At 68.4% G+C, this 56696-nt stretch carries 52 protein-coding genes and 2 pseudogenes (1 of these 54 running past the window's edge); 40 read left to right on the top strand and 14 right to left on the bottom strand.

Annotation, left to right across the window (positions count from 1 at the left end):
• From IT40_RS29290 to lpxB, 5 genes and pseudogenes are all read left to right on the top strand, one after another.
• Positions 1-655 (top strand): annotated as a pseudogene (locus IT40_RS29290) (hypothetical protein); the annotation flags it as partial.
• Positions 656-782: 127 nt separating this feature from the next.
• On the top strand, positions 783-1211 hold the full coding sequence (gene fabZ, locus IT40_RS15065; RefSeq protein WP_370362694.1) for a 3-hydroxyacyl-ACP dehydratase FabZ: 429 nt from the start codon (positions 783-785) through the stop codon (positions 1209-1211).
• Positions 1204-1989, top strand: coding sequence for an acyl-ACP--UDP-N-acetylglucosamine O-acyltransferase (lpxA, locus tag IT40_RS15070; protein ID WP_036756798.1), 786 nt, complete (start codon positions 1204-1206; stop codon positions 1987-1989). Before fabZ ends, lpxA begins: the two co-directional genes overlap by 8 nt.
• 10 nt (positions 1990-1999) lie before the next feature.
• Positions 2000-2797, top strand: coding sequence for an LpxI family protein (locus IT40_RS15075; RefSeq protein WP_036756803.1), 798 nt, complete (start codon positions 2000-2002; stop codon positions 2795-2797).
• Positions 2798-2963: 166 nt separating this feature from the next.
• Positions 2964-4127 carry a lipid-A-disaccharide synthase gene (gene lpxB / locus IT40_RS15080; RefSeq protein WP_036756947.1) on the top strand — a complete coding sequence of 388 codons (1164 nt, stop codon included), beginning with the start codon at positions 2964-2966 and terminating at the stop codon, positions 4125-4127.
• Here lpxB and IT40_RS15085 read toward each other — a convergent pair.
• Complete coding sequence (locus IT40_RS15085) at positions 4102-4452, bottom strand: RidA family protein (RefSeq protein WP_036756808.1); 351 nt, start codon at positions 4450-4452, stop codon at positions 4102-4104. The genes lpxB and IT40_RS15085 overlap by 26 nt on opposite strands.
• A gap of 27 nt (positions 4453-4479) precedes the next feature.
• The gene (locus IT40_RS15090; protein WP_036756811.1) at positions 4480-5226 is read right to left on the bottom strand and encodes a sulfite exporter TauE/SafE family protein; all 747 of its coding nucleotides are present in this window, start codon (positions 5224-5226) and stop codon (positions 4480-4482) included.
• Between the two features lie 341 nt (positions 5227-5567).
• On the opposite strand from IT40_RS15090, the gene IT40_RS15095 reads away from it, so the two are divergent.
• The 5 genes from IT40_RS15095 to IT40_RS15115 all read left to right on the top strand — a co-directional run bounded on the left by IT40_RS15095 (position 5568) and on the right by IT40_RS15115 (position 9641).
• A complete protein-coding gene (locus IT40_RS15095; RefSeq protein ID WP_147307245.1) occupies positions 5568-5849 on the top strand; it encodes a hypothetical protein in 282 nt (93 codons plus the stop codon).
• A 243-nt stretch (positions 5850-6092) separates the two neighbouring features.
• Entirely contained in the window at positions 6093-7190 is a 1098-nt protein-coding gene (locus tag IT40_RS15100; RefSeq protein WP_166436073.1) for a sulfate ABC transporter substrate-binding protein, read from the top strand.
• Positions 7191-7193: 3 nt separating this feature from the next.
• Entirely contained in the window at positions 7194-8033 is an 840-nt protein-coding gene (cysT, locus tag IT40_RS15105; protein ID WP_036756820.1) for a sulfate ABC transporter permease subunit CysT, read from the top strand.
• Positions 8026-8913 (top strand): sulfate ABC transporter permease subunit CysW, encoded by an 888-nt coding sequence (gene cysW / locus IT40_RS15110; protein WP_181180931.1) that lies wholly within the window; start codon positions 8026-8028, stop codon positions 8911-8913. The genes cysT and cysW overlap by 8 nt, the downstream gene beginning before the upstream one ends.
• 8 nt (positions 8914-8921) lie before the next feature.
• Positions 8922-9641 (top strand): sulfate/molybdate ABC transporter ATP-binding protein, encoded by a 720-nt coding sequence (locus tag IT40_RS15115; RefSeq protein WP_036756950.1) that lies wholly within the window; start codon positions 8922-8924, stop codon positions 9639-9641.
• Positions 9642-9676: 35 nt separating this feature from the next.
• Here the strand turns inward: IT40_RS15115 and IT40_RS15120 are convergent, their stop codons facing one another.
• Entirely contained in the window at positions 9677-10198 is a 522-nt protein-coding gene (locus tag IT40_RS15120) for a hypothetical protein (protein ID WP_052095984.1), read from the bottom strand.
• Positions 10195-10770, bottom strand: coding sequence for a helix-turn-helix transcriptional regulator (locus IT40_RS26805; protein WP_052095986.1), 576 nt, complete (start codon positions 10768-10770; stop codon positions 10195-10197). Before IT40_RS26805 ends, IT40_RS15120 begins: the two co-directional genes overlap by 4 nt.
• Positions 10771-11506: 736 nt before the next feature.
• Between IT40_RS26805 and IT40_RS30510 the strand changes: the two genes are divergently transcribed.
• From IT40_RS30510 to IT40_RS30835, 12 genes are all read left to right on the top strand, one after another.
• Positions 11507-13342, top strand: a complete 1836-nt coding sequence (locus IT40_RS30510) for a hypothetical protein (protein WP_052095988.1) — start codon at positions 11507-11509, stop codon at positions 13340-13342.
• A 106-nt stretch (positions 13343-13448) separates the two neighbouring features.
• Entirely contained in the window at positions 13449-15473 is a 2025-nt protein-coding gene (locus IT40_RS15135) for a hypothetical protein (protein WP_036756828.1), read from the top strand.
• Positions 15470-17506 carry a type I secretion system permease/ATPase gene (locus IT40_RS15140; RefSeq protein ID WP_084197168.1) on the top strand — a complete coding sequence of 679 codons (2037 nt, stop codon included), beginning with the start codon at positions 15470-15472 and terminating at the stop codon, positions 17504-17506. The genes IT40_RS15135 and IT40_RS15140 overlap by 4 nt, the downstream gene beginning before the upstream one ends.
• Positions 17503-18834, top strand: coding sequence for an HlyD family type I secretion periplasmic adaptor subunit (locus IT40_RS15145; protein WP_036756831.1), 1332 nt, complete (start codon positions 17503-17505; stop codon positions 18832-18834). Before IT40_RS15140 ends, IT40_RS15145 begins: the two co-directional genes overlap by 4 nt.
• Positions 18835-19042: 208 nt before the next feature.
• On the top strand, positions 19043-20143 hold the full coding sequence (aroC, locus tag IT40_RS15150) for a chorismate synthase (protein WP_036756835.1): 1101 nt from the start codon (positions 19043-19045) through the stop codon (positions 20141-20143).
• 253 nt (positions 20144-20396) lie between these two features.
• A complete protein-coding gene (locus IT40_RS15155) occupies positions 20397-21425 on the top strand; it encodes a substrate-binding domain-containing protein (protein ID WP_036756839.1) in 1029 nt (342 codons plus the stop codon).
• Positions 21426-21486: 61 nt separating this feature from the next.
• Entirely contained in the window at positions 21487-22677 is a 1191-nt protein-coding gene (pstC, locus tag IT40_RS15160) for a phosphate ABC transporter permease subunit PstC (RefSeq protein WP_036756841.1), read from the top strand.
• Complete coding sequence (pstA, locus tag IT40_RS15165) at positions 22674-24017, top strand: phosphate ABC transporter permease PstA (protein WP_036756844.1); 1344 nt, start codon at positions 22674-22676, stop codon at positions 24015-24017. The genes pstC and pstA overlap by 4 nt, the downstream gene beginning before the upstream one ends.
• A 20-nt stretch (positions 24018-24037) precedes the next feature.
• A complete protein-coding gene (gene pstB / locus IT40_RS15170; protein WP_036756845.1) occupies positions 24038-24835 on the top strand; it encodes a phosphate ABC transporter ATP-binding protein PstB in 798 nt (265 codons plus the stop codon).
• Positions 24836-24853: 18 nt separating this feature from the next.
• Positions 24854-25564 (top strand): phosphate signaling complex protein PhoU, encoded by a 711-nt coding sequence (gene phoU / locus IT40_RS15175; protein WP_036756850.1) that lies wholly within the window; start codon positions 24854-24856, stop codon positions 25562-25564.
• A 3-nt stretch (positions 25565-25567) separates the two neighbouring features.
• Positions 25568-26257, top strand: a complete 690-nt coding sequence (gene phoB, locus IT40_RS15180) for a phosphate regulon transcriptional regulator PhoB (RefSeq protein ID WP_036756851.1) — start codon at positions 25568-25570, stop codon at positions 26255-26257.
• Positions 26258-26571: 314 nt separating this feature from the next.
• The gene (locus tag IT40_RS30835) at positions 26572-26922 is read left to right on the top strand and encodes an IS5 family transposase (protein ID WP_036756852.1); all 351 of its coding nucleotides are present in this window, start codon (positions 26572-26574) and stop codon (positions 26920-26922) included.
• Positions 26923-27327: 405 nt separating this feature from the next.
• Here IT40_RS30835 and IT40_RS15190 read toward each other — a convergent pair whose 3' ends face one another.
• The 3 genes from IT40_RS15190 to tldD form a co-directional block, all read right to left on the bottom strand.
• Positions 27328-29490: an OmpA family protein gene (locus IT40_RS15190; protein ID WP_036756861.1), complete on the bottom strand. Its 2163-nt coding sequence runs from the start codon at positions 29488-29490 to the stop codon at positions 27328-27330.
• Between the two features lie 108 nt (positions 29491-29598).
• Positions 29599-30828 (bottom strand): DNA-processing protein DprA, encoded by a 1230-nt coding sequence (gene dprA / locus IT40_RS15195; protein WP_116171025.1) that lies wholly within the window; start codon positions 30826-30828, stop codon positions 29599-29601.
• 107 nt (positions 30829-30935) lie between these two features.
• Positions 30936-32357, bottom strand: a complete 1422-nt coding sequence (tldD, locus tag IT40_RS15200) for a metalloprotease TldD (protein ID WP_036756863.1) — start codon at positions 32355-32357, stop codon at positions 30936-30938.
• A 160-nt stretch (positions 32358-32517) separates the two neighbouring features.
• Here tldD and coxB point away from each other — a divergent pair, with 160 nt between their 5' ends.
• The 10 genes from coxB (at position 32518) to IT40_RS15250 (ending at position 41417) form a co-directional block, all read left to right on the top strand.
• Entirely contained in the window at positions 32518-33414 is an 897-nt protein-coding gene (coxB, locus tag IT40_RS15205) for a cytochrome c oxidase subunit II (protein WP_036756866.1), read from the top strand.
• A 9-nt stretch (positions 33415-33423) separates the two neighbouring features.
• Positions 33424-34341, top strand: a complete 918-nt coding sequence (gene cyoE, locus IT40_RS15210) for a heme o synthase (protein ID WP_036756869.1) — start codon at positions 33424-33426, stop codon at positions 34339-34341.
• A complete protein-coding gene (locus IT40_RS15215) occupies positions 34341-34598 on the top strand; it encodes a hypothetical protein (RefSeq protein WP_036756965.1) in 258 nt (85 codons plus the stop codon). Before cyoE ends, IT40_RS15215 begins: the two co-directional genes overlap by 1 nt.
• The gene (locus IT40_RS15220) at positions 34595-35179 is read left to right on the top strand and encodes a cytochrome c oxidase assembly protein (RefSeq protein WP_036756871.1); all 585 of its coding nucleotides are present in this window, start codon (positions 34595-34597) and stop codon (positions 35177-35179) included. Before IT40_RS15215 ends, IT40_RS15220 begins: the two co-directional genes overlap by 4 nt.
• Before the next feature lie 34 nt (positions 35180-35213).
• The gene (locus IT40_RS15225; RefSeq protein ID WP_036756872.1) at positions 35214-36038 is read left to right on the top strand and encodes a cytochrome c oxidase subunit 3; all 825 of its coding nucleotides are present in this window, start codon (positions 35214-35216) and stop codon (positions 36036-36038) included.
• Positions 36039-36103: 65 nt separating this feature from the next.
• Positions 36104-36775 carry an SURF1 family protein gene (locus IT40_RS15230; protein ID WP_036756873.1) on the top strand — a complete coding sequence of 224 codons (672 nt, stop codon included), beginning with the start codon at positions 36104-36106 and terminating at the stop codon, positions 36773-36775.
• Between the two features lie 10 nt (positions 36776-36785).
• The gene (gene thrC / locus IT40_RS15235; RefSeq protein ID WP_036756878.1) at positions 36786-38174 is read left to right on the top strand and encodes a threonine synthase; all 1389 of its coding nucleotides are present in this window, start codon (positions 36786-36788) and stop codon (positions 38172-38174) included.
• A complete protein-coding gene (locus IT40_RS15240) occupies positions 38171-39436 on the top strand; it encodes a M16 family metallopeptidase (protein ID WP_072460814.1) in 1266 nt (421 codons plus the stop codon). Before thrC ends, IT40_RS15240 begins: the two co-directional genes overlap by 4 nt.
• On the top strand, positions 39436-40017 hold the full coding sequence (locus tag IT40_RS15245; RefSeq protein WP_036756879.1) for a GNAT family N-acetyltransferase: 582 nt from the start codon (positions 39436-39438) through the stop codon (positions 40015-40017). The genes IT40_RS15240 and IT40_RS15245 overlap by 1 nt, the downstream gene beginning before the upstream one ends.
• Positions 40017-41417: an FAD-binding oxidoreductase gene (locus IT40_RS15250; RefSeq protein ID WP_036756880.1), complete on the top strand. Its 1401-nt coding sequence runs from the start codon at positions 40017-40019 to the stop codon at positions 41415-41417. The genes IT40_RS15245 and IT40_RS15250 overlap by 1 nt, the downstream gene beginning before the upstream one ends.
• On the opposite strand, the gene IT40_RS15255 is transcribed toward IT40_RS15250, so the two are convergent.
• Complete coding sequence (locus IT40_RS15255; RefSeq protein ID WP_036756969.1) at positions 41380-42291, bottom strand: LysR family transcriptional regulator; 912 nt, start codon at positions 42289-42291, stop codon at positions 41380-41382. The two genes, IT40_RS15250 and IT40_RS15255, sit on opposite strands and share 38 nt — an antisense overlap.
• Before the next feature lie 103 nt (positions 42292-42394).
• On the opposite strand from IT40_RS15255, the gene IT40_RS15260 reads away from it, so the two are divergent.
• On the top strand, positions 42395-42820 hold the full coding sequence (locus IT40_RS15260) for a DoxX family protein (RefSeq protein ID WP_036756881.1): 426 nt from the start codon (positions 42395-42397) through the stop codon (positions 42818-42820).
• 126 nt (positions 42821-42946) lie between these two features.
• Positions 42947-44449: an acetyl-CoA hydrolase/transferase family protein gene (locus IT40_RS15265; RefSeq protein WP_036756882.1), complete on the top strand. Its 1503-nt coding sequence runs from the start codon at positions 42947-42949 to the stop codon at positions 44447-44449.
• Positions 44450-44582: 133 nt separating this feature from the next.
• On the opposite strand, the gene IT40_RS15270 is transcribed toward IT40_RS15265, so the two are convergent.
• The 5 genes from IT40_RS15270 to IT40_RS15290 all read right to left on the bottom strand — a co-directional run bounded on the left by IT40_RS15270 (position 44583) and on the right by IT40_RS15290 (position 48444).
• Positions 44583-45365 (bottom strand): MetQ/NlpA family ABC transporter substrate-binding protein, encoded by a 783-nt coding sequence (locus tag IT40_RS15270; RefSeq protein WP_036756891.1) that lies wholly within the window; start codon positions 45363-45365, stop codon positions 44583-44585.
• Positions 45366-45384: 19 nt separating this feature from the next.
• Positions 45385-46059, bottom strand: coding sequence for a methionine ABC transporter permease (locus IT40_RS15275; protein WP_036756894.1), 675 nt, complete (start codon positions 46057-46059; stop codon positions 45385-45387).
• The gene (locus IT40_RS15280) at positions 46049-47095 is read right to left on the bottom strand and encodes a methionine ABC transporter ATP-binding protein (RefSeq protein ID WP_036756900.1); all 1047 of its coding nucleotides are present in this window, start codon (positions 47093-47095) and stop codon (positions 46049-46051) included. The genes IT40_RS15275 and IT40_RS15280 overlap by 11 nt, the downstream gene beginning before the upstream one ends.
• A 132-nt stretch (positions 47096-47227) precedes the next feature.
• On the bottom strand, positions 47228-47971 hold the full coding sequence (gene tpiA / locus IT40_RS15285) for a triose-phosphate isomerase (RefSeq protein WP_036756903.1): 744 nt from the start codon (positions 47969-47971) through the stop codon (positions 47228-47230).
• 101 nt (positions 47972-48072) lie between these two features.
• The gene (locus IT40_RS15290) at positions 48073-48444 is read right to left on the bottom strand and encodes a HesB/IscA family protein (protein ID WP_036756906.1); all 372 of its coding nucleotides are present in this window, start codon (positions 48442-48444) and stop codon (positions 48073-48075) included.
• 196 nt (positions 48445-48640) lie between these two features.
• Between IT40_RS15290 and rpsD the strand changes: the two genes are divergently transcribed.
• Both rpsD and IT40_RS15300 read left to right on the top strand, forming a co-directional pair.
• On the top strand, positions 48641-49261 hold the full coding sequence (gene rpsD / locus IT40_RS15295; RefSeq protein ID WP_036756914.1) for a 30S ribosomal protein S4: 621 nt from the start codon (positions 48641-48643) through the stop codon (positions 49259-49261).
• Positions 49262-49503: 242 nt separating this feature from the next.
• Positions 49504-50118 (top strand): hypothetical protein, encoded by a 615-nt coding sequence (locus tag IT40_RS15300; RefSeq protein ID WP_036756970.1) that lies wholly within the window; start codon positions 49504-49506, stop codon positions 50116-50118.
• A 186-nt stretch (positions 50119-50304) separates the two neighbouring features.
• On the opposite strand, the gene acnA is transcribed toward IT40_RS15300, so the two are convergent.
• Positions 50305-53064 carry an aconitate hydratase AcnA gene (gene acnA / locus IT40_RS15305; RefSeq protein ID WP_036756917.1) on the bottom strand — a complete coding sequence of 920 codons (2760 nt, stop codon included), beginning with the start codon at positions 53062-53064 and terminating at the stop codon, positions 50305-50307.
• A gap of 258 nt (positions 53065-53322) precedes the next feature.
• Here acnA and IT40_RS15310 point away from each other — a divergent pair, with 258 nt between their 5' ends.
• The 4 genes and pseudogenes from IT40_RS15310 to folE2 all read left to right on the top strand — a co-directional run.
• Positions 53323-54441 carry a DUF1223 domain-containing protein gene (locus IT40_RS15310; RefSeq protein WP_036756971.1) on the top strand — a complete coding sequence of 373 codons (1119 nt, stop codon included), beginning with the start codon at positions 53323-53325 and terminating at the stop codon, positions 54439-54441.
• A 93-nt stretch (positions 54442-54534) separates the two neighbouring features.
• Positions 54535-55140 (top strand): inner membrane-spanning protein YciB, encoded by a 606-nt coding sequence (locus IT40_RS15315; protein ID WP_036756925.1) that lies wholly within the window; start codon positions 54535-54537, stop codon positions 55138-55140.
• 69 nt (positions 55141-55209) lie between these two features.
• A complete protein-coding gene (gene metZ / locus IT40_RS15320) occupies positions 55210-56406 on the top strand; it encodes an O-succinylhomoserine sulfhydrylase (protein ID WP_052095989.1) in 1197 nt (398 codons plus the stop codon).
• Positions 56407-56524: 118 nt separating this feature from the next.
• Positions 56525-56696, top strand: a pseudogene (gene folE2 / locus IT40_RS15325) (GTP cyclohydrolase FolE2); its annotated part runs 758 nt beyond the window's last position; the annotation flags it as partial.

Consider the following 56696-nt stretch of genomic DNA (forward strand, 5'->3'; position numbering starts at 1 on the left):
GGTCTGGCTCTGGGGCCGCGGCTTCGAGGGCGGCGGGCCGCAGCTCGAACTGCTGCGCCGCATCGCGCATTGGTCGATGCAGGAGCCGGAATTGGAAGAAGAGGCGCTGCTGGCCGATGTCGGCGGCGAGCTGACGGTGACGATCACCCGCCGCACCATGAACCCGACCGCCGGCCCGGTGACGATCACCCGCCCCGATGGCCGGACCGAAGAGGTGGCGCTGGCCGAGGCCGGCCCCGGCCGCTTCACCGCGCGCTGGACCGCGCCGGGGCCTGGGCTCTACCGGCTGGCGGATGGCGAGATCAGCCGGGTTCTGGCGCTCGGCCCCGCCGCGCCGCGGGAGTTCGAGGAAACCGTCGCCTCGGGCGCCGTGCTGGGCCCCTTGGCCCAGGCGACGCAGGGCGCGGTGCTGCCGCTTTCCGACGGCATGCCCGGCCTGCGCACGGTGCGCGAGGGACGGCCGGCGCATGGCCAGGGCGTGGGCGGGCCGTGGATCGCCATCGCCCCGCGCAATGCGGCCTCGGTCAGCGGCATGACCCATCGCCCGCTGCTGCCCGGCTGGGCCTGGCTTGCGCTGATCGCCGGGCTGGCGCTGGCCGGCTGGCTGGCCGAGGGCCGCGGCCGGCTGCGCGCCCAGGCGGCGGCAGGGGGCTGACGCGCGAAACTTGCCAAGATCGCGCGCCGTTGCTAGGCAAATGAAAACATTCCAAGAGGACCGCATGGCCGCCGCCCCGAACGATGACCAGACCGCCTATATCCCGCCGACCGAAGTCGATCTGGCGATGGTCAAGCGCATCCTGCCGCATCGCTATCCCTTCCTGCTGGTGGACAGGGTGCGCGACATCGTGCCGGGCGAAAGCTGCGTCGGCGTCAAGAACGTGACCTCGAACGAGCCGCATTTCGAAGGCCATTTCCCGCAGGAGCCGGTGATGCCCGGCGTGCTGATCATCGAGGCCATGGCGCAATCGGCCGCGGTGCTGGTCGGGGTGACGCTGGATCTCGCCGACAAGGGCATGGGCACCTATTTCATGTCCATCGACAAATGCCGCTTCCGCCAGAAGGTGGTGCCGGGTGACGTGCTGGAACTGCACATGAAGACCCTGCGCGGCGGCGGCAAGATCTGGAAGTTCGAGGGCCGTGCCCTGGTGAACGGCCAGCTCGCCGCCGAGGCCGAGGTGATGGCCATGCTGAACCGTGGCGAGAATGGCTGAGACCCGCATCCATCCCTCGGCCGTCGTGGACCCTGCCGCGAAGATCGGCGCGGGATGCGAGATCGGCCCCTTCTGCGTCCTCGGCCCCGAGGTCAGCCTCGGCCGGGGCGTGGTGCTGAAATCGCATGTCGTGGTGGCGGGCGAGACCGCGATCGGCGACGAAACCATCGTCTTCCCCTTCGCCTCTCTGGGCGAGGTGCCGCAGGACCTGAAGTTCCGGGGCGAGCGCACGCGGCTGGAAATCGGCGCCCGCAACCGCATCCGCGAATATGTGACGATGAACCCCGGCACCGAGGGCGGCGGCGGCGTGACCCGCATCGGCGACGACGGGCTCTTCATGGCCGGCAGCCATGTCGCGCATGATTGCCGGATCGGCGACCGGGTGATCCTGGTCAACAACGCCTCGGTCGCCGGCCATTGCGTGCTGGAGGACGACGTGATCGTGGGCGGGCTGTCGGGCGTGCATCAATGGGTGCGCATCGGCCGCGGCGCGATGATCGGCGCGGTGACGATGGTGACGGCGGACGTGATCCCCTTTGGCCTGGTGCAAGGGCCGCGGGGCCATCTGGACGGGCTGAACCTGGTGGGGCTGAAGCGCCGCGGCGCCTCGCGCGAGGACATCCACGCGCTGCGCGACATGTTGGCGCAGCTGGGCCGGGGCAGCTTCCGCGACACCGCCCGGCACCTGGCCGAGGCCGAGAACGGGCCGATGGTGCGCGAGGTGCTCGACTTCATCCTCGGCCCCTCGGACCGCAGCTTCCTGGCCCCCCATCCGTGAGAGCGCATCCATGAGCCGCATCGCCCTGATCGCCGGCGAGGGCAGCCTCGCCCCCGCCATCGCCGCGGCGCTGGACCAGCCGCTGGTCTATGCGCTGGACAACCTCAGGCCCGAGGTCGAGGCGAAGCCCTTTCGCCTCGAACGGCTGGTGCCCTTCCTGGACGAGCTGGCCGACCAGGGCGTGACGCAGGCGGTCTTCGCCGGCGCCATCCGCCGCCCCAAGATCGAGCCCGAGCTTTTCGACCCCCGCACCCTGACCATCGTGCCGCGCATCCTGATGGGGATGCAGTCGGGCGACGACGCGGCGCTGCGCGCGGTCCTCGACGTCTTCGAGGAAGCGGGAATATCCATCTGTTCCGTCGACCAGATCCTGCCGGACCTGGTGCCCGGCGAAGGCGTCCTGGTGGGCGAGCCCGGCCCGCGCGACCAGAAGGACGCGGCCCGCGCCGCCGAGATCGTCGCCGGGCTCGGCGCATTGGACATCGGCCAGGGCGCGGTGGTGGCTCAGGGGCTCTGCCTTGCCGTCGAGGCGCTGCCGGGCACCCAGGCCATGCTGGAATTCGCAAGGCTGCATGCCGGGCTGAAACCCGATCCCAAGGGGGCTGGCGGCGTGCTCTACAAGGCGCCGAAACCCGGCCAGGACCGGCGCATCGACCTGCCGACCATCGGCCCCGAGACCGTGACCCAGGCCGCCGAGGCCGGGCTGGCCGGGATCGCCTGGGAGGCGGGCAGCGTCATCCTGCTGGACCGGACCGAGGCAATGCGCCGCGCCCAGGCGGCGGGGCTGTTTCTCTGGGCGCGCGGGTGACATGAGTATTCGGGACACGGTGAAAGAGGCTTGCTTCACCGTTTCGCAAATACTCAAGTGACAGGGCCGCGAGAGCGGCGGGAGGGTATTTGGAGAACGAAGAAGTCCAGGTCGCTTCTCTGTTCTTCAAATACCCATGTCGGGGCATGGCAAGCGGAGCGGCGCGATGAAATTCTTCCTGATCGCGGGCGAGCCTTCGGGCGACAACCTGGGCGGTGCCCTGATGGCCGGGCTGAAGAGCCTTGATCCCGGCGCCGAATTCCTGGGCGTCGGCGGTCCTGCCATGGCGGCGCAGGGGCTGGAGAGCCGCTTTCCCATGGAAGAGCTGAGCCTGATGGGCATCTGGGAGGTGCTGCCGAAATATCGCGCGCTCAAGGCGCGGATCGCCGAGACCGCCCGCGCCGTCGCCGCGGCCCGGCCCGATGCGCTGATCACCATCGACAGCCCCGATTTCTGCCTGCGCGTCGCGCGCCAGGCGCGGGCGCTGCACCCCGGCCTGCGCACCATCCATTATGTCGCGCCCTCGGTCTGGGCCTGGCGGGCGGGGCGGGCCGGGAAGATGGCCGAGGTGATCGACCATGTGCTGGCCATCCTGCCCTTCGAGCCGCCGCTGATGCGGGCGGCCGGCATGAGCTGCGATTTCGTCGGCCATCCCATCGCCGCCGAGCCGGTGGCGGGCGCGGCCGAGGCGGCGGCCTTTCGCGCCGCGAACGGCATTGCGCCGGATGCGCCGCTGGTCCTGTGCCTGCCGGGCTCGCGCCGGACCGAGGTGGGCCGGCTTGGCCCGCGCTTCGACGAGGCGCTGATCCGGCTGCGCGACCGGGTGCCGGAGATCCGCGTGGTGATCCCGACCGTGCGCGGCGTCTCGGTCCTGGTGCGCGACATGGCGCGGCGCTGGCCCACCGCGCCCGTCGTGGTCGAGAACCCCGAGGAGAAGCGCGCCGCCTTTGCCGCCGCCGATCTGGCGCTGGCGGCCTCGGGCACGGTCAGCCTGGACCTGGCCGCGAACGACGTGCCCATGGTGATCGGCTATGACGTGGCGCCGCTGAGCCGGCTGGTCATCGGGCTGTTGCTGCGGACCGATACGGTGACGCTGGTCAACCTGGTCAGCGAGACCCGCGCCGTGCCGGAATTCCTGGGTCGCAACTGCCAGCCGGGGCCGATGTCGCAGGCGCTGTTCCGGCTGATCGAGAACGGCGATGAGCGGGCCGAGCAACTGGCGGCGATGGCGCTGACCATGGAGCGGCTGGGGCGCGGCGGCGAGGCTCCGGGCCTGCGCGCCGCGCGGTCGGTGATGGCGGCGATCAGTTCTGCGCCGCGACCACGATGATCTCGACCTTGTAGTCGGGCGTCGCCAGCGCCGATTCGCCGGTGGCGCGGGCAGGCGCGTGGCCGGGGGCGACCCAGGCGTCCCACACCGCGTTCATCTCGGCGAAATCGCCCATGTCGGCCAGCCAGACCTGCGCCGACAGGATGCGGGTCTTGTCCGAGCCGCATTCCGCCAGCAGCCGGTCGATCTGGGCCAGCACCTCGCGGGTCTGCTCGGCCACGGGTTCGCCCGGCTTGCCGACCTGGCCGGCCAGGTAGACGGTGCCGTTGTGGACGACCGCCTGGCTCATGCGGGGGCCGGTCTCGATGCGCTTGATCTCGGACATGGAAAATCCTTTCGGGTTGGGCTGGCGTCAGAAGAGCCGCCAGAAGAACAGTGCCGTCATGCCAAAGCCGATGGCCGCGATCAATGCCCGTAGCGCCGGGACCGGGATGCGCCGCGCCACCGGCGCGCCCAGGTAGCCGCCCAGGATGGTGCCGAGGCTCATCACCGCCGCGGGCCACCAGGCGACCTGCCCGCCCGCCGCGAAGATCGCCAGCGAGATCACCGACAGCGCGAAGGACAGCCAGTTCTTCAGCCCGTTCATCTGGTTCAGCTGCGTCATGCCCCAAAGCGCGAACAGCGCCAGCAGCACGATGCCCAGCCCGCCGTTGAAATAGCCGCCGTAGATCGCCACCGGCACCATGGTCCCGGCGCCGAAGGGCGCGGCCGCGTTGCGGTGCTGCGCCGCCCATTCCCGCACCTGCGCGCCCCAGATGAAGACCGAGGTCGCCGCCAGCAGCAGGAAGGGCACCAGCACCGCGAAGGCCTGGTTCGAGGAGACCAGCAGCAGGCACGAGCCGACGATGCCGCCGGCCAGCGTCCAGAAGGTCAGCCGCAGCACCAGCGCGCGTTCGATCTGCGCGATCTCGCGCCGGAACCCCAACGCGGCGGACAGATAGCCGGGCAGGGCGGCGACCGTGCTGGTGGCATTGGCCGAGACCACCGGCACGCCGCTGGCGACCAGCGCAGGGAAGGTGATGAAGGTGCCGCCCCCGGCGACGGCGTTCAGCATTCCGCCAAGGAAACCGGCGGCAAGCATCAGCAGGGTATCGGTCATGCCGGACGGCTCCTCTTCGTGGCGGGCGCCCATGCTTAGCCCTGCGGCCCTTGGGCGTCCAGCCGCCGCGGGCCGGGCAGGAAAGCGCCCGGAGGGGGCTCCGGGCGCTGTCGGCTAGAAGATGCCGGTCAGGTAAAGCAGGATGATGACGAAGATCGGAACGCCCAGAAGCCAGGCGATGATGCCTTTCATTATTCTCTCCCTTGCTGGTCGAAAGCGGAACGCGACCCGAGGGCGATGGTTCCCGCGGCGCCTTGCCTGAAAAAATCGCCATCCGCCGGGAATGGATCGCGCCGTGCCGCGTAATCCCCCTGCAACCTTCGGATCAAAGGATGAAGCGCATGGCACATTTTCGCATGATTCTGACGGCGGCCGCATTCGCGGCGACCCTTCCGGCAGCGGCCCTGGCGGATGACGACGACTTTCCCCGCCGTTTCCACCGGGACGGGGTCGAGCGGCTGTTGCTGCGCGTCCCGGACGGCTGGGCCTATCGCGGCTGGTGGCAGGGCGACGACGACCGCCGCGCCTTCCGCCATCGCGGATGGGGCGATGACGACGACGATGATCGCCCGAGGCGGCGGCGGAGGCGGGATCGCGACGACGACGATGACGACGACGATTGAGGAGGGGGCGAACCCGCCTGATCCGCTAGCAAGGCCGGCCCCGAACGGGCCGGCCTTGTCCCGTCAGCGCCCCTGCCGCATGAACGGCGATTGCGGAAAATTTTCCATACACAATGTAAGGAATTGATATTTAATTATAATAAAAACGATGGGGGAACGCGTCTTTATCTTGCAATAAACGATAAACTCTGTCGTAATTATGGTCATGAAGCTCCCGTAAGCAGAGCAAGGAGGACAAGCATCATGACCCGCATCGTTCCCGCAACCGATAATCCGACGGCCGATGGCCGGTCGATTCGCTCTCGCGGCGCGGAGGAGTCCAGGTGCAGGGGTGCCGGTCCGGCGGCACCGGGATTGCGGCGCATCGCGGCGATCGTGGCCAGCGTGGTCGGGCTGGGGCTGGCCGGCCCGGTCCATGCCGACAACAGCCTGCTGAACGTCAGCTACGACCCCACGCGCGAGCTTTACCGCGAGGTGAACGCCGCCTTCGCCGCGAAATGGCAGGCCGAAGGGCATGCGGCGCCGACCATCGAGACCTCGCATGGCGGCTCGGGCGCGCAGGCGCGCTCGGTGATCGACGGGCTCAAGGCGCAGGTGGTGACGCTGGCGCTGGCCTCGGACATCGACCAGATCGCGACGCGGGGCCTCTTGCCCGAGGACTGGCAGTCGCGCCTGCCGCACAACAGCGCGCCCTATACCTCGACCATCGTCTTCCTGGTGCGCGAGGGCAATCCCAAGGGCATCCAGGACTGGGGCGACCTGGTCAAGGAAGGCGTCGAGGTCATCACCCCGAACCCCAAGACCAGCGGCGGGGCGCGCTGGAACTATCTTGCCGCCTGGGCCTGGGCGCAGAAGAACGGCCAGGACCCCAAGGGCTTCGTGACCGAGCTGTTCAAGCATGTCCCGGTGCTTGACAGCGGCGCGCGCGGCTCGACCACCACCTTCACCCAGCGCGAGATCGGCGACGTGCTGCTGGCCTGGGAGAACGAGGCCTACCTGGCGCTGAACGAGCTGGGCGAGGACAGGTTCGACATCGTCGTGCCCTCGGTCTCGATCCTGGCCGAGCCGCCGGTCGCCATCGTGGACAAGAACATCGCCGATGACGAGCAGAAGGTGCTGGCCGATGCCTATCTGGCCTTCCTCTATTCGCCCGAGGGGCAGGCGCTGGCCTACAAGCACTATTATCGCGCCTGGGACGACAGCGCCGCCGATCCCGAGGACGTGGCGCGGTTCCCGCAGCTCGATCTGGTGAGCATCGCCGATTTCGGCGGCTGGAAACAGGCCCAGCCCGAGCATTTCGGCGACGGCGGCACCTTCGACCAGATCTATTCGGGGCAATGACCGATGGCGCTGGCGTTCCGCTTGCAGAAATCCCCCATGCCGGGCTTTGGCCTCGGCATGGGCATCACCCTGGCCATGCTGTCGCTGATCGTCATCCTGCCGGTCGGCGCGCTGCTGGCACGGGGCATCAGCTACGGCCCCGAGGCGGTCTGGGCCACGATCAACACGCCGCGGGTCTGGGCGGCGCTCTATCTGTCCTTCCGCCTGGCCTTTCTGGCCGCGCTGGTCAACCTGGTCTTCGGCACGCTGCTGGCCTGGGTGCTGGCGCGCTATGACTTTCCGGGCCGGCGGCTGGTCGACGCGCTGGTCGACCTGCCCTTTGCCCTGCCGACGGCGGTGGCGGGCATCGCGCTGACCGCGCTTTACGCGCCGAACGGCGTCTTCGGCAGCATCGTCCGGGACCTGGGCGGCAAGGTCGCCTATACGCAATGGGGCATCCTGATCGCGCTGATCTTCGTCGGCCTGCCATTCGTCACCCGCACCGTGCAGCCGGTGATCGCCGAGATCGAGCAGGAAGTCGAGGAAGCCTCGGCCACGCTGGGGGCGGGGCGGTTCCATACCCTGCGCCGGGTGATCCTGCCCATGCTGCTGCCCGCGGCGCTGACCGGCTTTGCGCTGTCCCTGGCGCGCGCGGTCGGCGAATACGGCTCGGTCATCTTCATCGCCGGCAACCTGCCCATGAAGACCGAGATCGCGCCGCTCTTGATCGTCATCAAGCTCGAGGAGTTCGACTATGACGGCGCGGCGGCCATCGGCATCGCCATGCTGCTGATCTCGTTCGCCATGCTGCTGGCGATCAACCTGATCCAGATCTGGAGCCGGCGGAGGATCGGCCATGTTTGACAGCACGCTGCACGCTGCCGCCAGCGAAAAACCCGCGAAATGGCGTCCGGTGGCCGAGGAAAGCCGGCCGGTCCGCGTCCTGCTGATCGCCCTGGCGCTGGGCGGGCTGGCCGTCCTGGTGGTGGCGCCGCTGGCCGTGGTCTTTGCCGAGGCCCTTGCACGCGGCGCGGGCCAGGCGCTTGCCTCGCTCACCCGGCCCGAGGCGACCTCGGCCATCCGGCTGACGCTGATCGTCGCGGCGATCTCGGTGCCGGTGAACGCGGTCTTCGGCATCGCCGCCGCCTGGACGATCACCAAGTTCGACTTTCGCGGCAAGGCCTTCCTGATCACGCTGATCGACCTGCCGTTTTCCATCTCGCCGGTGGTGGCGGGGCTGGCGCTGGTGCTCTTGTTCGGCACCAACAGCCTGATCGGCGGCTGGCTGGTCGCCAGCGGCTTCCCGATCATCTTCGCCCTGCCGGGGATCGTGCTGGCCTCGATCTTCGTCACTTTCCCCTTCGTCGCGCGCGAGCTGATCCCGGTGATGATCGAGCAGGGCCGGGCCGAGGAAGAGGCGGCGCTGACGCTGGGCGCCTCGGGCTGGCGCACCTTCCTGACCGTGACCCTGCCCAACATCAAATGGGCGCTGCTTTACGGCGTGCTGCTGTGCAATGCCCGCGCCATGGGCGAGTTCGGCGCCGTCGCGGTGGTCTCGGGCAAGATCCGCGGCCAGACCGCGACCATGCCGATCACCATCGAGATGCTCTACAACGAATATCTTTCGGTCGCCGCCTTCAGCCTGGCCGCGGTGCTGGCGGCGCTGGGCCTGCTGACGCTGGCGCTCAAGACCGTGCTGGAATGGCGCCACGCCGACCAGCTTGCCGCAACGCGCCGCCATTGAGGTGTCCCATGCATATCGAGATCGATGAAATCGCCAAGAGCTTCGGTTCCACCACCGCGCTGCATCCGGTCAGTCTGGCCATCCCCTCGGGGGCGCTGGTGGCGCTGCTGGGGCCTTCCGGCTCGGGCAAGACCACGCTTCTGCGCATCCTGGGCGGGCTGGAGTTCCCGACGTCCGGCCGGGTGCTTTTCGACGGGCAGGACGCGACGGGGCTGACGGTGCAAGAGCGCCGCGCCGGCTTCGTCTTCCAAAGCTATGCGCTGTTTCGGCACATGACCGTGTTCGAGAACATCGCCTATGGGTTGCGCGCCCGCCCGCGCCGCTCGCGCCCCAACCGGGCCGAGATCGGGCGCCGCGTGACCCGGCTTCTGGACCTGATCCAGCTGCCGCAGATCGGCGGGCGCTTTCCCAGCCAGCTGTCGGGCGGCCAGCGCCAGCGCGTCGCCCTGGCCCGCGCGCTGGCGATCGAGCCGCGCATGCTGCTGCTGGACGAGCCCTTCGGCGCGCTGGATGCCCGCGTGCGCAAGGAATTGCGCCAGGGCCTGCGCGAGATCCACGACAGCACCGGCCTGACCACGGTCTTCGTCACCCACGACCAGGACGAGGCGATGGAACTGGCCGACCTGGTGGTGGTGATGTCCATGGGCCGGATCGAGCAGGTCGGCCGCCCGCAGGACATCCGTGCCCGCCCGGCGACGCCCTTCGTGCGCGAGTTCATCGACGCCTGACGCGGCGGCGGCGCGCGCGCATCCCGCGCGCGCCCTCAGTCGATCGGATAGTCGTATTGGCGCAGGAAGCGCCAGATGTTGCGGTTCAGCTGGGACAGCATCTCCAGGTCCTGGTCCAGCCGCAGCATCTCGTCGCTGCCCAGGGTCTGCTTGCGGCCCATGTGGATGCGGTCGCGCCGGTCGGCGATCCGCATCAGGATGGTCGAGACCGAGCCGTCCTCCTGGAAGGACCAGATGCTGTGGTTGTAGCGGTGGCGGACGGCGGACAGCCGGGCGAAGCGCGCCGTCAGCTCCAGCAGTTCCTGCTGCTCCTGCCCGGCGGGCAGGCGCAGCTTCGCAAGACGCTCGACCATCTCGATGCGGCCGCGCGTCGACGTGACCGACAGAAAGACCACCACCGCGGCGCTCTTGTCCATCCCGGTCAGCCCGGCGAGCATGTGGATGAGCAGGCTTTCGGTATTGCTCCAGGCGTAGTTCAGCCGCCCGACCCGCAGCAACACGGCATCCAGGTCGGGTTCGACCGCGCTGGCCCCGGCTGTCGGCGGCGGCGCCGTCACGATCGTAATGCGCGATAGCGCATGGCGGCCTCGGTGCGGTTGTGGGCGCCCAGGCGCAGGCTGGCATTGCGCAGGTGCAGCTTGACCGTATGGACCGACAGGCCCAGGCTCAGCGCGATGCGCTTGTTGGACTGGCCGTCGGCGACCAGGCGCAGCACGTCCTGCTGGCGCTGGGTCAGGCCAAGCTCGTCCGGGACCGCGGCCGGCATCGCGACGCCGGCCGAGGACATGATCTCGGGAAAGATGTAGTTGCCGCCATGCGCCACCAGCTTGATGACGGAAAGCCAGACGTCGAGCCGGATGTTCAGCGGCAGGATGCTGGCAGCGCGCCGCCGCAGCTCGGCATCCTCGTAGCAGGCCCGGCCGAAGGCGCCGGTGCAAAAGGCGATGGCCAGCGCCACGTCGTTCAAGGCCAGCAGATAGGTGCGATCCTCCTCGGTCAATCCGCGCATGGTCGGTTCGTCCAGAACCAGCAGCGTCGGCCTTTCGCCGGTCAGTTCGGACAGGCTGCGGAAGTCGTCGAAGGACAGTGCGGCCGCCACGGTGATATGACCCAGCTCCTGACTGGTCACTGAAATCAGGCTGTGGGAAAAGTTGCATTGCGTTCCGACAAAGAGAACCTCTGCCGTTCCACGCGCAGGCCGGCCAGACAGCGTACGAATTTCACTGGATACGCCATCGCAAGATGCCATGTTCATGTCATTCCTACCTTCTTGCGTATGGTTTTACTCCCCCGTCCCGGTCGGCCCTCCCAAGCCGACCGGACGGTTCAGCCTAGCAAGTTTTCGCCCGGCCTTAAAGGAAAGAGCGAAAGATAAGTTCAAGAATCACCACAACTTAGTTGTAATATGACCGAGCCACTCCCTCCAAGGTAGAGGCGCCGCTTCGGCGCTTGTCCTTTTGGCGAGGTCGGCCGGGACCGGGCCCGGTGCCCCTGGCGAAAGGGATTAATCCTTTCGGGCGATGCGGGGGATGTCCGGGGCCGGTCGGCTATAGGTCCAATAGGGGTTCTTCGGGTATTCGGGCAGCCCCCCTCTAGCCTTTTCGAGCAGCTAGGCCGAATCGGTGGGCGGGGCGTAGCCTTCCTTCAGGTCGGCGAACCGGGTTTCCTCCGGGCCGGCCGCAGGGGGCCGCGCAGGGTGGTATGCGGATCCCCCTTATCAGCAGCAGGACGGGGACGGTCGTGCCGTCGTGACGGTGGGCATTTGCCCGGCGACCGCAACCGGCTTGCCTTCATCCACCGAAACCGGGCGGGCAGGCGTGCTTGTGAAGGATCTGGCCGCATCTCCCCCGCCTCTAGAGGAGGAAATGACGATGGTTGGCAGCCGCAACATGAATCTCTTCGCCTGGCCGATCAACAACCAGAACCAGGATCAGGACCAGGATCAAGACCAGGATCAGGGCCAGGGTCAAGGTCAGGGCCAGGGACAGGGCCAGCTGAACAAGCAGGGCCAGGATCAGGACCAGGACCAGGGTCAAGGCCAGGATCAGGGCCAGGGCCAGGACCAGGGCCAATCCCAGACCCAGAGCAACGCGAACGACAACGCGAACTCCAATGCCAATGCGAACAGCAGCGCTTCCGAGACGCTTGCCTATAACGCTGCGGGCAACGTGGCGGGCAACCTTGCCGGCAATGCGGCCAAGAACAAGGCCGACAACGACGCCAGCAACGATGCGCATAACGACGCCAACAACGACGCGCGCAACGATGCGACGAACGACGCCTACAACAAGGCGGTGAACACGGCCTATAACAACACCGACGTCGAGACCAACGTCTCGACCAATGTCAGCGTGGGCCTCGACCTGGAGGGGTGGCAGCCGACCGACAATGACTATGCCGACATCGACCTGAACAACGCGCATGGCAGCATGGGCGATTTCCTGGTCAACCGCGACGGCAACATCAGCATCGGCACCGATGACATCAATATCGAGAACGTGCTGAACAACGCCCTGAACGGCGGCGGTGCCGACGTGGGCATCATCATCCCGCAATCCGGGACGATGAACGACCAGGACGACCTGAGCGACGCCCATGTCTCGAACAATGCCGACTTCAACCAGAACGGCAGCGTCAACGGCGGCACGGCCACGGCCGAGCGCGGCATCGATGCCGGCAGCGAAGGCGGCCGGGGCGGCAGCGGCGGCAGCGCCGACGGCGGCTCGGGCGATGCGGATGCCGATGGCGGCAAGGCACTGGCCTCGGGCAGCCATTCCGATGGCGGCAACGGCGGCGACGCCGCGGCCTGGGGCGGCGACGGCGACGGCGGCGGGGCCCTTGGGCTTGGCCTGGGCGCCGGCCAGGGCGGCTCGGCCGATGGCGGCGATGCGGCGGGCCTTGGCGCCGGCATCGGTGCCGGGCTGAGCGGTGACGCAAGCGGCGGCGACGCCGGGGCCGGCAGCCTGGCAGGCGCGCTTGGCGCCGGGGCCGGTGGTCCGGGTGGTGCTGGCGGGGCCGGTGGCTCGGGCGGCGGCACCGGCTCGGCCGATGCCGGTCCGACCGGCGCGCTTGGCCTGGGCCTGGTCGGCGTGGGCGTCAACAGCGACAGCGGCAATGGCGGCACCTCCGGCGACGGCGGCGACGGCGGCGCGGGTGACGCGGGCGGCGCCGGCGGCATCGGTGCCGGGATCGGCGCGGCGCTTTCCGCCGCGGCGGCCATGGCGGGCGATGCGACCTCGGGCGATGCCGGCGGCGCGGGCTTCGGCGCTGCCCTGTCGGCGGCCGGCAACGGCGGCCGTGCGGACGGCACCGGCGAAGGCTACGGCGATGCCGTGGGCGGCAACGGCCTGGGCGGTGCGGCCAATGGCACCACCGGCGGCGCCGGCGGCGCGGCCAGCTCGACCGGCGGCTATGCCCTGGGCGGCAGCGGCATGAACACCAGCAGCGGCAATGGCGGCGCCGGCGGCCAGGTGATGTCGGGCGACGGTGGCTATGCTCATGCCGGCACCTGGGGGTCGAACAATGGCGATGACGGCTATGTCAACGGCTATTCGACCGCCTCGGCCGACTCGATCCTGGATACCTCGGCGTTCAACCAGAGCATCGTGATGGGTGCGAACGTGCTGGGCAACACCGTCGACATGACCGTGGTCGGCGGCGATCTCAGCTCGTCGGTGATCGGCCAGGACGATCTGGGCTGACAGGCCCCCACGCGAACGTCCTGCGCAGGGTCTTCCTGCGCAGGTTTCCGTTTAATTGATTTCCCTCGGCCTTGCCGGAATTGTTTTATCGAGGAAGGTGGCAGACATGCTGGTGATCGACGCGACAGAAGAAGCGATCTGGCACTTCATCGGAATTTTCCACCTTGCGGAAGAACATGGGCGGATGCGGATCGAATACGATCGCCTGACCGCCCGGAAGGCCGGCCCCGACCTGGGCCCGGTCGAACCGACCCACCAGGCGGCCGACCATCCCTATCGGCCGCTCGATTACCAGCCCGAGATCCGCTACGCACCGCCCTATCGCCCCGGCGAGGGGCTTTCGGCCGATCCGGCCCCGCCCGTGCTGGTGCTGGACCACCATTTCCCGCGCGCCTCGGTTTCGCCCGAGGTGATGTCCGCCAGCATGCCCAATGCCGGCGTGCCCTGGTCCGCCAAGCCGCCGGGCGGCGTGGTGACGCCGGTCCCGGAATGGGTTCTGCCGGTGCCGGGCTCGGTCGCCGTCATCGTGGTCCAGAAGACCCGCCTGGCCGATGACGACCAGGTGAATGCCGACGCCATGCGCGAGGGGGTGGTCGATCTGCAGCTGTTGACGGACCGGCTGGAATCGCTGGCCGCGCAGGCCGAGCAGCTGGGCATCGCCCTGCAGGTGGCGATGCCGGCGGACGAGCCCGCCTTTCGCCTGATCGCCGAGACCTTCCGCCAGACCGACCTGCCCGAGACCGAAGCCCCCGGCGCCGAGGTCCATGCGCGCCAGGGCGCCGATGCCGAGGGCCTGTATCAGAACGGCGTCAAGGTCGATGCCCGCCCCGACATCGACGCGCTCATGCCCGCATATCGCCAGGAGGTGGCCGCCGAGCAGGCGCGCGAGGCGCAGGAGGGCGCCCCGGTCACCAGCCGCGACGGCCCGACCTCGGCCGGTCCCACCAGCGTTGCCGGCCCCGGCGAGATCGGGCAGGGCCATGACCTGATCCTGGGCAACAATACGCTGATCAACCAGGTCACGATCCATTCCGCCGCGGTGACGGCGCCGGTCGTCGCCGTGGCGGGGGGCGTCTACAGCTACAACATCATCAGCCAGACCAATGTCTGGAGCGATACGGATGCGCTGGGCGGCCTTGCCGCCGCCGCGCAGGGCCAGGCCAGCCCGACGCAGGGGCTGAACTTCGCCAGCTACACCAGCTTCTCGAACCCGATGCCGGTGCCGCAGGGCGACGACGATGCGCCGCAATACTGGGTGACGGCGACGCTGGAGGGCAGCCTCATCAGCATGAACTGGATCGAGCAGTTCAACCTGATGTCGGACAACGACATCGCCTCGATCACGCTTCAGGCCAACCAGACCCTGCTGCTGATGGGCGAGAACGGCGCGCTGAACCACGTCTCGCTGCTGGAGCTGGGGATGAGCTACGATCTCATCATCGTCGATGGCCAGGTCATCAACCTGAACGCGATCCTGCAAACCAACGTGCTGCTGGACGACGACCGCATCATGGTCAGCGACGGCCATGGCGGCAGGATCAGCTCGGGCGACAACCTGCTGATCAACGACGCGACCATCCATCAGGTCGGCCTGTCCGGCGTGGTCGCGACCGGCGCGGACCATGCGGCGATGCTGGCGGGGGTGGCGGCGGGCGATGTCAGCCTGCCGCAATCGGTGCTGAACGATCCCGCCTTCCAGGGCCTGGACCTGGTGCGGGTGCTGCATATCAAGGGCGACATGGTTTCGGTCAACCTGGTGCGGCAGACGAACGTGCTGGGCGATGCCGACCAGATCGAGGTCTATCGCGACGACCTTCTGCAGGCGGGGGGCGAGATCAACGTCGTCACCGGCTCGAACCTGCTGGTGAACGCGGCGGTGATCGCCGAGTTCGGCGTCGATGCGACGATCTATGCCGGCGGCGAGGTCTATTCCGACGCGCTGCTGCACCAGGCCGAACTGGTCATGACCCACGATCCGCTGATGCCCACCCCGCCGCCCGGCCTGGCCAGCGAGGCGGTGCTTTTCCTGGCCGAGGGGATGCTCGGCGACGATGCCGGCGACGGCGATTTCGTGCCGATCGGCACGAATGCCGATGTGCCCGCCGACATCATGCAAACGGTGCTGGCATGACCCGATCCGACAAGACCAGCGAGCGGCTGGTGCTCGAACCCGAGATGTGCGTCGATTGGCAGGGCGAGAAGCCCCGCCCGCCGGCCTCGAAGCCCATGGGCACCGGCCCCACCATCGAGCGGCAGGCCGGGCGCATTCCCCCGGCGCCCGCCACGGTGCAGGCAAAGGACGGCGCCGCCTTCCACAAGCGGGTGTCCGAGCCCGACATCGCCGGGGCGCTGGGTGCGACGATCCGCCGGATCTGGGCCAATATCCTGGGGGTTCTGCTGTTCAGCGGCGTCTCGAACATGCTGGTGCTGGCGATCCCGATCTATCTGTTCCAGATCTCGGACCGGGTGCTGACCAGCCGCTCGATCGACACGCTGGTCATGCTGACGGTGGTGATCGTCGGCGCCGTGCTGCTGCAGGTGGTGTTCGACGCCATCCGGCGCGGCATGCTGCTGCGCAGCTCGGTCGACATCTCGGCCCGGCTGGGCGCGCCCATCCTGTCGGCGGCGGCGCGCGCCTCGCTGCAAAGCGCCGGGCAGGAATACCAGACGCTGGGCGATCTGCAGCAGGTGCGCAGCTTCCTGGTCTCGGGCACGCTGCTGTCGCTGCTGGACCTGCCCTTTGCGCCGCTGTTCATCCTGGCGATCTTCCTGGTCCATCCGCACCTGGGCCTGATGGTGCTGACCACGGCGGTCCTGCTGATGGCCATCGCGATGATGAACCAGCGCGCCACCGCGAAATCCTTTGCCGAGGCGAACCGGCACCTCAGCCGCGCCAACCTGCACCTGGATTCGATGATGCGCAATTCGCAGATCATCAACGCGCTGGCGATGATCCCCGAGGCCGTGACCATCTGGGGCCGCGACGCCGCCAGCTCGATGACGGCGCAGGTGCGCGCCCAGGACCGCAACATCGCCTTTGCCGGCGCCTCGCGCGCGGTGCGGCTGCTGACGCAGGTGGGGCTGCTGGGCTGGGGCGCCTACCTGGCGCTGCACGGCGAGATCACCGGCGGCATGGTCATCGCCGCCTCGATCATCGCCGGCCGCGCGCTGGCCCCCATCGAGGGCGCCATCGAGGGCTGGAACCACGTGCTCTTGTCGCGCGCCGCCTATGGCCGCATCTCGGCGCTGCTGAAATCCTCGCCGCTGAACCAGCAGCGGCTGAAGCTGCCCCATCCCGAGGGGCGGCTGGATGTCGAGCGGCTGCTCTACGTCCCGAACGGGACCAAGCGGGTGGTGCTGAACGCGATCACATTCTCGCTGAACCCCGGCGCATCGCTGGCCATCGTCGGCAATTCCGGCGCCGGCAAGACGACGCTGGGCAAGATGCTGGTCGGCTCGATCCTGCCCACCTCGGGCAGCGTGCGGCTGGACCTGATGGACCTGCGCAACTGGGACCAGCGCCAGCTGGGCCAGTGCATCGGCTATCTGCCGCAGGACGTGCAGCTGTTCCCCGGCACCATCAAGGACAACATCGCCCGGATGCGGCCCGACGCCCGCGACGAAGAGATCTACCAGGCCGCGGTGCTGGCCGATGTCCACGACATGATCGCCAAGCTGCCCGAGGGCTACGAGACCATCGTGGCCGCCGACGGATCGCCGCTGTCGGGCGGGCAGAAGCAGCGCATCGGCCTGGCGCGGGCCTTTTTCGGCGGCCCCCGCCTGGTGGTGCTGGACGAGCCGAACTCGAACCTCGACACGGCGGGGGACCGCGCGCTGTCCAGGGCGATGGCGCTGGCCAAGAAGGACGGCATCACCATGATCGTCGTGACGCAGAAATACCAGCTGCTCCAGGACGTGGACAACATCATGCTGCTGGCCGACGGGCAGATCGCCGCCTTTGGCGCGCGCGACCAGATGCTGGAGCGGCTGGCGAGCCGCAAGCCGCCGCCGGGCAACCAGCCCCCCGCCATGGCCCGCCCGCCGCAAGCCCAGGCCCCGCAGGCTCATGTTCAGCCCCAGGCCCAGCAGCCGCAAGCCGCCCCGCCCCAGGCCGGGCCGGGCCGGCAGCCCGCGACACCCCCCGCACCGGAGGCAGGCCGATGACCAGCAGATCCGACCCCGACGGCCTCTATGACCGGGTTCCGCGCGCGGTGACGCGGCACCTGGTCTTTGGCATCGCCCTGCTGGTGCTGTCCCTGGGCGGGTTCGGCACCTGGGCCTTCCGGGCGCCGCTTGCCGCGGCGGTGATGGCGCCGGGCAGCTTCGTCGCCACCGGCCGCAACAAGATCGTCCAGCACCTGGAAGGCGGCATCATCCGCGAGATCCTGGTCGACGAGGGCGAGGAAGTGACCGAAGGCCAGGTGCTGATCCAGCTGGACCGCACCGCCGCCATCGCCAACCGGCGCGAGCTGGAATTGCGCCGCGCCCGGCTCGAGGCGATCAGCGCCCGGCTGCGGGCGGAATATGCCGGCGCCGAGACGCTGGTCTTCGACGGCTTCCTGCAGGAATATGAGGACGAGCCCAGCTTTGCCGCCATCATGGCCGAACAGCAGGCGGCCTTTCGCGCCGCCCGCGCCCGGCTGGATGGCGAGGTCATCCTGCTGCAAAGCAATATCGCCGCCAGCCGGTCGCGCATCGAGGGCTACCAGGGCCAGCTGGCCGCCATCGAGACCCAGCTTGCCCTGCTGCGCGAGGATCACGGCGCCCGCGACACGCTGCTGCAGCGCGGGCTGGTGCGGCGCAGCGACGTCAACGTCCTGGCGCGGGCCATCGCCGATGCCGTGGGCGAGGCGGGCCGCATCAGGGCGCTGATCGCCGAGACGGAAGAGGCCGTGCGCAAGGCCGAAAGCGAGATCGAGCAGGCGCTGACCCAGCACAAGCAGGCCGCGCTGAACGAAAGCCAGGGCATCGAGGCCGAGCTGGACAGCGTCCGCGAGCAATCGCTGAAGGCGCAGGACGTGCTGGAGAGGGCCTATATCACCTCGCCCGTGTCGGGGACCATCGTGCGCATGCATTACCACACGCCCGGCGGGGTGATCGAGGCGGGCAAGCCGATCCTCGAGATCCTGCCGCAGGATGCGCCGCTGATCATCGAGACCCATGTCGCGCGCACCGACATCGACGAGATCGAGGTCGGGCAGAAGGCGGCGGTGCGGCTGACCTCGCTGAACCAGCGCACCACCCCGGTGCTTCAGGGCCACCTGGTCTATGTCTCGGCCGATGCGCTGGCCACGCAGACCGACGGTATCCAGCGCGAGGTCTATGTGGTGCGCATCGACCTGCCGCCCTCGGAGCTTGGGCGGGTGCATGGCTTCCGGCCGACGCCGGGGATGCCGGCGGAGGTCATGATCGAGACCTCGGCCCGGACCTTCGCGCAATATCTGGTCAAGCCGATCGAGGACAGCCTGTCGCGGGCCTTCCGCGAGAATTAGCCTTGGCGGCGGCGGGCCGGCCCGGCAGTGCCGGATGAGGCGGATTACGGCGCGGAACCGGCCTTGGCGTTGAAGGAAAAGGATAATTTCCCGCGCAGCGGCCGGTTTTGCGGCGGCACCCCTGCGGGCCGGTCCGGCGGCGGGCCGGGCTGGGGATTGCCCCTTGCCCGGCCTGCGGCTATCGCAGACAAAAAGGGGTCCGGCAATCATGAGCTTCAACACCTTCGGTCGCGTCTTCACCTTCACCACCTGGGGCGAAAGCCACGGCCCGGCGCTGGGCGCCACGGTGGACGGCTGCCCGCCGGGCGTGGCGCTGGACGAGGGCTGGATCCAGCAATTCCTGGACCGCCGCCGCCCCGGCAGTTCGAAATTCACCACGCAGCGGCAGGAGCCGGACCGGGTGCGCATCCTCTCGGGCGTCTTCGAGGGGAAAACCACCGGCACGCCGATCCAGCTGATGATCGAGAACACCGACCAGCGCAGCAAGGATTACGGCGAGATCGCCCAGGCCTTCCGCCCCGGCCATGCCGACATCGCCTATCATCTGAAATACGGCATCCGCGACTATCGCGGCGGCGGCCGTTCCAGCGCGCGCGAGACGGCGGCGCGGGTCGCGGCGGGCGGCGTCGCCCAGGCGGTGCTGCGCGAGCTGGCGCCGGGGCTGAAGATCACCGGCTACATGGTGCAGATGGGCGAGCTGCATCTGGACCGGGCGAATTTCGACGCGGCCGAGATCGGCAACAACCCGTTCTTTCTGCCCGACGCCTCGGCCGTGCCGGCCTGGGAGGATTACCTCAACGCCATCCGCAAGGCGCAGGACAGCGTCGGCGCCGCCGTCGAGGTGCTGGTCCAGGGCTGCCCGCCGGGGCTGGGCGCGCCGGTCTATGCCAAGCTGGACACCGACCTGGCCGCCGCGATGATGTCGATCAACGCGGTCAAGGGCGTCGAGATCGGCGAGGGCATGGCCGCCGCCGCCCTGACCGGGACCGCGAATGCCGACGAGATCCGCATGGGCAACGAAGGCCCGCGTTTCCTTTCGAACCATGCCGGCGGCATCCTGGGCGGCATCTCGACCGGGCAGGACATCGTGGTGCGATTCGCCGTCAAGCCGACCAGCTCCATCCTGACCCCGCGCCGCACCATCGACCGGCGGGGCGAGGAGATCGAGCTGATCACCAAGGGCCGCCACGATCCCTGCGTCGGCATCCGCGCCGTGCCCATCGCCGAGGCCATGGCGGCCTGCGTGATCCTGGGCCACCTGCTGCTCGACCGGGCGCAGACCGGCGGGCAGCGCGGCCGGATCGGCTAGGCAAGGCGCGCGATGGGCGGGGAAGGGGAGGGGAACGCCGTTCCCCTCTTGGCCCGTTCCGGGCCAATTCACCCCATGGGGTATTTGGAAAACGGAGAAGGCCCTGGCGCGGCGGGTTTCAGCCGTTCACCGTTTTGCAGATACTCCTGCATTGTTGCGGAACTGTTACATTGCTTTCGCATAACCGTCGCACCGGCGTTCTAGAGAACGCACAGGCCGAATCCGGCCCCATGGAAATGTCAGGAGTGATCCTATGAAATCCGCGAAATTCACCGTGTCGGCGCTGGCCGTGATCGCCGCTTCGGCCACGGCCGCCGCCGCCCGCGACCAGATCCAGGTCTCGGGCTCGTCCACGGTGCTGCCCTATTCGACCATCGTCGCCGAGGCCTTTGGCGAGAATACCGATTTCCCGACCCCGGTGGTGGAATCGGGCGGCTCCTCGGCCGGGCTGAAGAAATTCTGCGAGGGCGTGGGCGAGAACACCATCGACATCGCCAACGCCAGCCGTCCGATCAAGGCCAGTGAGATCGAGGCCTGCAAGGCCGCCGGCGTGACCGAGATCATGGAAGTCCGCATCGGCTATGACGGCATCGTCTTTGCCAGCGACATCGAAGGCAACGACTTTGCCTTCACCCCGGCCGACTGGTTCAACGCGCTGGCCGCCGAAGTCGTGGTCGACGGCAAGGTCGTTGCGAACCCCCATGCCAAGTGGAGCGACATCCGCGCCGAGCTGCCCGACCAGGAGATCCTGGCCTTCGTGCCCGGCACCAAGCACGGCACCCGCGAGGTCTTCGAGGAAAAGGTGATCGCCGCGGGCTGCGAGGAATCGGGCGCCGCCGAGGTGCTGAAGGCCGAGAAGGGCGAGGACGAGGGCGCATCGGCCTGCATGGCGCTGCGCACCGACGGCAAGTCCATCGACATCGATGGCGACTATACCGAGACCCTGGCCCGCATCCAGTCGGCCAAGAACGGCATCGGCGTCTTCGGCCTGTCCTTCTATGAGAACAACACCGACAAGCTGAAGGTCGCGACCATGGCCGGGGTCAACCCCTCGACCGAAACCATCGCCTCGGGCGAATACCCGGTTTCGCGCCCGCTGTTCTTCTATGTCAAGAAGCAGCATATCGGCACCGTGCCGGGGCTGAAGGAATTCGCGGAATTCTTCGTCTCGGACGAGCTGGCCGGGCCGGAAGGGCCGCTGGCCGCCTATGGGCTGGTGGCCGACCCGGAACTGGCCGCGACCCAGGCCGCCGTTGCCGACGAGGCGATCCTTTCCGAATGACCTGCCGGGCGCGGGGGGCTGCCCCCCGCGCCCGTTCCGTTTCCCTGGCTCGAGGGCTCACATGCCTGTCTCATGGACCTTGCTCGTCGTCCTTGCCCTTGCCGGCGCGGGCTATCTTGTCGCCCGCGCGCGCGTCGTCGCGATGGCCGGGGGCGATGTGCGGCGGCTGCATTCGCGGCCCAGCTATCACGGCTGGAACGCCGCCTTGCTGACGGCGCTGCCGGCGCTGTTCCTGATCGCGATCTGGCGCTTCGTGCAGCCGGCCGCGAACCCGACGCCCGTCGCCATCCTGGCGCTGGTGCTGGCCGCGGCCGGGCTGGGCCTTGCGCTTTTCCGCGCCGCGCCGGGCTTTCGCGCCCGCAACGCGGTCGAAACCATGGTCAAGGGCCTGCTGATCCTGTGTTCCAGCATCGCCATCCTGACCACCGCCGGGATCGTCTTTTCGATGCTGTTCGAAACCGGGCATTTCTTCCAGAAATATTCCTGGCACGAGTTCTTCTTTGGCACCACCTGGTCGCCGCGTTTCGGCGGCGGCTCGCAGCTGGGCATCCTGCCGCTGCTGTGGGGCACGATCTACATCTCGCTGATCGCGCTGGCGGTCTCGGTGCCGATCGGGCTGTTCGCGGCGATCTACATGTCCGAATACGCCTCGGCCAGGCTGCGCGGCGTGGCCAAGCCCATGATCGAGGTGCTGGCCGGCATCCCGACCATCGTCTACGGCCTTTTCGCGCTGATCACCGTGGGGCCGATGCTGCGCGACTATTTCGCCCAGCCGTTGGGCCTGGGCAATTCCGGCTCGTCGGTGATGACGGCGGGGCTGGTCATGGGCATCATGCTGATCCCCTTCGTCAGCTCGCTGTCGGACGACATCATCAACGCCGTGCCGCAATCCTTGCGCGACGGCGCGCTGGGCCTGGGCTCGACGCAATCGGAAACCGTGCGCAAGGTGGTGCTGCCCGCCGCGCTGCCGGGCATCGTCGGCGCCGTCCTGCTGGCCGCGTCCCGCGCCATCGGCGAGACGATGATCGTCGTGCTGGGCGCGGGGGCCGCCGCCCGCATGGACCTGAACCCGTTCGAGGCCATGACCACGATCACCGTCAAGATCGTCAGCCAGCTGACCGGCGACAACGATTTCGCCGCGCCCGAGACGCTGGTCGCCTTTGCGCTGGGGCTGACCCTTTTCGTCATCACGCTGGGGCTGAACATCGTCGCCCTCTACGTCGTGCGCAAATACCGGGAGCAATACGAATGAGCGACGCAACCCTGCAAGGCGCGCAGCCCCGCCCGTCGCTGCTGGCCGCCGACCCGCGCACCCGCAAGCGCAACGCCGCCGAGGCGCGGTTCCGCGCCTATGGGCTGGGCGCCATCCTGGTCTCCATGGTGATGCTGGTGATCCTGCTCTTCACCATCCTGACCGGCGGCATCGGCGCCTTTCGCCAGACCTACCTGGAAATCCCGGTCGCGCTGGACGCGGCGCAGCTGGACAAGAACGGCAACCGCGACCCCGCCGACCTGCGCAAGGTCCTGACCCTGACCTATGGCAAGATCCTGCAGCAATCGCTGGAACAGTCCATCGCCGACAAGGGCATCGCCATCGCCGAGCTGTCCGACAAGGACGTCTCGGGCCTGATCTCGAAAGAGGCCTCGGCGCAGCTGCGCAACCGCGTGCTGGCCGACCCCGAGCTGATCGGCCAGACCGTCGAGGCCCGCGTGCTGGTGAACGGCCGGGTTGACGGCTATTACAAGGGCCGCGTCAGCATGGAAAGCGCGGCGCGCGACGCCAATACCTCGCCGGCGCAGCTGCAACTGGCCGATGCGCTGAAGGCGCAGGGCATGCTGGCGACCCAGTGGAACTGGTCCTTCCTGACCAGCCCCGACGCCTCGGACCAGCGCCCCGAGGCCGCCGGCGTCGGCATCGCCATCCTCGGCTCGCTCTACATGATGCTGGTGGTGCTGGTGCTGTCGGTGCCGATCGGCGTCGCCGCCTCGATCTACCTGGAGGAATTCGCGCCCAAGAACCGCTGGACCGACATCATCGAGGTAAATATCTCGAACCTGGCCGCGGTGCCCTCGATCGTCTTCGGCATCCTGGGCCTTGCCGCCTTCATCAACTTCGCCGGGCTGCCGCAATCGGCGCCCATCGTCGGCGGCCTGGTGCTGACCCTGATGACGCTGCCCACCATCATCATCGCCACCCGCGCGGCGCTGAAGGCGGTGCCGCCCTCGATCCGCGACGCGGCGCTGGGGGTGGGGGCGTCCAAGATGCAGTCGGTGTTCCACCACGTCCTGCCGCTGGCCATGCCGGGCATCCTGACCGGCACCATCATCGGCCTGGCCCAGGCCCTGGGCGAGACCGCGCCGCTCTTGCTGATCGGCATGGTGGCCTTCGTCAAGAACTTTCCCTCGGCCCCGCCGGACGGGCTGTTCGAACCCGCCTCGGCCCTGCCGGTCCAGGTCTACAACTGGACCCAGCGCGCCGACCCCGCCTTTATCGAGCGCGCCTCGGGGGCGATCATCGTGCTGCTGGTGTTCCTGCTCTGCATGAACCTGCTTGCCATTCTCCTGCGCCGCAAGTTCGAGCGCCGGTGGTAATCTCGGGAAGGAGACCCGATATGAACGACATGAGACTTCTGGAGCGCAGCGTGGACCAGTCGGAAATCAAGATCGCCGCCCGCGACGTGCAGGTCTGGTATGGCGAAAAGCACGCGATCAAGGACGTGAACGTCGATCTGCTGGACAAGACCGTGACCGCCTTCATCGGTCCCTCGGGCTGCGGCAAGTCCACCTTCCTGCGCTGCCTGAACCGCATGAACGACACCATCGACATCAGCCGGGTCGAGGGCAAGATCACGCTCGACGGCGAGGACATCTATGACAGGCGCGTGGACCCGGTGCAGCTGCGCGCCCGCGTCGGCATGGTGTTCCAGAAGCCGAACCCCTTTCCCAAGTCGATCTATGACAACGTGGCCTATGGCCCGCGCATCCACGGCCTGGCCCGCAACCGTGCCGAGCTGGACGAGATCGTCGAGAAATCGCTGCGCGGCGCGGCGCTGTGGAACGAGGTCAAGGACCGGCTGAACGATCCCGGCACCGGCCTGTCGGGCGGACAGCAGCAGCGGCTTTGCATCGCCCGCGCCGTGGCGACCCAGCCCGAGGTGCTGCTGATGGACGAGCCCTGCTCGGCGCTGGACCCCATCGCCACCAGCCAGGTCGAGGAGCTGATCGACCAGTTGCGCGCCCAGTTCTCGGTGGTGATCGTGACCCATTCCATGCAGCAGGCGGCCCGCGTCAGCCAGAAGACCGCCTTCTTCCACCTGGGCAACCTGGTGGAATACGGCAACACCGACGACATCTTCACCAATCCGCGCGATCCGCGCACCGAAAGCTATATCTCGGGCCGCATCGGCTAGGCCGGAAAGGGATCTGACATGAACAACGAACGCCACATCCTGTCCGCCTTCGACCGTGACCTGGAAACCGTGCAGGCGCTGGTCGTCAAGATGGGCGGCATGGTCGAAAGCGCCATCCACGACGCCGCCATCGCGCTGGAGACCCGCGACGGCGAGCTGGCCGACGACATCCGCCGCCGCGACAAGGCCATCGACGCGCTGGAGCACCAGATCAACGAGGAGGCGGCGCGCCTGATCGCGCTGCGGGCGCCGCGGGCGACCGACCTGCGCATGGTGCTGTCGGTCATCAAGATCTCGCATATCCTCGAGCGGGTGGGCGATTATGCCAAGAACATCGCCAAGCGCAGCAACGTGCTGGCCGACATGCCAGCTATCGACGGCGCCGGCATGGCGCTGCGCCGCATGTCCGCCACGGTCGAGGCGATGATGAAGGACGCGCTGGACAGCTATATCCAGCGCGACGCCGCGCTGGCCGCCGACGTGCGCAAGCGCGACCTCGAGGTGGACCAGATGTATAACGCGCTGTTTCGCGAGTTCCTGACCCATATGATGGAAGACCCGCGCAACATCACCGCCTGCATGCACCTGCATTTCATCGCCAAGAACATCGAGCGCATGGGCGACCACGCCACCGGCATCGCCGAGCAGGTGATCTACCTGGCCACGGGCGAGCTGCCCGAGGATCCGCGCCCCAAGGGCGAAAGCGTGCCGCGCATGGAGGGGGCCTGATCCATGGCGCAGACCCAACCCTGTGTCCTGGTCGTCGAGGACGAGGGCGCGCAGCGCGAGGTGCTGAAATACAACCTCGAGGCCGAGGGTTTCGACGTCGTGCTGGCCGAGAACGGCGACGAGGCCATGCTGCTGGTGGCCGAGGAGCAGCCCGACCTGATCGTGCTGGACTGGATGCTGCCCAATGTCAGCGGCATCGAGGTCTGCCGCCGGGTCAAGGCCGACCCCTCGACGCGGCAGATCCCGATCATCATGCTGTCGGCGCGTTCCGAAGAGGTGGACCGGGTGCGCGGGCTGGAGACCGGCGCCGACGACTATGTGGTCAAGCCCTATTCCGTGGTCGAGCTGATGGCGCGGTTGCGCACCCAGCTGCGCCGCACCCGGCCGGCCTCGATGGGCGAAAGGCTCAGCTTCGGCGACATCATCCTGGATGCGGGCGAGCATCGGGTGTTCCGCGCCGGCCAGCCGCTGCACCTGGGCCCGACCGAATTCCGCCTGCTCTCGACGCTGATGGAAAAGCCCGGCCGGGTCTGGACGCGCGAGCAATTGCTGGACCGGGTCTGGGGCCGCGACATCTATGTCGACACCCGCACCATCGACGTCCATGTCGGCCGGCTGCGCAAGGCGCTGATGGCCCATGGCGGCGACAACCCGGTGCGCACGGTGCGCGGCACCGGCTATTCGCTGGGCTGAGGATCCGGCTACCGCCGTTTTCCCGCCCGCTACCGTGGCTGGCGGCCCCCGCCTGCATGCGGGGCCGGTGCAGCCAAGGGGCGCAAAGCGTTCCAGGCTCACCCCTCCCACCAGGGAGCCTCGATCCGCGAAATCCTGCGGCCGCAGCTCCGGCCCGGTCCTGAGCTGGCGGATGCCCGGCGGACCGCAGCGCGCCACGCCTTCGCAGAGGAGCGCCGGCGGTTCGGGAGTGCCGCGTGGCTTCCAGGTTCTGCACTCGCAAGCGGGCTTCCGTTTGGGAACGGTTCGTGCTTCGAGCGTCTTGCGGAGCTTGAATGGCACCTCTCGCGCTGAGGGATCGGGAATGGGCGCGGATTGCGCCGCTTCTTCCCGACAAGCCTCGTGGCCTTGCGCGGACGAACGACCGGCGAGTCCTGAACGGGATCTTCTCCATCCTGCGGACAGCGCCGCCCTGGCGCGACCTTCCCGAGCGCTACGGTCCACATGCGACCGCTTCCAACCGATGGGCCAGGGTGGGCGTTTGGCTTCGGGTTTTCGAGGCATTGGCGGCCGCTTCGCTCCAGTCGATGCCGTTGATCGACAGTTCCATCATCCGGGCTCACCAGCATGCCGCCGGCGAAAAGGGGCCCCGGAGCATGCCATCGACCGCTCTCGTGGAGCACTGACCAGCAAAATCCATGTTGTGCTCGACGAAAGCGGACTGCCGGTTCGCCTCGTTCCTGCGGCGGGCCAGGCTTCCGACAAGGTGCGGCGCCCGCGCTGCTTGAACAGCCGCCCGCATCGTTGCTGCCGGTCGCGGCTATCACGGGCAGCACCTGGTCGATCTGGTTGCCCGACGGGACGGGCAAGCCCAGATCCCCACCCAGCGCAACCGCAAGGTCCAGCGACCGCTCGACCCGGCAGCCATCTGCCGCCAGGGTCTACGGGTCTACGGGTCTTGCCGATCCGGGGACTTCCCTTCCGATTGCCGGGTCGTGCAGACGGCAACCGCCCGCCGCGGGAACTGGTTCCGCGGCTGGCTTTCGGTCTCGCGGCTGCGGGCTTGAGTTCCCGCACCCCGCGCCCCGCAATCAGTTCTGCGCCAGCAGGTCGGTGATGCGGCGCACGGCGACGCGGCGGTTCTGCCGCTCGGGCCCGTCGGTCGGCACCAGCAGGAACTGCTCGCCATAGCCCTGCACCACCATGTTCTCGGGCGGCACCTGGAAATATTCCGCCAGCGCCAGCGCCACCGATTCCGCCCGGCGGTCGGACAGCGCCAGGTTGGCGGCATCCGAGCCGACGGCATCGGTATAGCCCTCGATCATGTAGATCTCGCGCGGGTTCTGGTCGATGCTGTCGCGGATCACCTTGCCCAGCGTCGCCAGTTGCTGCGCCTGGTCGGGGGTGATGGCCGAGGAGCCGGTGTCGAAGGTGATCTCGGGCACGTTCACCGGCGCGACCAGGGCGCGGACCTCGGGGATGTTTCGGATCTGGCCCAGGCTGAAGCGGCGGTCCACCGCCGCCTCGCGGTTCAGCGCCTCGCGCAGCGCGGCCTCGTCCAGCCGCTCGCGGTTGATGCGGACCGGCGGCGGCGCCGGCAGGGTCGAGATCTGCACCGGCTGCGCCTGGGTATCGTCGATCAGCCGGGTTTCGGTGCCATCGGCACGCAGCAGGGTGCGGCGCAGGATGTTCATGTTCGCGTCGCGGATGGTGACGACCCGGCTGCCGTCGGCACGCACCACCGTGGTCCGGGTCGAGCCGTCGTCGAAGGTTTCCGTCTGCACGTTCGAGCCCGGCCGGTACAGCAGGGTATTGTCGTCCTTGATCACCTGCTGGCTGCCGTCGGGCAGGGTGACGACCACCCGGTCGCCGGTGTTCAGCGCCACCTGGCGGTCGTTGGACAGCATCTTGCCGACCGCCAGCCCGGCCGCACCGGCAAGCAGCAGCTTGGCGATATCCTTGACCGTGTCGTCGTCATCGTCGTCCTGGCGCGCCTCCTGCGCTTGCGGATCGGCGGCGGGCTGCTGTTGCTGTTGCATGCCCTGCATGACCGAGGTGGCGAATTCCTCGGCCGAACTGCGGGCGTTTTCCTCGGTGATCTGCATCTCGTCCAGCTGGCCCTGCGCCGGTTCGGCATCGCCGGCGGCCAGGGCGGCGGCTGCCGCGGGGGCCGCTTCCTCCGCCGCGCGCTGCGCGACGGCGTTCGGCTGCGCCTGGGCCTCGGGTGCCTGCACCTCGGCGGCCTGTTCCGGCTGGCCTTGCTCGGGTTGGGGCTGCTCCGGCTGGGCTTGCCCGGTTTGGGCCTGCCCGGCCTGGCCTTGCTCGGGCGCGGTCTCTTCGGGTTGCGCGGACTGGCCGTCGGCCTGTTCCTGCAAGCGGCGCTCCAGCTCTTGTGCATCGGGGCGCGGTTCTTCGCCCGTGGCCTGTTCGCCGGGCAGAGCCTGCTCCGAGGGCTGGTCCGATTCGGGCCCGCTCTCTTGCGCCTGCTCTTGCAGGCGGCGTTCCAGCTCCTGCGCATCGGGGGTCTGGGAAGGCTGGGCCTCGTCCACCGGGGCCGGGTCGGCCTGCGGTTCCGCCTGTCCGGCCGATTGCGGGTGTTCGGCCGAGGTCTCGGCCTCGAGCGCCTTCTTCAGCGCATCGGCGTCCTGGGCCGGTTCCTCCGCCTGCCCGGCCTGGCCGGCATCCTGCGGCGTGGCCGCATCCGGCTTTTGCGCGGGGGCGGGATCGGTCGTGGTCACGGCTTCGGGGGTGTCCGGCTTGGGCGCAGGCTCGCCTTGCGGGGCCGCCTGCTCGGGTTGCGCGGCCTGGGGCTTGGCCGGCGGCTCGGCCGCCTCGACCACCGGAGGCTTGGGCTGCGGCTCCTCGGCCTGGGTCACTTCGGGCTTGGGCGCCGGGGAAGGGGCCGGCTGCTCCTGCGGTGCGGCCTCGCCCTGGGCCTGCGGCTCTGCGGCCGGTTCGGCGCCGGGCTCTGCGGCAGGTTCCGCGGGGGCTTCGGTTTCGGCGCCCTGCGCCTGCGGCTCGGCGGGGGCCTCGCCCTCGGCCTGCGGCTGTTCGGCCGGTTCCGGGGCAGGCTCTGCCGCGGGTTCGGGCGGCTCTTGCGGCTGCCCGGCCTCGGCCCCAGCTTGCTGGTCCGGCGGCAGGATGACCTGTTCGTCAGCGCCTTGGCCCTGCTGGTCCTGCGCCACCGCCAGTTGCGGGGCGATCAGGGACAGGCAGGTCACCATCGCGGTCGTGGTCTGGTAGATGCGGCGCATGTCGGTCCTCTTTTTCCGATGGTCGCTTGATCCCGGATCAACCGTCGGCCATCGGTGCAGTTCCCCAACAAGCGCGTGACCGCCGCGTGATCGGAGAGGCGAGGGGCCTCAGCCGCCGCTCAGCGCCAGCCTGCCGCCGGCCATGCGCTGCACCCGGCCCGACAGTTCCAACGCCAGGATCGCGGGGGCAAGGACCGCGGCGGGCACCCCCAGGTCGCGGATCAGCATGTTCTCTTCGGTCGGGCTGGGGCCAAGCCGCGCCAGGATCCGCCCCTCCAGGTTCACCGGGCCGCCGGCGTCGCGCGGCCGGTGCGTCACCACCGGGCGGGGGGTGTCGTGACCCAGTTCCGCAAGCCGGCGGGCGACGGCGGCCGGCTGCCTGACCCGCCCGGAGACCGGGGCGGTGGGGGCGGGGGCCTCCGCGGGCTGTTCCGCCGTGGCCGCCGGGCCGTTCGATTGCAAGGCCGCCAGCACATCGGCGGAATTGCGCACCAGCAAGGCGCCGTCGCGGATCAGCGCATTGCAGCCGGCGGCCCGCGCATCCATCGGATGGCCCGGCACCGCCATCACCTCGCGCCCCTGGTCCAGCGCGCAGCGCGCGGTGATCAGGCTGCCCGAGCGATGCGCGGCCTCGACCACGACCACGGCGCGCGACAGGCCCGAGATGATGCGGTTGCGGGCCGGGAAATGCCGCGCCACGGGTTCCGTCCCCGGCGGCTGTTCGGTGACGAGCAGGCCGGTTTCGCAGATCGCCTCGGCCAGGGCCGCGTTTTCGCTGGGATAGATCATGTCGATGCCGCCGGCCATGACCGCGATGGTGCCGCCGTGCAGCGCGGCCTCATGCGCCACGGTGTCGATGCCGCGCGCCAGCCCGGCGACGATCGCCGTGCCCGATTGCGACAGGCCCGCGGCCATGCCCCGCGCCATGCGCAGGCCCAGCGACGAGGCATTGCGCGCGCCGATCACCGCAACGGGCATGCGCTCCAGCACCGCCATGTCGCCGCGCAGCCACAGCACCGGCGGCGCCTCGGCCAGCGTGCGCAGCAGGGCGGGGTAATCCGGGTCGCCCCAGGTCACCAGCCGGGCGCCGGCGCGGCGGCCGGCCGCGATCTCGGCCTCGGCGACCGAAAGGGGGCAGGGGGTGTAATCCTGGATCCCCGCGGCCTGGGCCATCGCCGGCAGGGCGGCCAGCGCCGCCTGGGCGCTGCCATGTTCGCCGAGCAGCCGGTGGAAGGTCGCCGGCCCCACCTTGCGAGAGCGGATGAGGCGCAAGGCCGCAAGCCCCTCCCCTTTTGGGCGGGGTCCGTGGTGGGGGTCCAAGGAAAGCTGCCTTGCCATCATGTTCCATGCCTCTGCCTGATCCGCAGGCCGAAACATCGCATGGCAAAGGTTAAGAATGGGTTAGCCGGCGAAGAATTTCTTCAACCCCTTGGAATCGCGGCTGTTCAGGTCGCCGAGCCGCCGATGGTCAGCCCGCCGATGCGCAGCGTGGGCAGGCCGACGCCGACCGGAACCCATTGCCCCTGCTTGCCGCAATTGCCGATTCCCGGATCCAGCGACAGGTCGTTGCCGATGGCGCGGATCTGCCCCAGCGCGGTCGCGCCGTCGCCGATCAGGGTCGCGCCGCGGATCGGGTCGCCGACCTGGCCGTTCTTCACCCGATAGGCCTCGGTGCAGGAGAACACGAACTTGCCGTTGGTGATGTCCACCTGCCCGCCGCCGAAGCCGACCGCATAGATGCCGTCCTCGAGCCCGGCGAGGATCGAGGCCGGATCCTCGGACCCCGCCAGCATGAAGGTATTGGTCATGCGCGGCATGGGCGCATGGGCATGGCTTTGCCGGCGCCCGTTGCCGGTCGGCGCCACCCCCATCAGCCGGGCGTTCTGCCGGTCCTGCATGTAGCCAACCAAGATCCCGTCCTCGATCAGGACGTTGCGGCCGGGGGGCGTGCCCTCGTCATCGACCGAGATCGAGCCGCGCCGGTCGGGAATGGTGCCGTCGTCGACCACGGTCACGCCGGGCGCGGCGACGCGCCGGCCCATCAGTCCGGCAAAGGCGGAGTGCCCCTTGCGGTTGAAATCCCCCTCGAGCCCGTGGCCCACGGCCTCGTGCAGCAGGATGCCGGGCCAGCCCGGCCCCAGCACCACGTCCATCACGCCTGCAGGTGCGGGGACCGAGCGCAGGTTGACCAGCGCGATGCGCAGCGCCTCGCGCACCAGCCCCTGCCAATGCTCGGGCGCGACCAGGCCCGTAAGGCCGATGCGCCCGCCGCCACCGGCGGTTCCCGATTCGCGCCGCGCATTGGATTCCACGATGACCGAGACGTTCAGCCGCGCCATCGGACGGATGTCCGTGGCCAGCCCGCCCTCGGGGCGCAGGATCGCCACTTCCTGCACCGAAGTCGCGATGCTGGCCGAGACCTGGACCACCCGCGGGTCCAGTCCGCGCGCGAATGCGTCGATTTGCCGCAGAAGCGCCACACGGGCGGCAAAGGGCACCTCTTCGGCCGGGTCGATGGCGGCGTAAAGCGGGCGGATTTCGCCTTGCGGTGGCAAGGCCAGCGTGCCGCCGCCGGCGCCGACCGCCAGCCGCACCGTCTGGGCCGCCTTCTTCAGCGCGGCCTCGTCGATCTCGGTCGAATGGGCATAGCCCGTCACCTCGCCGCGCACGGCGCGCAGGCCAAAGCCCTGTTCGGCGTCATAACTGGCGGTGCGCAGCCGGCCGTCGTCAAAGACCAGCGCCTCGGAACGCGCGCGTTCCAGGAAAAGTTCGCCGTCATCCGCGCCCGCCAGGGCGTCGCGCAGGATGCGCAGCGCGCGGTCCTGATCAAGATGCGTCCGAAAGGGCGAAAACGAGGCGTCTGTCATGGAACCGGTCTTTGTCATGTCGCCCGGCCTAGGGGTTTTTTGACAAGAAGTCGATAGGTATGGCTTGCCCGCCGGGGTAAGATATGGTTCTGGTGCAGGACCGAATGCTGGGGGCTCTGGGACAGGGGTCTGCCGGTGGCATGATAGGCAACGGGATGGGATGATGGCAATTGCGACCAAGCGCCGCGGGGTGGCGGCGGTGATGAGCCTGGGAGTTGCGACGATGACGGCCGTGCCGGCCTGGGCGCAGGACGTGCTGGGCGATCTGCCGGTGATCGGCAAGCCGGTGAACGGCGGGATGAACTTCCAGCCGGCGTCGAGCCCGCTGGCGCATGACCAGCAATGGCTGGATCATTTCGTGCTCTACATCATCACGGCCGTGACGATCTTCGTCTGCCTGCTGCTGCTGATCTGCATCGTGCGCTTCAACCGCCGGGCGAATCCGGTGCCGGCGCGCTTTACCCACAACACCCCGATCGAGGTGATCTGGACCCTGGTCCCGGTGCTGATCCTGGTCGCCATCGGCGCCTTCTCGCTGCCGATCCTGTTCCGCAGCCAGGAGATGCCGAACGATCCCGACCTGGTGATCAAGGCCATCGGCCACCAGTGGTATTGGTCCTATGAATATCCCAACGACGCCATCGCCTTCGATGCGCTGATGCTGGAAAAGGAAGCCCTGGCCGACGCCGGCTATTCCGAGGACGAATACCTGCTGGCCACCGACAATGCCGTCGTGGTTCCGGTCGGCAAGAAGGTGCTGGTGCAGGTGACGGCGACCGACGTGATCCACGCCTGGACCGTGCCCGCCTTTGCCGTCAAGCAGGACGCCGTGCCGGGCCGCATCGCGCAGCTGTGGTTCTCGGTCGACCAGGAAGGCGTCTATTTCGGCCAGTGTTCCGAGCTTTGCGGCATCAACCACGCCTATATGCCCATCGTCGTCAAGGCGGTCAGCCAGGAGAAATACGACGCCTGGCTTGCCGGCGCGAAAGAGGAATTCGCCGCCGACGCCTCGGACTACCTGCCCGCCAGCCCCATCAAGCTGGCCTCGGCAGAGTAAGGTCGGGCCGTGGCCGATATCAACGCATACGAGGGGCCCGCCGAGGCGGGCTTCGGCGACTATGTCGCGCTGCTGAAGCCGCGCGTCATGTCGCTGGTGGTGTTCACGGCCTTCGTCGGCCTGTGGATCGCGCCGCAGCCGGTCAACCCCTTCGTCGCCTTCTGCGCGGTGCTGTTCATCGCGCTGGGAGGCGGCGCCTCGGGCGCCCTCAACATGTGGTATGACGCCGACATCGACGCGGTGATGCGCCGCACGGCGGGCCGTCCGGTGCCCTCGGGCCGCGTGACCTCGGGCGAGGCGCTGGCGGTCGGCATCGCGCTGTCGGGCCTGTCGGTGATGATGCTGGGGCTGGCGGCGAACTGGTTCGCGGCCGGGTTCCTGGCCTTCACCATCTTCTTCTATGCCGTGGTCTACACGATCTGGCTGAAGCGCTCGACGCCGCAGAACATCGTCATCGGCGGCGCGGCGGGGGCGTTTCCGCCGATGATCGGCTGGGCCTGCGCCACCGGCGGCATCGGCATCGAGTCGCTCTTGATGTTCGCGCTGATCTTCTTCTGGACGCCGCCGCATTTCTGGGCGCTGGCGCTGTTCATGAAGGACGACTATTCCAAGGCCGGCGTGCCCATGCTGACCGTGACGCATGGCCGCAGGGTGACGCGCTGCCACATCTTCGCCTATACGCTGGTGCTGGCGCCCTTTGCGATCTGGCTGGGCTTCACCTCGGTCGGCGGGCCGCTCTACCTGGCGGTCTCGGCTGTGCTGAACGTGCTGTTCATCGCCGGTGGCTGGCAGATCCTGCGCCGCGACGAGGACCAGGCCCAGGCCGACGGCTACCGGGTCGAGAAGCGCTATTTCCGCCTGTCGCTTTACTACACCTTCCTGCATTTCCTGGCGCTTCTGGTCCAGCATTGGATCGGGGGGTGGTGATGCTGCCCCAGGTCGAACACGAGCTGCACAAGCGCCGCCGCAGCCGCAACATCGGGCTGCTGGTCGTGCTGCTGGCCTTCGTTGCGCTGGTCTTCGGGCTCTCGGTGGTCAAGATCACCCAGGGCGACATGATGCAGGGCTATGACCACCGGCCGCGCGCCTCGATGCTGCCGCAGGATCCCGATCCGCCGGCGGCCAATGCCGCGCCGGTCGCGGCGCCGGGCACGCCGGCGGCCAACCAGGAGGCAGGCGAATGAGCGGGCAACCGAGGTCGAACGGCCGCACCGTGGCCATGCTGGCCGGCGTCGTCGTGCTGATGGGCGCGCTTTCCTGGGCGGCGGTGCCGTTCTATTCCTGGTTCTGCAAGGTGACGGGCTTTGCCGGCACGACCAACGTGGCCGAGGCCGCCTCGGATACCGTGCTGGAGGAAAAGATCCGCGTGCGCTTCGACGCCAATGCCGACAGCAACCTCGGCTGGACCTTCCGCCCCATGCAGCGCGAGATGGAGCTGAAGATCGGCGAGAACGCCATCGCCTTCTACGAGGCGATCAACAATACCGACCAGCTCGTCACCGGCACCGCCAGCTATAACGTGGCGCCCGATGCGGCCGGCTATTTCTTCAACAAGATCGAGTGCTTCTGCTTTACCGAGCAGACGCTGGCACCGGGCGAGCGGGTTGAGATGCCGGTCAGCTTCTTCGTCGATGCCGATCTGGTGAACGACCGCGACGCGGGCCGCATCCGCGACATCACCCTGTCCTATACCTTCCACCGGACCGATCCTCCCGCGCCCAAGCAGGCGGCGCTGGACGCGAAAACGGAACCGACCGTAAACTGAGCAACAAGAACCAGCAACAGCCGGGAACGCAGCCATGGCCCATGTAAAGAACCACGATTATCAGATCCTGCCGCCATCGATCTGGCCCTTCCTCGGCGCGATCGGCGCCTTCGTGATGCTGACTGGCGCGGTCGCCTGGATGAAGGGAATCACGGTCTTCGGGCTGCCGGTCGAGGGGCCGTGGATGTTCCTGATCGGCCTGGCCGCGGTTCTCTACACCATGTTCGGCTGGTGGGTCGATGTCGTGAACGAGGGCGAGTCGGGCGAACATACCCCGGTGGTGCGGATCGGCCTGCAATACGGCTTCATCCTGTTCATCATGTCCGAGGTGATGTTCTTCGTCGCCTGGTTCTGGGCCTTCATCAAGAACGCCATGTATCCGATGGGGCCGGACAGCCCGATCAAGGACGGCGTCTGGCCGCCGGAAGGCATCGTGACCTTCGACCCCTGGCACCTGCCGCTGATCAACACGCTGATCCTGCTGCTGTCGGGCGTCGCCGTGACCTGGGCCCACCACGCCTTCGTGCATGAGGGCGACCGCAAGACGACGATCAACGGGCTGATCGTCGCCGTGATCCTGGGCGTCTGCTTCACCGCGCTGCAGGCCTATGAATACAGCCACGCCGCCTTCGGCATGGCCGACACGGTCTATGCCGGCACCTTCTTCATGGCCACGGGCTTTCACGGCTTCCACGTCATCATCGGCACGATCTTCCTGTTCGTCTGCCTGATCCGCCTGATCAAGGGCCAGATGACCCAGCAGCAGCATGTCGGCTTCGAGGCCGCCGCCTGGTACTGGCACTTCGTCGATGTGGTCTGGCTGTTCCTCTTTGTCGTGATCTATATCTGGGGCCGCTGATCCCGACAGACATTTCCACGGCGCGGGGCAGATGTTCCCGCGCCGTTTGCTTTGGAGGCCCGCCCATGCGCCGTTACCTGTTCCCGCTGATCGTCGGCGTGCTGGGCTGCGCCATCCTGATCTCGCTGGGCGTCTGGCAACTTCAGCGGCTGGACTGGAAAGAGGGGATGATCGCGCAGATCCAGCAAAGGATCGAGGGCGCGCCCGTGGCCCTGCCGGCCGCGGTGGACCCGTCGATGAAATACATGCCGGTGCTGGTCTCGGGCCAGACCACGGGCGAGGAAATCAACGTGCTGTCCGGCACGCGCGAGCTGGGCGGGGGCTACCAGGTGGTCTCGGCCTTCCTGACCGACGACGGGCGCCGGATCCTGCTGGACCGCGGCTTTGTCGACCAGGACCACAAGCGCGACCCGCGCCCGCCGGTGCGGCTGGAGGTCGCGGGCAACCTGCATTGGCCCGACGAGAAGGGCAGCGCCACGCCCGAGCCCAACCTGGCCGAGAACGTCTGGTTCGCCCGCGACGTGCCCGCCATGGCCGCGCAGCTGGGGACCGAGCCGATCCTGGTCGTCGCGGCCGAGGTTCGCGGCGACGCCCAGGGCGTGCAGCCGATCCCGGTCGCGGTCGAGGGCATTCCGAACAACCACCTGAGCTATGCCGTGCAATGGTTCATGATCGCTGCGGTTTGGGCAGGGATGACAGTGGCGCTGATCTGGCGTATCAGGCAGCGGCAATACTAGGGGAGACGCGATGCGTTACGTTTCGACTCGGGGGCGGGCTCCGGTCCTGGACTTCGAACAGGCGATGATGACCGGGCTGGCGCGCGATGGCGGGCTCTACCTGCCCGAGGCGATCCCGATGTTCTCGGCCGACGAGATCGCCCGCTTCGAGGGCCTGCCCTATGAAGAGGTCGCGCGCCGCGTCATCAGCCCCTTCGTCGGCGAAAGCTTCAGCGATGCCGAGCTGCGCGGCGCCATCGCCCGCGCCTATCAGGGCTTCGACCATATCGCCCGCGCGCCTCTGGTCCAGCTTGCGCCGGGCCATCACCTGCTGGAGCTGTTCCACGGGCCCACGCTGGCCTTCAAGGACTTCGCCATGCAGCTGATCGGCCATCTGTTCCAGCTGGCGCTGGCGCGTTCGGGCAACCGGGTCACGATCCTGGGCGCGACCTCGGGCGATACCGGCTCGGCCGCGATCGAGGCGTTCCGGGGCCTGTCGAACGTCGATGTGTTCATCATGTATCCGCATGGCCGCGTCAGCGAGGTGCAGCGCCGGCAGATGTCGACGCCCGCCGACGCCAATGTCCATGCGCTGGCGGTGGACGGCACCTTCGACGATTGCCAGGCGCGGCTGAAGGATCTGTTCAACGACCACGATTTCCGCGACGCGGTCGGGCTTGCCGGCGTCAACTCGATCAACTGGGCGCGGGTGCTGGCGCAGATCGTCTATTACTTCACCGCCGCCGTCAGCCTGGGCGCGCCGCGGCGCGAGGTGGATTTCACCGTGCCGACCGGCAATTTCGGCGACGTCTTCGCCGGCTCCATCGCCAAGGCCATGGGCCTGCCCATCGGCCGGCTGGTGGTGGCCACCAACCAGAACGACATCCTGCACCGGGCGCTGACCGGCGGCGAATACCGGGTGGGCACGGTCGAGCCCTCGATCAGCCCGTCGATGGACATCCAGGTCAGCTCGAACTTCGAGCGGGCGCTGTGGCTGGCCTATGACCATGACGGCAATGCGGTGTCGCGGCTGATGGACGAGCTGAAATCCGGCGGCTTCGCCATCAGCCAAGGCGCATTGCAGGCGCTGCGCGAGACCTATGTCTCGGGCCGCGCCTCGGAGGCGGAGACGACGGCGATGATCGCCACCATCCGCGCCGAGACCGGCGAGGTGATCTGCCCGCATACCGCCGTCGCCGTGAAGGTGGCGCGCGAGCATCTGCGGCCGGGCGTGCCGATGATCTCGCTCTCGACCGCGCATCCGGCGAAATTCCCCGACGCGGTCGAGGCCGCGACCGCCATCCGCCCGCCCCTGCCACCGCATATGGCGGACCTGTTCGAGCGCGACGAGCGCATCACCCGCATTGAAAACGACGCCGAGGCCATTAAATCGCTGATCCTTGAACGGAGAACAGTGTGAGCCAGATCCGCAACAGCATCCTTCCCAACGGGCTGCGCGTCGTCAGCCGCGACATGCCCGGCCTGCATTCCGCCGCCATCGGCATCTGGGTCAATGCCGGCTGCCGCGACGAGCGCGCCGAGCAGAACGGCATCGCCCATTTCCTGGAACACATGGCCTTCAAGGGCACCGCCCGGCGCAGCGCGCTGGAGATCGTCGAGTCGATCGAGAATGTCGGCGGCTATATCAACGCCTATACCTCGCGCGACGTGACCTCGTATTATGCGCGGGTGCTGGCGGGGGATGTGGAGCTGGCGCTGGACGTGATCTCGGACATCGTGATGAATCCGGTCTTCGACCAGCGCGAGATCGAGGTCGAGCGCGGCGTGATCCTGCAAGAGATCGGCCAGGCGCTGGACACGCCCGACGACGTGATCTTCGACTGGCTGCAAGAGGCGGCCTATCCCGATCAGCCCATGGGCCGCACCATCCTGGGCCCGGCCGAGCGGGTCAGCCGCTTCGACCGCGCCGACCTGTCGGGCTTCATTACCGAGCATTACGGCCCCGAGCGCATGATCGTCGCCGCCGCCGGTGCCGTCGATCACGACCGCATCCTGCGCCAGGTCGAGGCGATCTTCGGCGGCCTGCCGGCGCGCGCCCTGACCACGCGCGAGCCCGCCCGCTGGCAGGGCGCCGAGGCGCGCCGCGTCAAGGGGCTGGAGCAGGCGCATTTCGCGCTGGCCTTCGAGGGGCCAGGCTACCAGGCGCCCGATTTCTATGCCGCGCAGATCTGGACCTCGGCGCTGGGGGGCGGCATGTCCTCGCGCCTGTTCCAGAAGCTGCGCGAGGAAAAGGGCCTGTGCTATTCGATCTTCGCGCAGTCCGGTTTCCACGACGATACCGGCATGGTGACGATCTATGCCGGCACCTCGGGCGAGCAGATCGCCGACCTGGCCAACCTGACCGTGGACGAGCTGAAGCGCTCGGCCGAGGACATGACCGAGGCCGAGGTGGCTCGCGCGCGCGCCCAGCTCAAGGCCGGGCTGCTGATGGGACTGGAAAGCCCGACCGGCCAGGCGGAGCGCATGGCGCGGTCGCTGGCGATCTGGGGCCGGGTGCCCGACCCGGCCGAGGTGGCGGAACGCATTGACGCCGTGACCGTGGCCGACATCCGCGCCCATGCCGAGCATCTGATCGCCCATGCCCGCCCGGCGCTGGCGCTTTACGGGCCGGTCGCCGGCGCGCCTTCGCGCGAGGTGCTGGCTGAAAGGCTTGCCGCCTGATGTTCTCGCGCCGCCGTCCGCCGCGCCTGGAAACCGAGCGGATGGTGCTGCGCCTGCCGGCGCATGCGGATTTCGCCCTCTGGGCGGGGCTGCGGGCCGAAAGCCGCGCCTTCCTGACCCCTTGGGAGCCGGTCTGGGCGCCCGATCACCTGACCAAGCGCGGCTTTACCAACCGGGTCTATTGGGCGCAGCGTGCCAGCCGCAACGGCACGGCGCTGCCGCTGTTCCTGATCCGGCGCGACGGCGCGCTGCTGGGCGCGATCACGCTGGACAACATCCGCCGCGGCCCGGCGCAATCGGCGACCATCGGTTATTGGATCGGCCAGCCCTTTGCCCGGCAGGGCTATATGCGCGAGGCCATCGGCGCGCTGGTGCAGCACGCCTTCGGCGAAATGGACCTGAGCCGGATCGAGGCCGCCTGCCTGCCCGAGAACACCCCTTCGCGCGGTGTGCTTGAGCGTTCCGGCTTCAAATACGAGGGCGTGGCGCAAAGCTATCTGCAGATCAACGGGCGCTGGCGCAACCATGTGCTTTACGCCAACCTGCGCCACGACCGGCGCGGCAAGACCGAGGTGCGCTGATGCTGAACCAGGTCGATGACGCCCTGGCCGCGATGCTGCCCGCAGGCGTGTTGCGCGAGGTGACACCCGCCTACCTGGAAGAGCCGCGCGGCCGCTACCTGGGCCGGGCCGGGCTGGTTGCCGCCCCGCGCAGCACGGATGAGGTCGCCGCCGTGGTCCGCGCCTGCGCCGCGGCGCGTGTGGGCATCGTGCCCCGCGGTGGCGGCACCGGCCTGGTCGCGGGCCAGGTCATGCCCGACGGCCCGGCGCCGCTGATCCTGTCGCTGGAACGGATGACGGCGCTGCGCGGCATCTGGCCCGAAGAGAACGTGCTGGTGGCCGAGGCCGGCATGACCCTGCAAGCCGTGCGCGACGCGGCCGAAACCGCCGGCCGGCTGTTCCCGCTGTCGCTGGCCAGCCAGGGCACCGCCGCCATCGGCGGCTGCCTTGCGACCAATGCCGGCGGCGTCACCGCGCTGCGCTATGGCACGGCGCGGGCGCTCTGCCTGGGGATCGAGGCGGTGCTGCCCGACGGCTCCGTGGTTCACGACCTCAAGCGGCTGCGCAAGGACAATACCGGCTATGACCTGCGCGACCTCTTGATCGGGGCCGAGGGCAGCCTGGGAATCATCACCGCCGCCAGCCTGAAGCTGGTGGTGCCGCCGCCGAACATCGGCACCGCCATGCTGCAGGTGCCCGGCCCCGAGGCGGCGCTGACGCTGCTGTCTCTGGCCGAGGGGCGCATGGCCGGCGGCGTCACCGCCTTCGAGCTGATCGGCGGGCAGGGGCTGGCCTTCCTGGCCGAGGTTCTGCCCGAGATCCGCCAGCCCTTGCCCGGCGCCGAATGGTCGGTGCTGGTCGAGGTCGGCCTGCCCGAGGGGCTGCCCCCCGAGGCGGCGCTGGAGGGGCTGCTGGTGGACGCGATGGAGCGCGGCCTCGTCACCGACGGGGTGATCGCGCAATCGGGTGCGCAGGCGGCGGGCTTCTGGCACCTGCGCGAACATATCCCCGAAGCGAACCGCCGCATCGGCGCCGTTGCCAGCCACGACATCAGCCTGCCCCTGTCCGAGATCGCTGGCTTCATCCGCGACGCCGGCGAGCGGCTGGCGGGCGAGGGGTTGCGGATCAACTGTTTCGGCCATCTGGGCGACGGCAACCTGCATTACAACCTGTTCCCGGCGCCAGGTCGCAGCCGTGCCGAATACGACGACCGGCGCAAGGCGCTGTCCGAGCTGGTGCATGGCATGGTGGTTGCGCGCGGAGGCTCGTTCTCGGCCGAGCATGGCGTCGGGCGGCTGAAGGTCGGCGACCTGGAGCGCTGGGGCGATCCGGCGCGGCTCAAGGCGATGCGGGCGATCAAGGCGGCGCTCGATCCGCTGGGGATCATGAATCCGGGCGCGGTTCTTTCAGCAGCGGGCTGAGCGCCATGCGCAGGTGGTCCAGATAGGCCGTCAGCCGCGGCGGCATGAAGGGCTGCGGCAGATACAGCGCCTGGATGTCCAGCTGCGGCCGCAGGAAATCGGGCAGCAGCCGTTCCAGCCGGCCCTCGGCCAGGTCGCGGGCGACGACGAAGCTGGGGATCATCGCGATTCCCTCGCCCTCCAGCACCAGGTGCCGCACCGCCTGGGCGCTGTTCACGGTGATGCGGCCGGGCAGGGGGACGCTGACCGCCTTGCCATCCACCAGGAAGACGGCGCGTCCGGGGTTCTGGGCATTGCTGTCGCGGATATTCGCATGGTCGCGCAGATCCTCGGGCCGGGTGGGGCGGGGATGCGCGGCCAGATAGGCGGGGCTGGCGACGGCCCAGGCCTCGGTCTGGCCGATGCGGCGGGCGATCAGGCTGGAATCGGGCAGCTGGCCGATGCGCAGCGCCAGGTCGAAGCCCTCGGCCGCCAGGTCGACATAGCGGTCCGACAGGTTCAGGTCGATCTCGACCCCCGGATGCGCGCGGGTGAAATCGCGGGTCAGGGTGGTCGCGAACATCTCGCCGAAGGTCACGGGCGCGGTCACGCGCAGCCGGCCGGCCAGCGCGCCTTCCTCGGCATGGGCCTGGGCGTCCAGTTCCTCGACCGCGGCCAGCACGCGGCGCGCGGCGGCCAGGTAACGCTCGCCCGAGGGGGTCAGCGACAGGGCGCGGGTGGTGCGGTTCAGAAGCGTGACCCCCTGCTGCCCCTCCAGCGCGGCGACATATTTGCTGACCAGCTTGTTCGAGATCCCCAGCCGCTCGCCCGCCCGCGTGAACGAGCCGGCATCGACCACGGCGACAAAGGCGCGGATGCCGTCGATCCTGTCCATCGCAATCTCCATGGCGGCGATAATATTTCCATGAATATGGCCGTTTTCGCGACAATCGCCAAGGGCTATCTGAGGGCCAGCGAACAGTTCAAGGAAACGCATCATGACCGACCTTAGCCATGGCGGCACGACCGCCGCCACGCGCAATGCCGACATTGCCGCCTTCATCCTGCGGGTCTCGACCGGCCTGTGGTTCCTGGTCCACGGGCTGACGAAGCTGCTGGTCTTCACGCCCGCCGGCACCGCCGGCTATTTCCAGTCCATCGGCCTGCCGGGCGCGCTCGGCTACCTGACCATGCTGGCCGAGATCCTGGGCGGGCTGGTGCTGGTCGCCGGCCTGTTCACCCGCCAGGTCGCGCTGGTCCTGGCCGCCGTCCTGCTGGGCGCGGCCTGGTTCGGCCATGGCGGCAACGGCTTTGCCTTCGGCAATCCCGGCGGCGGCTGGGAATATCCGGTGCTTTGGGCCGTCACCATGGTCGCGCTGGCGCTGCTGGGCGACGGGGCTTGGTCGCTGGGCAAGCGCCGCTGATCCGGGCGCGAAACGATCTTGCGGCGGCCGGCCTTCGGGCCGGCCTTTCCTTGCGCGCATGGCTGGGTTGATTTGTCAGTCCTGCGCGATGGCTCTAATCATCGCCCGAGTTCCAGGGAGGCCGCCATGACCGAGGATTACCTTCACCGCATCCGCCACAAGGCCCTGCGCCAGCGCGTGGTCGGCGCCGACCAGGCCGCCAGCCTGATCCGCGACGGCATGGTGCTGGGCATGTCGGGCTTTACCCGTGCCGGCGAGGCCAAGGCCGTGCCCCTGGCGCTGGCCGAGCGCGCCCGGCGCGAGCCGCTGAAGGTGACGCTGATGACCGGGGCGTCGCTTGGCAACGACCTCGACAAGACCCTGGCCGAGGCGCATGTGCTGTCGCGCCGCATCCCCTTCATGTCCGACCCGGCCCTGCGGCGGGCGATCAATGCGGGCGAGGTGATGTATATCGACCAGCACCTGTCCGAGACGGTCGAGCAGCTGCGCACCGGACAACTGCCGCCGGTGGACATCGCCATCGTCGAGGCGGTGGCGATCACCGAGACCGGCGGCATCGTCCCCACCACCTCGGTCGGCAATTCGGCCAGCTTCGCGCTGCTGGCCGAGAAGGTGATCGTCGAGATCAACCTGAGCCAGCCCGAGGCGCTGGAGGGGCTGCACGACATCTATATCCCGACCTATCGCCCGACGCGCACGCCGATCCCGGTGGTGACGCCGGAAAGCCGGGTCGGCTTCCCCTTCATCCCGGTCCCGCCCGAGCGTATCGCGGCCATCGTGATCTCGACCAAGCTGGACAGTTCCTCGACCATCCACGACCCGGACGCCGAGACCCGCGCCATCGCCAGCCACCTGACCGAGTTCCTCAAGCACGAGGTGGCGCGTTCCCGCCTGCCCAGCCACCTGCATCCCCTGCAGGCCGGCATTGGCACCATCGCCAATGCGGTGCTGCACGGCTTCATCGACAGCCCGTTCCACGACCTGACCATGTATTCGGAAGTGCTGCAGGATTCGACCTTCGATCTGATGGATGCGGGCAAGATGGTCTTTGCCTCGGGCTCCTCGATCACGCTTTCGGCGGCGAAATACCGCGACGTGATGGCGCGGTTCCACGAGTTCAAGCCCCGGCTGGTGCTGCGCCCGCAGGAGATCTCGAACCACCCCGAGGTGGTGCGGCGGCTGGGGCTGATCTGCATCAACACGGCGCTGGAATTCGATCTTTACGGCAACGTCAACTCGACCCATGTCATGGGCACGCAGATGATGAACGGCATCGGCGGCTCGGGCGATTTCGCGAGGAATGCCTATCTGTCGGTCTTCGTCACCAAGTCCATGGCCAAGGGCGGGGCGGTGTCGTCGGTGGTGCCGATGGTCAGCCATGTCGACCATAGCGAGCATGACGTGGACATCCTGGTGACCGAGCAGGGGCTGGCGGACCTGCGGGGGCTGGCGCCGCGCGAGCGGGCGCGGGTGGTCCTGAAGAATTGCGTGGCGCCGGAATGGCGCGACGGGCTGGAGGATTACCATGCCCGCGCGCTGGCGCGGGGCGGGCATACGCCGCATCTGGTCGAGGAGGCGCTGAGCTGGCACGACCGGCTGCGCCGGACCGGCAGCATGAGGCCGGAATGAGGCAAACGCGCCCGGCCGATCCTGCGCGGGCGCGTTGCGTGTCAGGCGGTGGCGGGGGCTCTGCCCCCCGCCGATCCGACCCCTCGACGGGGTCGGATCGGCGTCCCCCGGGGTATTTTCACAACAAAGAAGATCACCAGGCCGGGATGACGGCGCCCTGGTATTTCTCTTCGATGAACTGCTTCACCGCCGGGTCGTGATAGGCCTCGACCAGTTGCTTGGCCCAGGGTGCGTCCTCGTTCCCCTTGCGCACGACGATGATGTTGGCATAGGGGCTGTCGGGTTTTTCCATGGCGATGGCGTCCTCGTTCGGGTTCAGCCCGGCATCCAGCGCATAGTTGGTGTTGATGATGGCGATGTCGGCATCGGCCAGCGCGCGCGGCAGCTGGGCGGCGTCGAGTTCCAGGAACTTCAGGTTCTTGGGGTTCCCGGTCACGTCGAGCGGCGAGGGGGTGAGGCCGGTGTTCTCGGCCAGGGTGATCGCGCCCTTGTCCTGCAGCAGCAGCAGCGCGCGGCCGCCGTTGGTGGGGTCGTTCGGGATCGCGACCTTGGCGCCCTCGGGCAGTTCGTCCAGCGATTTCAGCTTGTCGGAATAGACCCCCATCGGCGTGGTGATGGTCTTGGCGATGCTGACCAGATCGAAGCCGCGGTCCTTGATCTGGTTGTCCAGATAGGGCTGGTGCTGGAAGCTGTTGGCTTGCAGGTCGCCATCGGCCAGCGCCTGGTTCGGCACCACGTAATCGGTGAATTCGACGATGTCGATGGTCAGGCCCTTGTCCTTGGCGACCTTGGCGACCTCTTCCATGATCTCGCCATGCTCGCCCGGCGAGACGCCGACCTTGATTTCCTCGGCCGCGGCCAGGGTCGCGGAGAGGGCGAGCGCCGAGGTCAGGGCGGCAAGGCTGAATTTGCGCATGGGTCTTGGTCCTTTCAGGTTATCGGCCCCGGTTGCGGGGCGCGCGCTTGTCGAAACGGGCGGCGATCCATTCGCCGGCCGATTGCACCAGTTGCACCAGCACGATCAGGATCACCACGACGGCCAGCATCACCTCGGGCATGAAGCGCTGGTAGCCGTAGCGGATGCCGAGATCGCCCAGGCCGCCGCCGCCGACGGTTCCGGCCATTGCGGAATAGCCGATCAGGCTGACCACGGCCAGCGTCAGGCCCAGGATGATGCCGGGCATCGCCTCGGGGATCAGCACCTTCCTGACAATCTGCATGGGCGTGGCGCCCATGGCGCGGGCGGCCTCGATCAGGCCGGAATCGACCTCGCGGATCGCGGTCTCGATCAGCCGGGCGATGAAGGGGGCGGCGGCCAGCGTCAGCGACACGATGGCCGCATTGGTGCCAATGGAAGTGCCGACCAGCTTTCTGGTGAACGGCATGATCGCGATGATCAGGATGATATAGGGCAGCGAGCGGGTGGCGTTCACGATCAGCCCCAACGCTGTGTTGAGGGCAGGTGCCGAGAAAAGCTCTCCGCGCCGTGATGTTGCCAGAAACACGCCAAGTGGGAGGCCGATCAGCGTGGCCAGCACCGCTGACATAAACACCATGTAAAGCGTCAACAGCGTCGCCTGCCACAGGATCGGGATCAGGTTAGCCGACATAGCCAAGCACCTCGGTCAGAAGCCCGTGTTCCTCGAGGAAGCGGCGCGATTCCTCGAGCCGCGGGGCGGGCAGGGCGACGATCAGGCTGCCGAAGGGCCTGGTGCCGATCTCTTCGATGGCGCCGGCCAGGATGTTCACGCTGATCCCGCGTTCCGAGGTCAGACGCGCCAGCATCGGGTCGGTGGCATGGCTGCCGATGAAGGTGATCTGCACCACCGCCTCGGCCTCGGGGGCCTGGGGCGCGTCCCGCATCTGGCCGGCGACGAATTGCGGCACGGCGACGCCGGTCACGCCGGTCAGGAACGAGCGCGTGGTGGGATGGGCGGGTTTCGAGAAGACCGCGTAGGTCTCGCCCGCCTCGACGATGCGGCCGCCCTCGATCACCGCCACGTGGCTGCAGATGTCGCGCACCACCGCCATTTCATGGGTGATGAGCAGGATGGTCAGGCCCAGGTCGCGGTTGATGGCCTGCAGCAGGTCCAGCACCTGCCGCGTGGTGTCGGGGTCGAGCGCCGAGGTCGCCTCGTCCGACAGAAGCACGCGCGGCCCGGTCGCCAGCGCGCGGGCGATGCCGACGCGCTGCTTCTGTCCGCCGGACAGCTCGGCGGGGTAGCGGCCGGCCTGCGCGGTCAGGCCGACGCGCTCGATCAGCTCGGTGACGCGGGGGGCGATCCTGGCGCGCTCCTCGCCGGCGATCTCCAGCGGCAGGGCGATGTTCTCGGCCACGGTGCGGCTGGCCAGCAGGTTGAAATGCTGGAAGATCATGCCGACCTCGCGCCGGATCCGGCGCAGGCTGGCATCCGAGGCGGCGCCCACGTCGCGCTCGTTCACGATCACCTTGCCGGCGCTGGGGCGTTCCAGCCCGTTCACCATGCGCAACAGCGTCGACTTGCCGGCGCCGGACCGGCCGATGATGCCGGTGATCGCGCCCTGCGGCACGTCCAGCCAGATGTCGTGCAGCGCCACCACGTCGCTGCCGCCCTTCTGCGGATAGCGGCGCGTCACGCCCTGGAATGAGATTGCCGGCCCTGTCATCGCCCCTGCCTTGAATGTCAGGCGAGACCTATGCCCGCCGGGCCGGGCTTGGCAAGGGGCAGGTGCCCGGCAAAAGGGCAATGCCATTCCAAACCGGAGGGTTCGGATGGAATGGCGTTCCTTTCGCCGGCGTTACGCTGCGGAAAGCGCGGCGATGATCGGGCCGAAATCCTCGGCCTTGAGGCTGGCGCCGCCGACCAGCGCCCCGTTCACATGCGGGATGGCAAAGATCTCGGCCGCATTGCCGGGCTTGACCGAGCCGCCATAGAGCAGGGCGAAGTCGGCGCCGTCGGCGAAGCGCGCGGCCAGGCGGTCGCGCATCAGGGCGTGGACCTCGGCGATCTGGTCGTTCGTGGGGGTGCGGCCGGTGCCGATGGCCCAGACCGGCTCATAGGCGATCACCGTGTTCGCGGCCGTCGCGCCATCGGGGACGGAACCGGCAAGCTGGGCCGAGATCACGTCGAGCGTCTGGCCGGCGTCGCGCTGCGCCTCGGTCTCGCCGACGCAGATCACCGCGACCAGGCCCGCCTGATGCGCGGCGACGGCCTTGGCGGCGACCTGGGCGTCGGTTTCGGCATGGTCGGTGCGGCGCTCGGAATGGCCGAGGATCACATGGCTCGCGCCCGCGTCCTTCAGCTGCGCGGCGGCGATGTCGCCGGTATGGGCGCCCGAGGTCCTGGCGTGGCAATCCTGGCCGCCGGTGGCGATGCGGCCCTGCGCGCGGGCGGCCATGGCATGGACCAGGGTGGCGGGGGGGCAGATCAGCACATCGCAGCCCGGTGCCGGATGATCGGCCAGCAGCCGGTCGATCTCGGCCAGCGAGGCCAGGGTTCCGTTCATCTTCCAGTTGCCGGCGGCGAGTTTGCGCGGGGCCATCTGCCTCTCTCCCTTTTCATGGACTGACAGGGGATTAGGCCGGGGATTTCGCGCGATCAAGACGGCTGGGCGATGTGGGCGCTAACTTGCGGCAAAAAGGCTCAGGCTTTGGCGGCCGAACCCTCCAGCGGGGTGAAGCTGACCGATTCGCCGCAGCCGCAGCTGTCGGTGACATTCGGGTTGCGGAACTTGAAGCCGGATTCCAGCAGGCCGGATTCATAGTCGATCTCGGTCCCGAACAGGAACATCTGCGCGGTAGGGGCGATCAGCACCCGCGCCGCGCCCTGCTCGACCACCTCGTCGCCGGGGGCGGCGGTCTCGGCCAGTTCCATGGTGTATTCCATGCCGGCGCAGCCCCCCTTCTTCAGGCCGATGCGCAGCCCGCTGGCGGATTTCTGGGCCATCAGCCGGGCGATCTGCCGCTCGGCCGCCTGGGTGATGGTCACGGGGGATTTGCCGGGGATCGAAAACATCTCGGGCCCTTTTCTGTTCGCTGTCTCTCATTTAGGAGCATCGGGGCTGCCGCTCAAGGGGTGCTTGACTCCGGGCACGGGGCGGCTATAAGCGCCGCTTCATTGGTGTTGGTGGACCCCGCAAGGGGAATCCTGTCGGGCAATATGCCAAAGGACAACGCCCTTCGAGAACATAACATAAAGAAGGAGATCAGCGATGACCAAACGCACCGCTGCCAAGTACAAGATCGACCGCCGCATGGGCGAGAACATCTGGGGCCGCGCCAAGTCGCCGCTCAACCGCCGCGAATACGGCCCCGGCCAGCACGGCCAGCGCCGCAAGGGCAAGCTGTCGGACTTCGGCACCCAGCTGCGCGCCAAGCAGAAGCTCAAGGGCTATTACGGCGACCTGACCGAAAAGCAGTTCCGCCGCATCTACGCCGAGGCCGAGCGCGTCAAGGGCGACACCGGCGAGAACCTGATCGGCCTCTTGGAGCGCCGCCTGGACGCGGTGGTCTATCGCGCGAAATTCGTGCCGACCATCTTCGCCGCCCGCCAGTTCGTGAACCATGGCCATGTCGAGGTGAACGGCAAGCGCGTGAACATCGCCTCGTATCGCGTCAAGGAAGGCGACGTGATCTCGATCCGCGAGCGGTCGCGCCAGCTGGCCATCGTGTTGGAGTCGGTCGGCCTGGCCGAGCGTGACGTGCCGGACTACCTAGAAGTGGACCACAACAAGATGACCGCGAGCTTCGTGCGCACCCCGGCCCTGGGCGACGTGCCCTATGCCGTGCAGATGGAGCCGAACCTGGTCGTCGAATTCTACGCGAAGAACTGATCCCTTCAGGATCGCAGGAATGCCGGGCCGTCCCTTCGGGGGCGGCCTTCGCTTTTCCGGCGCCGTCGCAGGGAGTATTTGAGGAACGAAGAAGCCTGGGGGCCTGCCGGTGTGGCCGGCAGAATATTTGGCAAACGGTGCAGCGCCGCGCCGTTCACAATCGGGCAAGCGCGGGGCGAGCGGCTTGCATGGCGACGAAACATTCTGGCAAATCGGCACGCAGGGCAGATATGGGGAAGGCGATGCGCGGGCTGGTGGTGGCTTTGATCGGGGCGATGGGATTGCTTGCGCCGGCGGGCGCGCAGGAGAATCCGGCCAGGGACGAGCGGCTCTGGACCTGCGAGACCTCGATCGCCGGCGAGCGGACAGCGATCAACTATCTCCGCGATGACGAGTTCCGCGCGAATGTCGGCCGGTTGGAGAAGAATTTCTCCGGTTGGGGACGGATCTCCTGTCCCGGCTACGTCACCCTGCGCGAGATCCTGCGGCGCAACCAGATGGCGGACGACGGCAGCTATTGCCTGCTCTGGGACAAGCAGCACGACACCTATATCGGCGCGCAGAAGGGGCCGCGCAAAGGGAATGCGCTCTGCCGCAAGACCTTTTGCGAACGGGTGAACACGGCGCGGCAGGCGACCTTCCGCAATGCCAATGCGCTGGCGGTTGCCGGCTATGACGCGGTGACCCAACGGCCCGGCGCCACGATCCTGGCCGCGACCTCGGGGCAGATGGTCGGCACGCTCGAGGCGGCGGGGGCGGCGGCGATGGGCATGGCGGCCTCGCCGGTAGCGGTGGGTTCGCTGGTGATCGGTTCGGCCGCCGTGGGCGGAAGCCTGTGGTATTGCACCGAGGAATAGGCTCGCCGCCGCCGGGCGCGGCATCCGCCTTCACCGTCCTGCAAATACTCCGCCGGCCATCCCGGCAGGCCCAGGCTTCTTCGTTCCTCAAATACTCCCTGCGGCGGCGCCGGAAAAGCGAAGGCCGCCCCCGAAGGGACGGCCCGGCATTCCTGGCCCCCGTCATTTCTGGCCGATGGCCCTGGATCAGGCTTTCGCCAGGTTGCGCAGCACGTAATGCAGCACGCCGCCGTTCTCCAGGTATTCGATCTCGACCTCGGTATCGACGCGGGCCTTGAGCTGGATCACCTTCTCGCTGCCATCGGCATAGCGGATGGTGCAGGCGACCTGCGACAGCGGCTTGAACTCGCCCGCCAGCCCGTCGATCGAGATCACCTCGTCGCCCTTGAGGTTCAGCGTCTTGCGGTTCTCGCCGCCGGTGAACTCGAAGGGGATCACGCCCATGCCGACCAGGTTCGAGCGGTGGATGCGCTCGAAGCTTTCGGCGATGACCGCCTTGACGCCCAAGAGGTTGGTGCCCTTGGCCGCCCAGTCGCGCGACGAGCCGGCGCCGTATTCGACCCCGCCGAAGATCACCAGCGGCGTGCCCTGCGCCTGATAGGCCATCGAGGCGTCGAAGATCGAGGTCTGCTGCCCGTCCGGGCCCAGGGTATAGCCGCCCTCGACCCCGTCCAGCATCTCGTTGCGGATGCGGATGTTGGCAAAGGTGCCGCGCATCATCACTTCGTGGTTGCCGCGGCGCGAGCCGTAGCTGTTGAAGTCCTTGGGCGCGACCTGGCGCTCGGTCAGGTATTTGCCGGCCGGGGTGGTCGGCTTGAACGAGCCGGCGGGCGAGATGTGGTCGGTGGTGATCATGTCGCCCAGGATCGCCAGGATGCGGGCGCCGTCGATATTGCTGATCTGGCCCGGATCCTTGGACATGCCGCGGAAATAGGGCGGGTTCTGGATATAGGTCGAGGTCGGCGGCCAGTCATAGGTCTCGCTGTCGGTGATCTCGACCGCCTGCCAGCGCTCGTCGCCCTTGAACACGTCGGCATATTTCTTCTGGAAGGCCTCGCGCGTCACGGTGGCCTCGACCAGTTCCGCGACCTCCTGCGAGGTCGGCCAGATGTCCTTGAGGTAGACGTCCTTGCCCTCGGGCGTCTGGCCGATCGGATCCTTGGTCAGGTTGATGTTCACGTCGCCGGCGATGGCATAGGCCACGACCAGCGGCGGCGAGGCCAGGTAGTTCGCGCGCACGTCCGGCGAGATCCGGCCCTCGAAGTTGCGGTTGCCCGACAGCACGGCGGTGGCGACCAGGTCGTTGTCGTTGATCGCCTTGGAGATCGCCGCATCGCCCAGCGGCCCCGAGTTGCCGATGCAGGTGGTGCAGCCATAGCCGACCAGGTTGAAGCCGATGGCGTCCAGGTCTTCCTGCAGGCCGGCGGCCTCCAGGTATTCGCCCACCACCTGCGAGCCGGGGGCCAGCGAGGTCTTGACCCAGGGCTTGCGGGTCAGGCCGAGCGCGCGGGCCTTGCGCGCCACCAGGCCGGCGCCGATCATCACATAGGGGTTCGAGGTGTTGGTGCAGGAGGTGATCGCCGCGATCACCACCGAACCGTCGCGGATGGCATAGTCCTTGCCCTCGACCGCCACGCTCTTGCGCACGTCGGTGCCCGAGGTGGCGACCACGCCGCCGCCTTCCTCGACCATTTCCTCGGCCGCGGCCGACATGTCCACGCCGCGATATTCGGCCACGGTCTTGTAGAAGGCGCGGGCGGCAAGGTTCAGCGGCGTATAATCCTGCGGACGCTTCGGACCCGAGATCGCGGGGACGATGTCGCTCATGTCCAGGTGCAGCGTGTCGGTATAGACCGGCTCGTAATCCGCGCCGCGCCAGAAGCCGTTCTCTTTGGCATAGGCTTCGACCAGGGCGATGCGGTCCTCGTCGCGGCCGGTATTGCGCAGGTAGCGCAGCGTCTCGGCGTCGATGGGGAAGAAGCCGCAGGTCGCGCCGTATTCGGGCGCCATGTTGGCGATGGTGGCGCGGTCGGCCAGCGGCAGGTGGTCGAGCCCCTCGCCGTAGAACTCGACGAACTTGCCGACGACGCCCTTCTTGCGCAGCATGGCCACGACCTTCAGCACCAGGTCGGTCGCGGTGGTGCCTTCCATCATCTTGCCGGTCAGCTTGAAGCCCACGACCTCGGGGATCAGCATCGAGACGGGCTGGCCCAGCATCGCCGCCTCGGCCTCGATCCCGCCGACGCCCCAGCCCAGCACGGCCAGGCCGTTGACCATGGTGGTGTGGCTGTCGGTGCCCACCAGCGTGTCGGGATAGGCGACGGTCTCGCCCGCCTGGTCGGTGTCGGTCCAGACGGTCTGGGCCAGGTATTCCAGGTTCACCTGGTGGCAGATGCCGGTGCCGGGCGGCACCACGCGGAAGTTGTTGAACGCCTTCTGCCCCCATTTCAGGAAGGTGTAGCGTTCCAGGTTGCGTTCATATTCCAGCTCGACGTTGCGCTGGAAGGCGCGGGGGTTGCCGAAATCGTCGATCATCACCGAGTGGTCGATGACCAGGTCCACCGGGTTCAGCGGGTTGATCTTTTGCGCATCGCCGCCAAGCGCCTTGATGCCGTCGCGCATCGCGGCCAGGTCCACCACCGCCGGGACGCCGGTGAAGTCCTGCATCAGCACGCGGGCCGGACGATAGGCGATCTCGCGCGGGTTCTGGCCGCCTTGTCGCGCCCATTCGGCGAAGGCCCTGATGTCCTCGACGCTGACCGTGCGGCCACCATCCTCGAAGCGCAGCAGGTTTTCCAGCACCACTTTGAGCGAGGCCGGCAGCTTCGAGAAATCGCCCAGGCCGGCCTGGGTGGCGGCGTCGATCGAGTAATAGGCATAGCTCCGAGAGCCCACCTGAAGCTGGCGGCGCGTCTTGGCGGTATCGGTTCCGGTTTCGATGGGCATGGACTCGGCTCCCTATCCTTGAAAAAGGTGGCTGAATGGCGGTGCTGCCTGCCATTTGCCCCTTTTCGGCATGGGGTTCAAGAGGGCGGGGCAGGCTTTGTATGCCATTGTATGCCAAATTTTCGCTGCGGCGGCAAGATGTGGGTTTTCCATCACGGTCACGCTGCGGGAACGGGGCACTAACAAAGCATTGATTTGTCGTTCCCCGGCGCGGCGGTTTAGCTGTTGCGGATCGAAGGGGCCGGGAAAACGGGCGACATGACGGCAAGGCGCATCAAGACGACGGCTTGGGGACAGGGGCGGAAGGCGGCGATCCTGCCGGGGCTGGCCTGCGCCCTGTGGGTGCTGCTGGGCGGATTTGCCGCGCCCGCCCTGGCGCAGGACGCAGGCGGGGCGGCCGCCCCCGATCCCGCGCCGGCCGCTGCCGCGGCGCCGCAATCGCCCCAGGGGCCATCCTCCGGGACCGGCGGCGATGGAGCCGCCTTCGCGCCCCTGGCCCCGCCCGCCGCCCTGTCCGAATCCGCCCTGTCCGAGGATGAGGACGACGGCATCATCGGCCTGATCGAGGCGCCCGAGGGCGCGCCGGGCGTTCCCGCCGAGGGCATGCCGCCGGTCATCGACCCCGGCGCGCTGGCCGCCTCGGCCATGGTTTCCTTTGCCGAGGTGCAGCCGCGCGCCGGCATGATGGGCCCCATCGGCCACCCGCCGGTGGTGGTCGAGCTTTTCACCTCGCAGGGCTGCTCGTCCTGCCCGCCGGCGGACGAGCTGCTGGCCGACCTGGCCGACCGCGAGGATGTCCTGGCGCTGTCCTGGCATGTCGATTACTGGGACTATCTGGGCTGGGCCGATGAATTCGCCCGCCCCGAATTCACCCGCCGCCAGCAGGTCTATGCCCACCAGGCCGGCGAGCGCGCGATCTATACGCCGCAGATCGTCGTCGGCGGCACCGATACGCTGATCGCGCTGCGCCCGGCCGAACTGATGGGCCTGCTGCAGACCCAGATGGCGCGGCCTGCGCCGGTCATGGTTTCGTCCAGCCAGGGCAAGGACGGCTTTCGCATCGAGCTGACGCCACGCGGCGCCATCGCCGACCGGGTGGCGATCATCCTGGTGCGCTATGCGCCGCAGCGGCGGGTGGCGATCAAGGCCGGCGAGAACCGCGGCATCGCGCTGGAATACCGCAACGTGGTGCTGGCGGCCGAGCGCATCGCCGAATGGGACGGCCGCACGCCGCTGCGCATGACCGTCCGCCGCGACAGCCAGAACAGCGCCGATTTCCCGGCCGATACCCGCCATGCCATCCTGGCGCAGGAACTGGGGCGGGGCGACCCGCGCTCGGCCAGCGGGCCGATCCTGGCCGCGATCCGGCTGGACTGAACCGCGCCTGCGCCGCCCCGGCTTGCGCCGGCGCAGGCTCCGGGGCAAAACCCGGCCCGTGCCGCAGACGACCATCCCAGACAGGAGCCTCCCTTGACCGAATCGCGCAAGATCGCCCCCTGGCTCAAGGCCGCATTGGAATTCGGCCCGCTGATCCTGTTCTTCCTGGTCTTCATGCGCTTTCGCGACCAGACCGTCAGCCTGGCGGGGCGGGACTATTCCGGCTTCATCCTGGCCACGCTGGTCTTCGTGCCGGTGCTGGCGCTCAGCACGCTGGCGCTGTGGCGGCTGACGGGCAGGCTGTCGCCGATGCAGATCGCGACGCTGGTGCTGGTCGTGGTCTTTGGCGGGTTGTCGGTCTGGCTCAACGACCCGAAATTCTTCAAGATGAAGCCGACGATCATCTACCTGATCTTTGCGGGCCTTCTGGGCGCCAGCCTGGTCCTGCGCCGCAACTGGCTGGAGCTGGTCCTGTCCGAGGCGCTGCCGATGAACGCCGAGGGCTGGCGCATCCTGACCCTGCGCATGGCGCTGCTGTTCCTGACCCTTGCCGCGGCGAACGAGGCGGTCTGGCGGCTGATGTCGGAAACCGCCTGGGTGAACTTCAAGACCTTCGGCTTGCCGGCGATCATGGTGGTCTTTTTCGTCGCCAACGCCCGCCTGTTCGAGCGCCACGCCCAGCCCCGCGACGGCGAATAGCGCCGGCTGCACCCTTGCATGGCTGGCCGGGCGGGTTTAACCCGAATCCCTGAGCATCAGGAGCGAGCCATGTCCCCGGAGTCGAAGTCCCAGGAGCCGAACCAGCCTCTGCATCCGCGCACCCGCGCGGTCCATCACGGCATCCGCCGCAGCCAGTATGGCGAGATGGCCGAGGCGCTGTTCATGACCCAGGGCTTTTCCTATGACAGCGCCGAACAGGCCGAGGCGCGCTTTCTGGGGGCCGGCCCGGACGAGTTCATCTATGCCCGCTACGGCAACCCGACCTCGCGCATGTTCGAGGACCGGATCGCCGACTTGGAGGGCACCGAGGACGCCTTTGCCACCGCCAGCGGCATGGCGGCGGTCAACGGCGCGCTGATGTGCTTTCTCAAGCCCGGCGATCACATCGTCTCGTCGCGGGCGCTGTTCGGTTCCTGCCTCTACGTGCTGGACCTGCTGGCCCGGTTCGGGGTCGAGGTGTCCTATGTCGACGGCACCGACATCGACCAATGGCGCGCGGCGCTGCGGCCCGACACGCGGGCGGTTTTCTTCGAATCGGTGTCGAACCCCACGCTCGAGGTGGTGGACATCGCCGCCGTCGCGGAACTGGCCCATGCGGTGGGCGCGCTGGTGGTGGTGGACAATGTCTTCGCCACCCCGGTCTATTCCCGCGCCGCCCGGCAGGGCGCCGACGTGGTGGTCTATTCCGCGACCAAGCATATCGACGGCTCGGGCCGCTGCCTGGGCGGGGTGATCTGCGGCACGCGGGCCTTCGTGCGCGAGGTGGCCGAGCCCTATCTGAAACACACCGGCGGCGCGATCAGCCCCTTCAACGCCTGGCTGATGCTGAACGGGCTGGCCACGATGGATCTGCGCGTGCGCGCCCAGACCGACAGCGCCCTGCAGCTTGCCGCCGCGATGAAGGACCAGGCCGGGATCGCCCGCGTGATCTATCCGGGCGTGCCCGAGCATCCGCAGCACGACCTGGTCATGCGGCAGATGGGCGCGGGCGGCACCATGGTCGCCCTCGACCTCGGCTCCAAGGAGGCGGCCTTCGCGGCGATGAACCGGATGCGCATCTTCCAGATCTCGAACAACCTGGGCGATGCGAAATCCATCGTCACCCACCCCTCGACCACGACGCATCAGCGCCTGTCCGAAGAGACGCGCCTTGCGCTTGGCATCACGCCGGGCCTGCTGCGCCTGTCGATCGGGCTGGAGGATGCCGGCGACCTGATCGCCGACATTCGCCGGTCGCTGGGCTGAGCATCGCGCGGAAGTGCCGGAGACCCCTTTCTTTTCCGGCACCGAGCCCCCAGATAGGAGCCGTCCTGACAGGGAGACGACCATGACCGACGCCCGCCCCGTCGCCACCGAGCGCGCCTATCCGGCGCTGAGCCGCGAATACCCGGCCGATTTCCGCGTGGACGACAGCTACAAGGCCAGCCTGCCGGACCTGCAGAACGGCCCGGCCAGCCTGATCGTCGGCGCCCGCGCGCCGATCCAGCATGTCGGCATCTCGAACTTCCGCCTGCCGATCCGCTACCTGACGCAAG

It is taken from the genome of Paracoccus versutus, from assembly GCF_000763885.1.
GTDB lineage: Bacteria > Pseudomonadota > Alphaproteobacteria > Rhodobacterales > Rhodobacteraceae > Paracoccus > Paracoccus versutus.

Bases quoted from the DNA above. Each gene is read 5' to 3' on its own strand.
- fabZ (WP_370362694.1), top strand. From the start codon at position 783: ATGGTCAAGCGCATCCTGCCGCATCGCTATCCCTTCCTGCTGGTGGAC.
- lpxA (WP_036756798.1), top strand. From the start codon at position 1,204: ATGGCTGAGACCCGCATCCATCCCTCGGCCGTCGTGGACCCTGCCGCG.
- IT40_RS15075 (WP_036756803.1), top strand. From the start codon at position 2,000: ATGAGCCGCATCGCCCTGATCGCCGGCGAGGGCAGCCTCGCCCCCGCC.
- lpxB (WP_036756947.1), top strand. From the start codon at position 2,964: ATGAAATTCTTCCTGATCGCGGGCGAGCCTTCGGGCGACAACCTGGGC.
- IT40_RS15085 (WP_036756808.1), bottom strand. From the start codon at position 4,452: ATGTCCGAGATCAAGCGCATCGAGACCGGCCCCCGCATGAGCCAGGCG.
- IT40_RS15090 (WP_036756811.1), bottom strand. From the start codon at position 5,226: ATGACCGATACCCTGCTGATGCTTGCCGCCGGTTTCCTTGGCGGAATG.
- IT40_RS15095 (WP_147307245.1), top strand. From the start codon at position 5,568: ATGGCACATTTTCGCATGATTCTGACGGCGGCCGCATTCGCGGCGACC.
- IT40_RS15100 (WP_166436073.1), top strand. From the start codon at position 6,093: ATGACCCGCATCGTTCCCGCAACCGATAATCCGACGGCCGATGGCCGG.
- cysT (WP_036756820.1), top strand. From the start codon at position 7,194: ATGGCGCTGGCGTTCCGCTTGCAGAAATCCCCCATGCCGGGCTTTGGC.
- cysW (WP_181180931.1), top strand. From the start codon at position 8,026: ATGTTTGACAGCACGCTGCACGCTGCCGCCAGCGAAAAACCCGCGAAA.
- IT40_RS15115 (WP_036756950.1), top strand. From the start codon at position 8,922: ATGCATATCGAGATCGATGAAATCGCCAAGAGCTTCGGTTCCACCACC.
- IT40_RS30510 (WP_052095988.1), top strand. From the start codon at position 11,507: ATGACGATGGTTGGCAGCCGCAACATGAATCTCTTCGCCTGGCCGATC.
- IT40_RS15135 (WP_036756828.1), top strand. From the start codon at position 13,449: ATGCTGGTGATCGACGCGACAGAAGAAGCGATCTGGCACTTCATCGGA.
- IT40_RS15140 (WP_084197168.1), top strand. From the start codon at position 15,470: ATGACCCGATCCGACAAGACCAGCGAGCGGCTGGTGCTCGAACCCGAG.
- IT40_RS15145 (WP_036756831.1), top strand. From the start codon at position 17,503: ATGACCAGCAGATCCGACCCCGACGGCCTCTATGACCGGGTTCCGCGC.
- aroC (WP_036756835.1), top strand. From the start codon at position 19,043: ATGAGCTTCAACACCTTCGGTCGCGTCTTCACCTTCACCACCTGGGGC.
- IT40_RS15155 (WP_036756839.1), top strand. From the start codon at position 20,397: ATGAAATCCGCGAAATTCACCGTGTCGGCGCTGGCCGTGATCGCCGCT.
- pstC (WP_036756841.1), top strand. From the start codon at position 21,487: ATGCCTGTCTCATGGACCTTGCTCGTCGTCCTTGCCCTTGCCGGCGCG.
- pstA (WP_036756844.1), top strand. From the start codon at position 22,674: ATGAGCGACGCAACCCTGCAAGGCGCGCAGCCCCGCCCGTCGCTGCTG.
- pstB (WP_036756845.1), top strand. From the start codon at position 24,038: ATGAACGACATGAGACTTCTGGAGCGCAGCGTGGACCAGTCGGAAATC.
- phoU (WP_036756850.1), top strand. From the start codon at position 24,854: ATGAACAACGAACGCCACATCCTGTCCGCCTTCGACCGTGACCTGGAA.
- phoB (WP_036756851.1), top strand. From the start codon at position 25,568: ATGGCGCAGACCCAACCCTGTGTCCTGGTCGTCGAGGACGAGGGCGCG.
- IT40_RS30835 (WP_036756852.1), top strand. From the start codon at position 26,572: ATGGCACCTCTCGCGCTGAGGGATCGGGAATGGGCGCGGATTGCGCCG.
- IT40_RS15190 (WP_036756861.1), bottom strand. From the start codon at position 29,490: ATGCGCCGCATCTACCAGACCACGACCGCGATGGTGACCTGCCTGTCC.
- dprA (WP_116171025.1), bottom strand. From the start codon at position 30,828: ATGGCAAGGCAGCTTTCCTTGGACCCCCACCACGGACCCCGCCCAAAA.
- tldD (WP_036756863.1), bottom strand. From the start codon at position 32,357: ATGACAGACGCCTCGTTTTCGCCCTTTCGGACGCATCTTGATCAGGAC.
- coxB (WP_036756866.1), top strand. From the start codon at position 32,518: ATGATGGCAATTGCGACCAAGCGCCGCGGGGTGGCGGCGGTGATGAGC.
- IT40_RS15215 (WP_036756965.1), top strand. From the start codon at position 34,341: ATGCTGCCCCAGGTCGAACACGAGCTGCACAAGCGCCGCCGCAGCCGC.
- IT40_RS15220 (WP_036756871.1), top strand. From the start codon at position 34,595: ATGAGCGGGCAACCGAGGTCGAACGGCCGCACCGTGGCCATGCTGGCC.
- IT40_RS15225 (WP_036756872.1), top strand. From the start codon at position 35,214: ATGGCCCATGTAAAGAACCACGATTATCAGATCCTGCCGCCATCGATC.
- IT40_RS15230 (WP_036756873.1), top strand. From the start codon at position 36,104: ATGCGCCGTTACCTGTTCCCGCTGATCGTCGGCGTGCTGGGCTGCGCC.
- thrC (WP_036756878.1), top strand. From the start codon at position 36,786: ATGCGTTACGTTTCGACTCGGGGGCGGGCTCCGGTCCTGGACTTCGAA.
- IT40_RS15245 (WP_036756879.1), top strand. From the start codon at position 39,436: ATGTTCTCGCGCCGCCGTCCGCCGCGCCTGGAAACCGAGCGGATGGTG.
- IT40_RS15250 (WP_036756880.1), top strand. From the start codon at position 40,017: ATGCTGAACCAGGTCGATGACGCCCTGGCCGCGATGCTGCCCGCAGGC.
- IT40_RS15255 (WP_036756969.1), bottom strand. From the start codon at position 42,291: ATGGACAGGATCGACGGCATCCGCGCCTTTGTCGCCGTGGTCGATGCC.
- IT40_RS15260 (WP_036756881.1), top strand. From the start codon at position 42,395: ATGACCGACCTTAGCCATGGCGGCACGACCGCCGCCACGCGCAATGCC.
- IT40_RS15265 (WP_036756882.1), top strand. From the start codon at position 42,947: ATGACCGAGGATTACCTTCACCGCATCCGCCACAAGGCCCTGCGCCAG.
- IT40_RS15270 (WP_036756891.1), bottom strand. From the start codon at position 45,365: ATGCGCAAATTCAGCCTTGCCGCCCTGACCTCGGCGCTCGCCCTCTCC.
- IT40_RS15275 (WP_036756894.1), bottom strand. From the start codon at position 46,059: ATGTCGGCTAACCTGATCCCGATCCTGTGGCAGGCGACGCTGTTGACG.
- IT40_RS15280 (WP_036756900.1), bottom strand. From the start codon at position 47,095: ATGACAGGGCCGGCAATCTCATTCCAGGGCGTGACGCGCCGCTATCCG.
- tpiA (WP_036756903.1), bottom strand. From the start codon at position 47,971: ATGGCCCCGCGCAAACTCGCCGCCGGCAACTGGAAGATGAACGGAACC.
- IT40_RS15290 (WP_036756906.1), bottom strand. From the start codon at position 48,444: ATGTTTTCGATCCCCGGCAAATCCCCCGTGACCATCACCCAGGCGGCC.
- rpsD (WP_036756914.1), top strand. From the start codon at position 48,641: ATGACCAAACGCACCGCTGCCAAGTACAAGATCGACCGCCGCATGGGC.
- IT40_RS15300 (WP_036756970.1), top strand. From the start codon at position 49,504: ATGCGCGGGCTGGTGGTGGCTTTGATCGGGGCGATGGGATTGCTTGCG.
- acnA (WP_036756917.1), bottom strand. From the start codon at position 53,064: ATGCCCATCGAAACCGGAACCGATACCGCCAAGACGCGCCGCCAGCTT.
- IT40_RS15310 (WP_036756971.1), top strand. From the start codon at position 53,323: ATGACGGCAAGGCGCATCAAGACGACGGCTTGGGGACAGGGGCGGAAG.
- metZ (WP_052095989.1), top strand. From the start codon at position 55,210: ATGTCCCCGGAGTCGAAGTCCCAGGAGCCGAACCAGCCTCTGCATCCG.